At 63.2% G+C, this 54,482-nt stretch carries 60 protein-coding genes (1 of these 60 running past the window's edge); 28 read left to right on the forward strand and 32 right to left on the reverse strand.

What is annotated here, in order from left to right:
• The first annotated feature begins 263 nt into the window (after window positions 1-263).
• Complete coding sequence (locus K3174_RS14100) at window positions 264-1,793, forward strand: TadA family conjugal transfer-associated ATPase (RefSeq protein ID WP_221559732.1); 1,530 nt, start codon at window positions 264-266, stop codon at window positions 1,791-1,793.
• Window positions 1,794-1,802: 9 nt separating this feature from the next.
• Here K3174_RS14100 and K3174_RS14105 read toward each other — a convergent pair whose 3' ends face one another.
• Window positions 1,803-2,033 carry a hypothetical protein gene (locus K3174_RS14105; RefSeq protein ID WP_221559734.1) on the reverse strand — a complete coding sequence of 77 codons (231 nt, stop codon included), beginning with the start codon at window positions 2,031-2,033 and terminating at the stop codon, window positions 1,803-1,805.
• Window positions 2,034-2,149: 116 nt separating this feature from the next.
• Between K3174_RS14105 and K3174_RS17025 the strand changes: the two genes are divergently transcribed.
• Window positions 2,150-2,278, forward strand: coding sequence for a hypothetical protein (locus tag K3174_RS17025; protein ID WP_282099725.1), 129 nt, complete (start codon window positions 2,150-2,152; stop codon window positions 2,276-2,278).
• A gap of 48 nt (window positions 2,279-2,326) precedes the next feature.
• Here the strand turns inward: K3174_RS17025 and K3174_RS14110 are convergent, their stop codons facing one another.
• From K3174_RS14110 to K3174_RS14175, 14 genes are all read right to left on the reverse strand, one after another.
• Window positions 2,327-2,932, reverse strand: coding sequence for a DUF938 domain-containing protein (locus K3174_RS14110; RefSeq protein WP_221559736.1), 606 nt, complete (start codon window positions 2,930-2,932; stop codon window positions 2,327-2,329).
• Entirely contained in the window at window positions 2,929-4,479 is a 1,551-nt protein-coding gene (locus K3174_RS14115; protein ID WP_221559738.1) for a fatty acid--CoA ligase, read from the reverse strand. The genes K3174_RS14110 and K3174_RS14115 overlap by 4 nt, the downstream gene beginning before the upstream one ends.
• Before the next feature lie 74 nt (window positions 4,480-4,553).
• The gene (locus K3174_RS14120; protein ID WP_221559740.1) at window positions 4,554-5,000 is read right to left on the reverse strand and encodes an ABA4-like family protein; all 447 of its coding nucleotides are present in this window, start codon (window positions 4,998-5,000) and stop codon (window positions 4,554-4,556) included.
• 18 nt (window positions 5,001-5,018) lie between these two features.
• Window positions 5,019-5,720, reverse strand: coding sequence for an NAD(P)H-binding protein (locus tag K3174_RS14125; protein WP_221559742.1), 702 nt, complete (start codon window positions 5,718-5,720; stop codon window positions 5,019-5,021).
• Window positions 5,713-6,873, reverse strand: coding sequence for a deoxyguanosinetriphosphate triphosphohydrolase (locus K3174_RS14130; protein WP_221559744.1), 1,161 nt, complete (start codon window positions 6,871-6,873; stop codon window positions 5,713-5,715). The genes K3174_RS14125 and K3174_RS14130 overlap by 8 nt, the downstream gene beginning before the upstream one ends.
• 115 nt (window positions 6,874-6,988) lie before the next feature.
• Window positions 6,989-7,678, reverse strand: a complete 690-nt coding sequence (locus K3174_RS14135; protein WP_221559745.1) for an aspartate/glutamate racemase family protein — start codon at window positions 7,676-7,678, stop codon at window positions 6,989-6,991.
• Window positions 7,679-7,732: 54 nt separating this feature from the next.
• Window positions 7,733-8,725, reverse strand: coding sequence for an alpha/beta fold hydrolase (locus tag K3174_RS14140; protein ID WP_247712207.1), 993 nt, complete (start codon window positions 8,723-8,725; stop codon window positions 7,733-7,735).
• Between the two features lie 5 nt (window positions 8,726-8,730).
• Window positions 8,731-9,759 (reverse strand): SO2930 family diheme c-type cytochrome, encoded by a 1,029-nt coding sequence (locus tag K3174_RS14145; protein WP_221559750.1) that lies wholly within the window; start codon window positions 9,757-9,759, stop codon window positions 8,731-8,733.
• Complete coding sequence (locus tag K3174_RS14150; RefSeq protein ID WP_221559752.1) at window positions 9,756-10,949, reverse strand: parallel beta-helix domain-containing protein; 1,194 nt, start codon at window positions 10,947-10,949, stop codon at window positions 9,756-9,758. Before K3174_RS14150 ends, K3174_RS14145 begins: the two co-directional genes overlap by 4 nt.
• Window positions 10,950-11,002: 53 nt before the next feature.
• Window positions 11,003-11,347: a hypothetical protein gene (locus tag K3174_RS14155; protein ID WP_221559754.1), complete on the reverse strand. Its 345-nt coding sequence runs from the start codon at window positions 11,345-11,347 to the stop codon at window positions 11,003-11,005.
• A gap of 2 nt (window positions 11,348-11,349) precedes the next feature.
• Window positions 11,350-12,936, reverse strand: coding sequence for an NAD(P)(+) transhydrogenase (Re/Si-specific) subunit beta (locus K3174_RS14160; protein ID WP_221559761.1), 1,587 nt, complete (start codon window positions 12,934-12,936; stop codon window positions 11,350-11,352).
• Entirely contained in the window at window positions 12,936-13,220 is a 285-nt protein-coding gene (locus K3174_RS14165) for an NAD(P) transhydrogenase subunit alpha part 2 (RefSeq protein WP_006833497.1), read from the reverse strand. Before K3174_RS14165 ends, K3174_RS14160 begins: the two co-directional genes overlap by 1 nt.
• Window positions 13,221-13,245: 25 nt before the next feature.
• Window positions 13,246-14,376: an NAD(P) transhydrogenase subunit alpha gene (locus K3174_RS14170; protein WP_221559763.1), complete on the reverse strand. Its 1,131-nt coding sequence runs from the start codon at window positions 14,374-14,376 to the stop codon at window positions 13,246-13,248.
• A 4-nt stretch (window positions 14,377-14,380) separates the two neighbouring features.
• A complete protein-coding gene (locus tag K3174_RS14175; protein ID WP_221559765.1) occupies window positions 14,381-14,506 on the reverse strand; it encodes an aa3-type cytochrome c oxidase subunit IV in 126 nt (41 codons plus the stop codon).
• A gap of 186 nt (window positions 14,507-14,692) precedes the next feature.
• Here K3174_RS14175 and K3174_RS14180 point away from each other — a divergent pair, with 186 nt between their 5' ends.
• The 3 genes from K3174_RS14180 to K3174_RS14190 all read left to right on the forward strand — a co-directional run bounded on the left by K3174_RS14180 (window position 14,693) and on the right by K3174_RS14190 (window position 17,477).
• Window positions 14,693-16,111: a sigma-54-dependent transcriptional regulator gene (locus tag K3174_RS14180; RefSeq protein ID WP_221559768.1), complete on the forward strand. Its 1,419-nt coding sequence runs from the start codon at window positions 14,693-14,695 to the stop codon at window positions 16,109-16,111.
• 19 nt (window positions 16,112-16,130) lie between these two features.
• A complete protein-coding gene (locus K3174_RS14185; protein ID WP_221559770.1) occupies window positions 16,131-16,895 on the forward strand; it encodes an SDR family NAD(P)-dependent oxidoreductase in 765 nt (254 codons plus the stop codon).
• A gap of 72 nt (window positions 16,896-16,967) precedes the next feature.
• Window positions 16,968-17,477, forward strand: coding sequence for a hemerythrin domain-containing protein (locus K3174_RS14190; protein WP_221559772.1), 510 nt, complete (start codon window positions 16,968-16,970; stop codon window positions 17,475-17,477).
• Window positions 17,478-17,483: 6 nt separating this feature from the next.
• Here the strand turns inward: K3174_RS14190 and folP are convergent, their stop codons facing one another.
• The 3 genes from folP to K3174_RS14205 form a co-directional block, all read right to left on the reverse strand.
• Entirely contained in the window at window positions 17,484-18,599 is a 1,116-nt protein-coding gene (gene folP / locus K3174_RS14195; protein ID WP_221559774.1) for a dihydropteroate synthase, read from the reverse strand.
• A 232-nt stretch (window positions 18,600-18,831) separates the two neighbouring features.
• The gene (locus tag K3174_RS14200) at window positions 18,832-19,824 is read right to left on the reverse strand and encodes a GGDEF domain-containing protein (protein WP_221559775.1); all 993 of its coding nucleotides are present in this window, start codon (window positions 19,822-19,824) and stop codon (window positions 18,832-18,834) included.
• A 96-nt stretch (window positions 19,825-19,920) separates the two neighbouring features.
• Window positions 19,921-21,060 (reverse strand): site-specific DNA-methyltransferase, encoded by a 1,140-nt coding sequence (locus K3174_RS14205; protein WP_221559777.1) that lies wholly within the window; start codon window positions 21,058-21,060, stop codon window positions 19,921-19,923.
• Window positions 21,061-21,469: 409 nt separating this feature from the next.
• On the opposite strand from K3174_RS14205, the gene K3174_RS14210 reads away from it, so the two are divergent.
• Window positions 21,470-21,682: a cold-shock protein gene (locus tag K3174_RS14210; RefSeq protein ID WP_221559779.1), complete on the forward strand. Its 213-nt coding sequence runs from the start codon at window positions 21,470-21,472 to the stop codon at window positions 21,680-21,682.
• A 70-nt stretch (window positions 21,683-21,752) separates the two neighbouring features.
• Window positions 21,753-21,974, forward strand: a complete 222-nt coding sequence (locus K3174_RS14215; RefSeq protein WP_221559783.1) for a hypothetical protein — start codon at window positions 21,753-21,755, stop codon at window positions 21,972-21,974.
• On the opposite strand, the gene K3174_RS14220 is transcribed toward K3174_RS14215, so the two are convergent.
• Window positions 21,971-22,138 carry a hypothetical protein gene (locus tag K3174_RS14220; protein WP_221559891.1) on the reverse strand — a complete coding sequence of 56 codons (168 nt, stop codon included), beginning with the start codon at window positions 22,136-22,138 and terminating at the stop codon, window positions 21,971-21,973. The genes K3174_RS14215 and K3174_RS14220 overlap by 4 nt on opposite strands.
• A gap of 53 nt (window positions 22,139-22,191) precedes the next feature.
• Between K3174_RS14220 and K3174_RS14225 the strand changes: the two genes are divergently transcribed.
• On the forward strand, window positions 22,192-22,887 hold the full coding sequence (locus K3174_RS14225; protein ID WP_221559785.1) for a hypothetical protein: 696 nt from the start codon (window positions 22,192-22,194) through the stop codon (window positions 22,885-22,887).
• Between the two features lie 11 nt (window positions 22,888-22,898).
• Here K3174_RS14225 and K3174_RS14230 read toward each other — a convergent pair whose 3' ends face one another.
• Window positions 22,899-23,525 carry a ribonuclease HII gene (locus K3174_RS14230; RefSeq protein WP_221559787.1) on the reverse strand — a complete coding sequence of 209 codons (627 nt, stop codon included), beginning with the start codon at window positions 23,523-23,525 and terminating at the stop codon, window positions 22,899-22,901.
• Here K3174_RS14230 and K3174_RS14235 point away from each other — a divergent pair.
• From K3174_RS14235 to K3174_RS14260, 6 genes are all read left to right on the forward strand, one after another.
• Entirely contained in the window at window positions 23,524-24,714 is a 1,191-nt protein-coding gene (locus K3174_RS14235) for a PQQ-dependent sugar dehydrogenase (protein ID WP_221559789.1), read from the forward strand. The two genes, K3174_RS14230 and K3174_RS14235, sit on opposite strands and share 2 nt — an antisense overlap.
• A 50-nt stretch (window positions 24,715-24,764) precedes the next feature.
• The gene (locus K3174_RS14240; protein WP_221559792.1) at window positions 24,765-25,292 is read left to right on the forward strand and encodes a GNAT family N-acetyltransferase; all 528 of its coding nucleotides are present in this window, start codon (window positions 24,765-24,767) and stop codon (window positions 25,290-25,292) included.
• A 28-nt stretch (window positions 25,293-25,320) separates the two neighbouring features.
• Window positions 25,321-25,869 (forward strand): DUF1285 domain-containing protein, encoded by a 549-nt coding sequence (locus K3174_RS14245; RefSeq protein WP_221559885.1) that lies wholly within the window; start codon window positions 25,321-25,323, stop codon window positions 25,867-25,869.
• Complete coding sequence (locus K3174_RS14250) at window positions 25,866-26,468, forward strand: CoA pyrophosphatase (protein WP_221559794.1); 603 nt, start codon at window positions 25,866-25,868, stop codon at window positions 26,466-26,468. Before K3174_RS14245 ends, K3174_RS14250 begins: the two co-directional genes overlap by 4 nt.
• The gene (locus K3174_RS14255) at window positions 26,465-27,643 is read left to right on the forward strand and encodes a CCA tRNA nucleotidyltransferase (protein WP_221559795.1); all 1,179 of its coding nucleotides are present in this window, start codon (window positions 26,465-26,467) and stop codon (window positions 27,641-27,643) included. Before K3174_RS14250 ends, K3174_RS14255 begins: the two co-directional genes overlap by 4 nt.
• Before the next feature lie 227 nt (window positions 27,644-27,870).
• Window positions 27,871-28,431: an NADH-quinone oxidoreductase subunit E gene (locus tag K3174_RS14260; protein WP_221559798.1), complete on the forward strand. Its 561-nt coding sequence runs from the start codon at window positions 27,871-27,873 to the stop codon at window positions 28,429-28,431.
• Window positions 28,432-28,548: 117 nt separating this feature from the next.
• Here the strand turns inward: K3174_RS14260 and parC are convergent, their stop codons facing one another.
• Entirely contained in the window at window positions 28,549-30,846 is a 2,298-nt protein-coding gene (gene parC, locus K3174_RS14265) for a DNA topoisomerase IV subunit A (protein WP_221559799.1), read from the reverse strand.
• A gap of 98 nt (window positions 30,847-30,944) precedes the next feature.
• Between parC and K3174_RS14270 the strand changes: the two genes are divergently transcribed.
• The gene (locus tag K3174_RS14270) at window positions 30,945-31,502 is read left to right on the forward strand and encodes a type 1 glutamine amidotransferase domain-containing protein (protein WP_221559802.1); all 558 of its coding nucleotides are present in this window, start codon (window positions 30,945-30,947) and stop codon (window positions 31,500-31,502) included.
• Between the two features lie 122 nt (window positions 31,503-31,624).
• Here K3174_RS14270 and K3174_RS14275 read toward each other — a convergent pair whose 3' ends face one another.
• Window positions 31,625-32,266, reverse strand: coding sequence for a hypothetical protein (locus K3174_RS14275; protein ID WP_221559804.1), 642 nt, complete (start codon window positions 32,264-32,266; stop codon window positions 31,625-31,627).
• A gap of 485 nt (window positions 32,267-32,751) precedes the next feature.
• Here K3174_RS14275 and K3174_RS14280 point away from each other — a divergent pair, with 485 nt between their 5' ends.
• On the forward strand, window positions 32,752-33,714 hold the full coding sequence (locus K3174_RS14280; RefSeq protein ID WP_221559806.1) for a DUF4349 domain-containing protein: 963 nt from the start codon (window positions 32,752-32,754) through the stop codon (window positions 33,712-33,714).
• A gap of 129 nt (window positions 33,715-33,843) precedes the next feature.
• On the opposite strand, the gene K3174_RS14285 is transcribed toward K3174_RS14280, so the two are convergent.
• From K3174_RS14285 to K3174_RS14315, 7 genes are all read right to left on the reverse strand, one after another.
• Window positions 33,844-34,440 (reverse strand): ankyrin repeat domain-containing protein, encoded by a 597-nt coding sequence (locus K3174_RS14285; RefSeq protein ID WP_221559808.1) that lies wholly within the window; start codon window positions 34,438-34,440, stop codon window positions 33,844-33,846.
• 80 nt (window positions 34,441-34,520) lie between these two features.
• Window positions 34,521-35,375 carry a lipase family protein gene (locus K3174_RS14290; protein ID WP_221559810.1) on the reverse strand — a complete coding sequence of 285 codons (855 nt, stop codon included), beginning with the start codon at window positions 35,373-35,375 and terminating at the stop codon, window positions 34,521-34,523.
• A 317-nt stretch (window positions 35,376-35,692) separates the two neighbouring features.
• On the reverse strand, window positions 35,693-36,031 hold the full coding sequence (locus tag K3174_RS14295) for a transposase (RefSeq protein WP_247712203.1): 339 nt from the start codon (window positions 36,029-36,031) through the stop codon (window positions 35,693-35,695).
• 245 nt (window positions 36,032-36,276) lie between these two features.
• Window positions 36,277-38,133: a DUF885 domain-containing protein gene (locus K3174_RS14300; RefSeq protein WP_221559811.1), complete on the reverse strand. Its 1,857-nt coding sequence runs from the start codon at window positions 38,131-38,133 to the stop codon at window positions 36,277-36,279.
• A 104-nt stretch (window positions 38,134-38,237) separates the two neighbouring features.
• The gene (locus tag K3174_RS14305; RefSeq protein WP_221559813.1) at window positions 38,238-38,564 is read right to left on the reverse strand and encodes a 2Fe-2S iron-sulfur cluster-binding protein; all 327 of its coding nucleotides are present in this window, start codon (window positions 38,562-38,564) and stop codon (window positions 38,238-38,240) included.
• On the reverse strand, window positions 38,561-39,637 hold the full coding sequence (locus K3174_RS14310) for a cysteine desulfurase family protein (RefSeq protein WP_221559815.1): 1,077 nt from the start codon (window positions 39,635-39,637) through the stop codon (window positions 38,561-38,563). Before K3174_RS14310 ends, K3174_RS14305 begins: the two co-directional genes overlap by 4 nt.
• Window positions 39,638-39,736: 99 nt before the next feature.
• Window positions 39,737-40,831 (reverse strand): cysteine desulfurase family protein, encoded by a 1,095-nt coding sequence (locus K3174_RS14315; RefSeq protein ID WP_247712204.1) that lies wholly within the window; start codon window positions 40,829-40,831, stop codon window positions 39,737-39,739.
• A gap of 77 nt (window positions 40,832-40,908) precedes the next feature.
• On the opposite strand from K3174_RS14315, the gene K3174_RS14320 reads away from it, so the two are divergent.
• Together K3174_RS14320 and K3174_RS14325 are read left to right on the forward strand one after the other, a co-directional pair.
• A complete protein-coding gene (locus K3174_RS14320) occupies window positions 40,909-41,565 on the forward strand; it encodes an alpha/beta hydrolase (RefSeq protein WP_221559817.1) in 657 nt (218 codons plus the stop codon).
• A gap of 178 nt (window positions 41,566-41,743) precedes the next feature.
• The gene (locus K3174_RS14325; protein WP_221559819.1) at window positions 41,744-42,409 is read left to right on the forward strand and encodes an energy transducer TonB; all 666 of its coding nucleotides are present in this window, start codon (window positions 41,744-41,746) and stop codon (window positions 42,407-42,409) included.
• Between the two features lie 7 nt (window positions 42,410-42,416).
• On the opposite strand, the gene K3174_RS14330 is transcribed toward K3174_RS14325, so the two are convergent.
• Window positions 42,417-42,626 (reverse strand): hypothetical protein, encoded by a 210-nt coding sequence (locus K3174_RS14330; RefSeq protein ID WP_221559820.1) that lies wholly within the window; start codon window positions 42,624-42,626, stop codon window positions 42,417-42,419.
• A gap of 143 nt (window positions 42,627-42,769) precedes the next feature.
• On the opposite strand from K3174_RS14330, the gene K3174_RS14335 reads away from it, so the two are divergent.
• The 4 genes from K3174_RS14335 (at window position 42,770) to K3174_RS14350 (ending at window position 47,971) form a co-directional block, all read left to right on the forward strand.
• Window positions 42,770-44,623 carry a DUF885 domain-containing protein gene (locus K3174_RS14335; protein WP_221559823.1) on the forward strand — a complete coding sequence of 618 codons (1,854 nt, stop codon included), beginning with the start codon at window positions 42,770-42,772 and terminating at the stop codon, window positions 44,621-44,623.
• A gap of 70 nt (window positions 44,624-44,693) precedes the next feature.
• Complete coding sequence (locus K3174_RS14340; RefSeq protein ID WP_221559825.1) at window positions 44,694-44,843, forward strand: hypothetical protein; 150 nt, start codon at window positions 44,694-44,696, stop codon at window positions 44,841-44,843.
• A gap of 9 nt (window positions 44,844-44,852) precedes the next feature.
• Complete coding sequence (locus K3174_RS14345) at window positions 44,853-46,259, forward strand: DUF1570 domain-containing protein (protein WP_221559827.1); 1,407 nt, start codon at window positions 44,853-44,855, stop codon at window positions 46,257-46,259.
• An 80-nt stretch (window positions 46,260-46,339) separates the two neighbouring features.
• Window positions 46,340-47,971, forward strand: coding sequence for an FAD-dependent oxidoreductase (locus K3174_RS14350; protein ID WP_221559829.1), 1,632 nt, complete (start codon window positions 46,340-46,342; stop codon window positions 47,969-47,971).
• 6 nt (window positions 47,972-47,977) lie between these two features.
• Here K3174_RS14350 and K3174_RS14355 read toward each other — a convergent pair whose 3' ends face one another.
• Together K3174_RS14355 and K3174_RS14360 are read right to left on the reverse strand one after the other, a co-directional pair.
• Window positions 47,978-48,340 carry a hypothetical protein gene (locus K3174_RS14355; protein WP_221559831.1) on the reverse strand — a complete coding sequence of 121 codons (363 nt, stop codon included), beginning with the start codon at window positions 48,338-48,340 and terminating at the stop codon, window positions 47,978-47,980.
• Window positions 48,341-48,473: 133 nt separating this feature from the next.
• Window positions 48,474-50,072, reverse strand: a complete 1,599-nt coding sequence (locus K3174_RS14360) for a phosphoenolpyruvate carboxykinase (protein WP_345719666.1) — start codon at window positions 50,070-50,072, stop codon at window positions 48,474-48,476.
• Window positions 50,073-50,251: 179 nt separating this feature from the next.
• Here K3174_RS14360 and K3174_RS14365 point away from each other — a divergent pair, with 179 nt between their 5' ends.
• The 6 genes from K3174_RS14365 to K3174_RS14390 form a co-directional block, all read left to right on the forward strand.
• Complete coding sequence (locus tag K3174_RS14365) at window positions 50,252-51,007, forward strand: response regulator transcription factor (protein ID WP_221559834.1); 756 nt, start codon at window positions 50,252-50,254, stop codon at window positions 51,005-51,007.
• Window positions 51,007-52,572 carry an ATP-binding protein gene (locus K3174_RS14370; protein WP_221559836.1) on the forward strand — a complete coding sequence of 522 codons (1,566 nt, stop codon included), beginning with the start codon at window positions 51,007-51,009 and terminating at the stop codon, window positions 52,570-52,572. Before K3174_RS14365 ends, K3174_RS14370 begins: the two co-directional genes overlap by 1 nt.
• Window positions 52,569-53,009, forward strand: a complete 441-nt coding sequence (locus K3174_RS14375; RefSeq protein WP_221559838.1) for an HPr kinase/phosphorylase — start codon at window positions 52,569-52,571, stop codon at window positions 53,007-53,009. Before K3174_RS14370 ends, K3174_RS14375 begins: the two co-directional genes overlap by 4 nt.
• 10 nt (window positions 53,010-53,019) lie before the next feature.
• A complete protein-coding gene (gene rapZ, locus K3174_RS14380) occupies window positions 53,020-53,916 on the forward strand; it encodes an RNase adapter RapZ (RefSeq protein ID WP_221559840.1) in 897 nt (298 codons plus the stop codon).
• Window positions 53,917-53,987: 71 nt separating this feature from the next.
• Window positions 53,988-54,413 (forward strand): PTS sugar transporter subunit IIA, encoded by a 426-nt coding sequence (locus K3174_RS14385; RefSeq protein ID WP_221559842.1) that lies wholly within the window; start codon window positions 53,988-53,990, stop codon window positions 54,411-54,413.
• A protein-coding gene (locus K3174_RS14390; protein ID WP_221559843.1) for an HPr family phosphocarrier protein crosses the window boundary here: on the forward strand, window positions 54,410-54,482 show its 5' portion. It continues 206 nt past the right edge of the window; 73 of the gene's 279 nt are visible here — the first part of the coding sequence; it begins with the start codon at window positions 54,410-54,412; its stop codon lies beyond the right edge, outside the window. Before K3174_RS14385 ends, K3174_RS14390 begins: the two co-directional genes overlap by 4 nt.

The raw sequence follows: 54,482 nt of genomic DNA on the forward strand, positions 1-54,482 counted from the left end.
GCCATCACGCCCAAGCACGGGCATCAAAACGGCCCAAGGCTCTACTCGTAAATGGTAGAAACTTCGGGCTCAGACCACTGCTGTTCCACGATCGTCGAATTCCTGCAGTCGCAAACGCTCGAAAACGCACCTCTCCAGCAGAGGCTCGATTAAGGAAAAAACAAGGTTTCCGACTTATTCACCACTCTTCGAGACGCAGGTTTTGCCGGTTGCCGGCTGAATCCGCGCGCAATCAAGATGAGTCTCCTCGGGGGTTACCGACAATGAGCGCATTCGGACGGAAAAACGGACCGGCAGGAATGGGTGCCGGTGCACGTCCGCAATTCGGTGTTGCGAAACCCATGCGGGGCGGCGCTCCGGCACCTGCATCGGCCAAGTCTGAGCAACCGGTCGGCGGTGAACAATTCCCCCCGATCCCGGAGAGCGATATACCTGCTCCGGGAGTCGGCAGCCCTTCGCTCGGCGATGCGATGTCACGTCTCGACGAGCGCATGAATTCCACCCATTCGGGTGAAAGCGAGGTCGGCGGGTTCGAGGCAAGCATCCACAGGATCAAGGAGCAGGTTCTCCCCCGCCTGCTCGAACGCGTCGACCCGGAAGCCGCAGCAACGTTGACCAAGGACGAGTTGTCGGAAGAATTCCGTCCGATCATCATGGAAGTGCTGGCCGAACTCAAGGTCACCCTCAACCGCCGCGAACAGTTCGCGCTCGAAAAGGTCCTCGTCGACGAGTTGCTCGGCTTTGGTCCACTCGAAGAACTGCTGAACGATCCCGACGTCTCGGACATCATGGTCAACGGGCCCGACCAGACCTACATCGAAAAAAAGGGCAAGCTGGTCATTGCGCCGATCAAGTTCCGCGACGAAACACACCTGTTTCAGATCGCCCAACGCATCGTGAATCAGGTCGGTCGCCGCGTCGACCAGACCACACCACTGGCCGACGCCCGCCTCAAGGACGGTAGCCGTGTAAACGTCATTGTGCCGCCGCTCAGCTTACGCGGCACCGCGATCTCTATTCGTAAGTTTTCCGAAAAGCCGATCACGCTCGACATGCTCAAGGACTTCGGTTCGATGAGCGAGAAGATGTGCACCGCGCTCAAGATCGCAGGCGCTTGCCGCATGAACATCGTCATCTCGGGCGGCACGGGTTCGGGTAAGACGACCATGCTCAACGCACTGTCGAAGATGATCGACCCGGGCGAGCGCGTGCTGACTATCGAGGATGCCGCCGAACTTCGCCTGCAGCAGCCGCACTGGCTCCCGCTCGAAACGCGTCCGCCGAACCTTGAGGGCCAAGGCGCGATCACCATCGGCGACCTCGTCAAGAACGCCCTGCGTATGCGCCCCGACCGCATCATCCTGGGCGAAATTCGCGGCGCGGAATGTTTCGACCTCCTCGCCGCCATGAACACCGGCCACGACGGTTCGATGTGTACGCTGCACGCCAACAGCCCGCGCGAATGCCTCGGCCGTATGGAAAACATGATCCTGATGGGCGACATCAAGATCCCGAAGGAGGCCATTTCGCGCCAGATCGCGGAATCGGTCGACCTGATCGTTCAGGTCAAACGTCTGCGCGACGGGTCGCGCCGCACCACGAACATCACCGAGGTGATCGGAATGGAAGGCGACGTGATCGTGACCCAGGAGTTGTTCAAGTTCGAGTATCTCGACGAAAGCGACGACGGCAAGATCATGGGCGAATTCCGCAGCTCGGGCCTGCGGCCCTACACGTTGGAAAAGGCCCGCCAGTTCGGATTCGATCAGGCATATCTCGAGGCGTGCCTGTAAAGGCCCCGATTATCCTTGCAGCATTGCCGGAACGGCCATTGCAAGCAATCCGCCCCCGATCACGGCAAATGTCAGGAACAGTCCGGTCCACGGCATCCAGCCGACCCGGTTGATCTCGCTGCGGTTCATCCTCCGGCGCTCCATGAACATGCAGAGCAACGCCATCAAGACGAGCGCACCTCCCCAATAGGCGGCAAGCTCGGCATCGCTGGCGAACAGGAGAAAGTCGGGCTCATCCACGGCGCGTGCATATGGGCACGTGATCGATCAGGTTCAATCGGCACGGGAACCGCTTGCATTTTCTACCGTTTCCTTTTCCGGAACCCTAGCGGGGAGCCTATTGGGAAGGAAAAGACATGATCAAGAAAATCCTGCTCGCACTCGGAATTACCACGATGACGCTGACTGCTGCAGCATGCAACACCGTCCGCGGTGCCGGCGACGATCTCCAGTCTGCTGCAAACGCTGTCGACGAAGAGACCTGAGGCCTCGGAACAACATTATAGAAAACGCCCGCTCCTCGGCGGGCGTTTTTATTTGTGCCGTAAAGCGCGCCTGTAAACCAGCGTAAGATTGTTAGCCGGCATGGGATAGCGCGCGGCTCGGTATAGCATGTTTGCTTGCGCGAGATCGTCCAGATCGGCGACGTCGCGCAATCCCCAGGCCGGATTACGTGCTCTTAGGCTTTCGTCGAAGGCAACGTTCGAAGGTGCCGTCTCGACATCGGGTTCGGTGAATGGCCCATAAAGAATCAGCGGTGCTTCAGGCGGTAGAATTCGATTGGCCGCTGCAAACAAGCCGATCGTCGCCCGCCATGGGCTGATGTGGATCATGTTCACGCACACCATCGCATCGGCGTTTTCGATCGGCCACTCGTCCAGCGTCGCGTCAAGCTCGATCGTCGGACGCAAGTTGGCAAGGCCGGCCTCTTCGGCCCAGGCGTCAACCGAAGCCAATGCTGCCGTGTCGAGATCGCTTGGTTGCCACACCAGCGAGGGAAACCGACGTGCCATGAAGACGGCATGTTCTCCGGAGCCGCTGGCAATCTCGAGCACGAGCCCCGTCTCTGGCAGCTCCTTGCCCAGAACTTCTGCGAGCGGGTCCGAATTACGGGCGGTGGCAGGGGCGTGCCGCTTCAATTGACCTGCCTGTCGCGCCCTTCCCAATAGGGCGCGCGCAGTTCCCGGCGAAGGATCTTGCCGCTGGCGTTGCGCGGCATTTCCGCAATGACATCCACGGTCTTCGGCACCTTGAACCCGGCCAGACGTTCGCGTGTGAACGCGATGACATCGTCCGGGTCGAATGCCACGCCGGGCTTTGGCACGACACACGCTTTGACCGCCTCGCCCCAGGTGTCGTCCGGCACCCCGATCACCGCTAATTCGCCAACGGCCGGGTGGCCGTAGATCGCGCTCTCCACTTGCGCGGGATAGACGTTCTCACCTCCCGATATGATCATGTCCTTCATCCGGTCCTGGATGTAGACATATCCATCCTCGTCCATGAAGGCGGCATCGCCAGTATACATCCAGCCATCTTTGAGTGCGCCCTCCGTCGCCTCGGGAAGGTTCCAGTAACCGATCATGTTGGACGGGCTCTTGCAGACGAGCTCGCCAACCTCACCGCTGGGCAGTTCTTCGCCGTTTTCGCAGACGACTTTGAGCTCCGCGCCCGGCACCGCCTTGCCCGCCGATTTCATCCGTCGATTGCCCTCCAGACAATGATCTTCGGGCGGCAGCATCGCGATGGTGCCGGTCGTCTCGGTCATGCCATAGCATTGCAGAAAACCGGCGTCCGGAATGGTCTGTACCGCTTCCCGCAAGAGGTCGAGCGGGATCGGCGCGGCACCGTACATGACGTATTTCACCCCCGACATATCGGTGGTTCTCGCGCGGGGGTGATGAACGACCATTTGAAGTGCTGCGGGAACGATGAACAGGCGGGTGATACCCTGTTCGAACCCATCCAGAACGCCGTCGGGCGTGAATTCGGCCTGCACGATCCCGCGAACACCCGCGGCCAGCGCCATGATCCCCAGCCCCGTGCCGCCGATATGGGCACAGGGCATACAAATCAGGATCGCCTCGTCCTCCGCCCATTGCGACCATGGCTGCGCGGCTTCTTCGGCGGGCGCGCGCAGCGAAAACAGGTTGGCGTTGGTAAGAACCGCGCCCTTGGGATTGCCGGTCGTGCCCGAAGTATAGAGTTGAAGAACGGCATCGTTAGGTCCAGCCCCCACGAAATCATCGGCAGGCGCGGCAGCGATTTCGGTTTTTGCCGCCGCCGTACCGATCACTTCGGGCGGGCTTTTCATTTCGGAACAGGCCTTGGCGGCAAGCTCGTCGAACCCTTCGTCCGTGAACAGAATCTTCGCCCCGGTGTCGCCAAGGATATAGGCAATTTCCGGCGCGGCGAGACGCCAGCCGATCGGGACCATCACCACCCCGATGCGCGCGGCCGAATAGAACAGCTCGAAGTAATGCCGTGCATTCTTGCCGAGCCATGCGATCCTGTCGCCCCTGCCGAGACCATGCGCTTGCAGCATGGCCACGATGCGGCGCGACCGTTCCTCGAGCTGGGCGAAGGTCAGCGCATCTCCGTCCTGTTCAAGCGCGACCCGATCGGGCTTTTCGTCGGCCCAGTGGCGAATGAGCTCGTCGAATGTGAGCTTGGGCGTTCCGGTCATGAATCCTCTCCGCTGTTATCAGCCTTGAGATTATCATGCCATGTCGGTTGCATCAGGCAACCCGATTCGCCCTGCTACCCGCGTCCTGCAGCCCTTGCCCGCTTTTCGCGGATCACCAGCCAGCGGAACAGACCGAGCGGCCCGGCCAGGAATGTCGCCAGCAGTATCGGTGCCTGAACAAGTCGCGAAAAGCTCTTTGCGTCGGCATTGCGGGCGATCCACAGGGCGACGAACAGATCGAAGGCAAGGTAGTGGATCCAGCCGATGGTCACTCCGCCATCGCTGGCGAATATTGCGCGCACGCCTTCGATGGTCGAAAAATCGGCCGATCCGCCCGGGCCGACCGGATCGAAACCACCCGAAAGGATGCCGACGATTCCCACCGAATAGGCAAGGCATAGCAGTCCGATGCCGGCATAGAGCACTGCCGCGAGCAATGCTGGCCATCGCGGCAGCAAGATGAGGGCAGCCCACATGATCATCGCAAGCAGGTTTGCAGCCCCGAAAACCGTTTGCCACATCCGAAGTCTCCCCGAACTCTAGCTTGCCTCGTTTCCGATCCGGGGCAGCGTTTTCGCTGCGCGCTCGATCGCATCGTTATCGTGGACGAAGCGACCACGCGCTGCCCGCTTGGCGAGAGCCAGCGCCGCCTGCGCCACGACCTCTGCCCTGATTCCACGGTACTGTCGGTATTTGCCGTGCAGGAACAGATTGACGATGGGTGCCGCAACGATCCCCAGCCGCTCGGCCGGACGGCGATCGCCCTCGCGCGTTCCGCGCAGCAGGCCGGGCCTCAGAATGTCCAGGCGACCGAAACGGATCTTGGTAAGCTCGCGCTCCACTTCGCCCTTCACCTTGAGATAGAGCGCCTTCGACATGGCATTCGCCCCGACCGAGCTGACATGAACAAAGCGCTCGACTCCAAGTTGCTTGGCGGCACGCGCGGTTTCAAGCACCAGGTGTTGGTCGATCGCACGAAAGGCAGCTTCATCCTCGCCGGATTTCTTCCACGTCGTGCCCAGCGCGCAGATCAGCGCTTTGGGGCGCACCGCTTCGATCACCTGTTCCCAATTGGCCGGCTCGGCGACGAACAGTTCCATGCGGATCCCACGCGGCAGTGTAACCTCGCGTCGGGAGATACCGGTCAAGCGTACATCTTCTCGCCCGATACACTGTTCGATGATCTTCGTACCGATCAGTCCGGTCGCGCCGACCAGCCCGATGCGGATGGACTCAGACATTGCTGAGGCCTTCGGGCACATGACCATAAATGCGGCGGCACTGGTCGATGGCGTAGCGATCGGTCATTCCGGCGATGAAATCGGCGATGTGGCGGCTGCGTTGCGGTTCCTGTTTCGGAAGTGAGGCGAGCCACGTTTCGGGCAGCGTCGTGTGATCCTGCTGATATGCCGCGAACAGGCGTGAAATGACGTTGCGAGCATGCTCTGCCGTGGCGATCTGTTCCTTGTGATAGTAAAGCCGGTCATACATAAAGCGCTTGAGCCTGCGCTCCTGCTCAAGCATCGCGGGCGAGAAAACTGCAAGCTGGCGCCCGGCCGCGCGCACCTCTGCAACACTGTCTACGCCATTGACCTGTTCGCGAGTGTAGGTGAGCAGGTCGTTGACCATCAGCCCGATCTGGGTGCGGACGAGTTCGCGAAGTTGCCGATCGCGCGGTGCGTGCGGAAAGCGTTTTTCGACGGCGCGCCATTGGTCGGCCAGCCAGTCGAGCGACAGCAGATCGTCGAGCGCGAGAAAACCGGCACGCAAACCGTCGTCGATATCGTGGTTGTCGTAAGCAATGTCGTCCGCCACCGCCGCCACCTGCGCTTCGAGCGAAGGCCATGTCGAAAGGTCGAGCGAGAACGCCCGATCGATTTCGGCCAATGCCCAATTTGGCGCGGCAACTGGACCATTGTGCTTTGCGAGGCCCTCGAGCGTTTCCCAGGTGAGATTGAGCCCTTCATGGTCGCAATACGGGCTTTCGAGCCTTGCCAGCGTGCGAAGCCCCTGCGCGTTGTGGTCGTAACCCCCGGCGTGGGCCATCGCCTGCTCGAGAGCTTTTTCGCCTGCATGCCCGAAGGGCGGATGCCCGATGTCATGGCCGAGACAGAGCGCTTCGGTCAGATCTTCGTCCAGCCCCAGATCGCGAGCCACGACCCGGCCGATCTGAGCCACCTCTATGCTGTGGGTCAGGCGGGTGCGGTAGTGGTCGCCATCGGGCGCGATGAATACCTGTGTCTTCGACCGCAAACGACGAAAGGCGATGGAGTGGATTATCCGATCGCGGTCGCGCTGGAATTCGCTGCGCGGTCCGCGCGAACCCTCGCGTTCCTCTTTGAATTCTCGCCCGCGGCTGGCGTCGGAATCGGATGCGTAGGGTGCTCTGTCCATGCGGGCGCGAGACTTAAGTCAGCGATCCGGATGCTACAACGTGAACGAAAGACGAACCTCGCCGGTTTTCGGCAGGTTGTGCGCCACCATCGCCGGCCTCGGCGGCCCGCAAGCGTCAGCCGAGAATCCAGTCCGCTATCGTGCGGCAATGGATGTCGGTGGAATCGAAAACGGGCAGGACGTTTGCATCTGCATCGACCACCATTTCCAGCTCGGTACAGGCGAGCACGATCGCCTCGGCGCCATCCTTTTCCTTCATCGTGATGACGGTCTTGAGTGCGCGTTCGGCATCGCGTGTGACGCGGCCCAGCATCAGTTCCTTGTAGATAATCCCGTCGACCAGTTCGACATCGCCCGGATCTGGCGGAAGCAGGTTCACGCCATACCCGACCAGCCGCTGGCGATAGAAGCTTTCGGTCATCACGACACGCGTACCGAGCAGTGCAGCGCTTTCGCAATTTGCTTCCTGCATCGCTTTGCCGACACTGTCCGCGATATGCAGCACAGGGATCGATACCGCTTCGGCCAACCGGTCGTAGACCTTGTGCATCGCATTGGCGGCGATGACGAGACCCTCGGCACCGCCGGATTCAAGTCGCCTTGCCGAATCCACGAGAGCCGAAGCAATGCCATCCCAGTCGTCGGTCGCTTTGGCTGCCGCAATCGGTCCGTAATCGAGGCTTTCGATGAGCAGCGGAGGGCTCGCCAGCGGCGGGGCCTTCTTCTGCACGAATTTGTTGATCCGTTCGTAATATGCGCGGGTCGAGATCCAGCTCATACCCCCAATAATTCCGAGCTTGCGCACGCTTCCGTCCTTAGTCCGCCCTGTTGTTCATGCGATCGCGGTTTTTGCCGCGCATCAGGGGGTTAGAACGGACGGCCCAACAGGCGGTTCCTTCGTTCTTGAGCGCGCCGATAATCCGGTATTCTCCAACCAGTTTTTCAGGTCGGCAACACTCGCTTCGGACGCTTCTTCCATCGGCAGATGGCCGATACCGCGATAGCTGGCGAGCGTCGCATTGGGCAAATGCTCCATATACCAACCTGCAGCTTCATATGGGATGAGCGTGTCCTCTTCACCCCACATGACCAGGGTCGGGATCCGGACTCCTTCGATCGCGGCCGCATCGAAAGTCTTGCGCGGTGTTGAAAAGCGCTGACGCGTCGCCGCGCGATTGCCGGGATAACGCGCGAGTTCCCAATATCGGTCGACCGCCGCCTGCGTGACGACTGCCTGATTGGATACGCTCTGCGACAGGCTCTTTTCAATCAATGATCGCGGCAGGAATTGGCTCATGATGTTGCCGATCCCCGGCATTGCGGCGAGACGGAAGGCCAGATTGCCATCACCCTTCTTCGTGATCGGAGCCCCGCCAGCATCGACCAGCACCAACGCGTCGAGCCGGTCGGGATGGGCGATGGCGTATCCCATGGCAACAGCACCACCCATCGAATTGCCGACCAGTGTAAAGCGCTCGATTTGGAGCGTGTCCGCTACCGTTCGGACATCGTTTACGAAGCTATCGAGCGTATAATCGTCATCGGGCGCCGCGCCCGTCAACCCGTGCCCGCGCTGGTCGAAGCGAATCACGCGATACTCGTTTGTCAGCGCATCGGTCCATTGCTGCCAGGTGTGCAGATCGGCATTCGACCCGTGCAGCAAGACGATAACCGGCGCATCGCGTGGCCCCTCGTCGCGCACATGCACGCGCCGGTCGTTATCGATGGCGAGCATCTGCGAAGGCGGAGCGCCATATTTGGCGACCATCTCTTCGGGATCGGTATCGGGCACCCGCAGAATGAAGAACGCTGCAATCAGCGCGATCGACAACGCGCCGAGGATGCGAACCATCCATGTCACGGAGCCATCTGCTCGATCCAGCGGCGAACGATGTCGAGCCCCTCCTCGTCCACGGTGGCCTTGCCAAGTTCGGGCATGGCAACGCCGGGTTCGGAACTGGCCATGCGATAGGTCATGATGGACGCGTCGGGTTCGCCCGGGACGATATCGAAGAGATGGCCCCCTGCACCGCGCCCGGCGGCCACGGGTCGCTTGCCCACGCCCAGCACCTCGAGCGATTGCTGCTCCCATCGCAGGTCGAGGCCGCTATTGGATGCGGTTGCGCCGGGGCGATGGCAATGTGCGCAATTGACATCGAGATAGCCCCTCGCGGCGGCTTCCAGATCGGCGCTTTCGCGCCTCTCCCAAACCGGGAACCGGTCCGCTCCGTCCGGCACGCTGTCGAGATCATCTCCGGCGACCATTTCCGCCAGCCATTCATGCGACAGGTTTCGCGCCTTGGGTCCTATGGGCGTAACCGCACCGTCAAGGCCGTGACATTCCTTGCACTGGTTCTTGTTCGGCACGCGATAGCTGATCGCCTCGCCCTGCGGCGTAGTCAGGTCGACTCGAGCCCCGGCGATTGCAAGGCGCGCTTCAGTCTGCTCTTCGTTCCACAGATAGGGCAGCGCCAGCCAGCCATCGGTGCGATGGAGCAGCACTCGGGTTTCGATAAGCCTCCGTTCTCCGCCATATTCGAAAGCGAAGGTCTTGATCAGGGCCCCTCCGACCGGAATCTCGAGCAGCCCTTCGCCCTGCGCCGTCATTTGCACATTGTTCGGCAAATAGACGAAGCGCAGCTTTTCCGCGCCGTCCGAATAAAGCGGCGTGTTCAACCTGTATGAGGTAACGCCCGCCGCCGGCACTTGCCCTCGCCCGTCCACGAAAAAGCCGAACTCCGACAGCGCCTTCGGCATGCCTTGCAGAACCGCATCGTCATTCACCACCTCGCGCGCACTGTCAGGCTGGAGCAAATCCGCGCGCGCCGCCACCGAGCCGGCCAGCACCAGACTCGCCGCTGCAAACAAGGCGATCGCGGCCCTCATCCGCCCAGCCGTGCCTCCAGTTCGGCCGGTGCGCCGATGCCGCTGCGGTCGAATTCGCCAGACGGCGCCGAGACCGCCAGAGGCCCGGGTTGCGCACCGTCGAGGCCCTTGCCCGCTTCGGTCAGATTGAGACTCCATCCCGAAGTGCCCTCGACCGCTGCCAGCGATCCCAAACCATCCCACAGCACAGGCGGAAGCTCGCCCCCGAACGCACCGAGCAGCATCTCAGCCCCTTCGAGCTGCGGGTCGTATCCGCCGCCATCGTGCAGGTTCTCACCCACAACGACTTCGCGCGGGAGCGGGTTGTACCGCTCATCCTCGAAGCTCTGGGTATAGGCGATCACCATGATCGGCGCGGTCGGGTTCTTCGACAGGATGTTGTTCTCGATCAGCACCTTGTCGTTGGCCATGACCAGAATGCCGGTGCCGCGGCGCACGCCCGCGACGATATTGCCCGGCGGAGCGAAATTGGGCGTATCGTTGGCGACGACGAGATTGTTCGCGACGACCACATTCCCGCCGCCCATCACCGGCAGATCGGGCAGGTCGAACACCAGAATTCCGCCGGTGTTGCGGGTCGCGACATTGTGCTCGACCAGCGCATTGCGGCTGTTTTCTATCTCGATCCCGGCAACGTTCGCCTCGGCAATCGAATTGCGCACCGTGATGCCGTTCGACTGACCGACATAGATGCCCGCATCGGATGCGCCGGTGACCTTGACCCCGTCCACCAATACGCCGGTGCTCTCGACCGGATAAATGCCATAGGCGCCATTTTCTGCATGCGGGCCGCGGGTCCAGGTCACGCGAATACGGTGGTAGACAATGTTGTCGGCGCCCTTGGACTTGATGCCGTCACCCTTGGGGTTCTCCAATGCGAAATCGCGCAGGGTGACGTTGTCGCTCGTCACCAGCATGCCCTCGCCCGAGCCTTGCTGGCCGGTGAAGTCGAGCACCGTGCCGTCCATCCCTGCGCCGCGCACGATCACATTGTCGACATCGAGGCTGAGACCGTCGGCCAGCGCATAGCGGCCTTCGGCAAGCACGATCTCGTCGCCCGGTTCGGCCAGGATCAGCGCTTCCTGCAGCGCCTGCTGCGCGTTTTCGCCCGGGGCGACGTTGTGTGTAGCGGCAAAGGCGGGCGCCGCAGTGACGAGCAGCGCAGCGGCAATCGGCAGTGTTATGTGCATGAGTCTCTCCCTTGCAACCCATTGTGCCGCAAGGTCGAATGATTGCAAGCGTGTCAGCCGCCTCCGAAGGCACAAATTGCGGCAGAGCTGGCGGCAACTTCCAGCACCTCGGGGTCGTCGACGCGGCGCACCCGTTCGAGAAACTCGGCCACGCTGAGCGGAATATCGGCCTCGCCTTCTTCGGGCCGGAGATTCTCGAGCTGCCGAAGCTGGCTCACCGAAAGTCGCTCGCTCATTCGACCGGCCAGGCACTCGGCCATCGGTTGGGGCAGCCCGGCCGCCACCATTTCCTCTTCGAGCCGATCTTCTACGGAGCCCTGAAACCCGCCCCCGATGGTCGCCCAGAGGACGCCTGCGACGAGGAGCAGAAGAACGACGATGACCACGATGCGCTTCATGGTCAGTCGAGCGCCTTCACGATTTCCTCGACCATCTTCTTGGCATCGGACAGCAGCATCATCGTCTGGTCCATGTAGAAGACGTCGTTGTCGACCCCGGCATAGCCCACACCGCCCATCGAACGCTTGATGAAGAAGACCTGCTTGGCCTTGTCCACATCGAACACGGGCATGCCGTAAATGGGCGACGACTTGTCGGTCTTGGCTGCCGGATTGACCACATCGTTCGCGCCGATGATGAAGGCGACGTCGGCCTGCGCGAACTCGGAGTTGATGTCCTCAAGCTCGAAGACATTCTCGTAAGGCACCTGCGCTTCTGCGAGGAGCACGTTCATGTGCCCGGGCATGCGTCCGGCGACGGGGTGGATGGCATATTTCACCTCCACGCCTTTCTCTTCGAGGACATCGGCCATTTCGCGCAGGGCATGCTGCGCCTGCGCCACCGCCATGCCGTAGCCGGGTATGATGATGACCTTTTCCGCCTGTTCGAGCATGAAGGCCGCATCGGCTGCACTGCCCTGCTTGTAGGGACGCTGCTCCCTCGCCTCGCCGCTGGCACCGCCGCTGTCGTCGGCGCCGAAACCGCCCGCGATCACGGAAATGAAGCTGCGGTTCATCGCGCGGCACATGATGTAGCTCAGGATCGCGCCCGAGCTACCGACCAGCGCGCCGGTGATGATCATCGCCGTATTGCCGAGCGTGAAGCCCATCGCCGCCGCGGCCCAGCCCGAATAGCTGTTCAGCATCGAAACCACGACCGGCATATCCGCCCCGCCGATGGGGATGATGAGCAGGAAGCCGATGAGAAAGGCGAGCACCGTCAGCGCGACGATCAACGGCATGGTCTCGGCAGGCCCCGCCATGGCGAAGAGCGCGGTCAGCACGATGATGGCCGCGAGTGTGCCGAGATTGATGATGTGCCGCGCGGGCAGCAGGATCGGCGAACCGCTCATCCGCCCCGACAGCTTGGCGAACGCGATGACCGAGCCGGAGAAGGTGATCGCCCCGATGGCGATGCCGAGCCCCATTTCGACCTTGCTGACCGGGCTGATGACCTGCGTTTTCACATAGTCGGTGGCTCCTGGAGATACTTCCGTCCCCGACAGCATAAACGCGTCGGTCAACAGCCCGAACGCGCCCGGATTGAGATAGGCCGCCCAGCCCACGAGCACCGCGGCAAGGCCGACGAGCGAGTGGAACGCGGCGACCAGTTCGGGCATCGCGGTCATGGCGATACGGCGGGCTATTGTGATGCCGATTATCGCGCCGATGGCGATGGCTATCAGGATTTCGCCGAGCGACGCCCAATCAGTCATTGGAGTGAGGTATTCGGAACAGCCGAACCGGCTTCCCGGTGGGGGACACGATACCTTGATAGGCAAATGCGTCACCAGCGTTGTCACGACCGCGATCAGCATGCCGATCATGCCGAAGCGGTTGCCCGTCCGGCTAGTCGCGGGCGAGGAAAGGCCACGCAGCGCAAGGATGAAGAACACGCCCGATCCGAGATAGGCGAGCGCCACCCACGGGTTCACCGGACCGTGAGCGACTGCCTGTGCAACAGGCGCAGCTGCAAGGAGAGAAAGCATCACTTCTTCTCCTTCTTCTTGTACATCGCGAGCATGCGCGCCGTCACCGCGAACCCGCCGAAGATGTTCACGGATGCGAGCACGATGCCGAGCAGCCCCAGCCACTTCGCCCCCGGCACATCCGCCGCCGCCGCAGCGATCAGCGCACCGACGATGATGACCGAACTGATGGCATTGGTCACCGCCATCAGCGGCGTGTGCAGCGCAGGCGTGACCGACCAGACCACGTAATAGCCGACGAAACACGCCAGCACGAAGATCGACAGGATCGAAATGAAGTCCATTCGTGGCCCCTCCCCGGGTCCGTAATTACTGCGCCGCCAACCTCTCGTTGACCACCTTGCCGCCCTGCGTCAGTCGCACGGCATTGCCTATTTCCTCGTCGAGCACGGGCTTGCCGGCATCCTTGTCCCAGAAGGCAGAGAGGAAGTTGTACAGGTTGCGCGCAAACAGCGCCGATGCATCGGCGGCGAGATGATTGGCCGTATTCGAATAGCCGACGATCTTGACGCCGTGCTTCACAACCGTCTCGTCCGGCTTCGAACCCTCGACGTTGCCGCCTTGCGCCACTGCCAGATCGAAGATCACGCTGCCCGGCTTCATACTGGCGATCTGCGCGTCCGAAATCAGGCGCGGCGCAGGCTTGCCGGGGATCAGCGCGGTGGTGACAACGATATCCTGCTTGGCGATATGGCCCGATACCAGCTCGGCCTGTGCTTTCTGGTATTCCTCGCTCATCTCGGTGGCGTAGCCGCCCGAACCTTCGCCTTCGATCCCGGCGACATTCTCGACGAAGATCGGTTTGGCGCCGAGGGACTGGATTTGCTCCTTGGTCGCAGAACGCACATCGGTGGCGGAAACCTGCGCGCCGAGGCGCTTGGCGGTGGCGATCGCCTGAAGGCCGGCGACACCCACACCCATCACGAAGACCTTGGCCGCCTGCACCGTGCCGGCGGCGGTCATCATCATGGGGAACGCCCGTCCGTATTCGTTGGCTGCGGTAAGCACGGCCTTGTAGCCTGCAAGATTGGACTGGCTGGAGAGCACATCCATGCTCTGCGCACGGGTGATGCGCGGCATGAATTCCATGGCTAGTGCCTCGAGCCCCGCCTTGGCATAGGCTGCCACCAGATCGCCATTGCGGAACGGATCGAAACTCGCCGCAACCCAGGCGCCGGGCTTCGCGCCGGCAAGCATCGCCACATCGGGTGCCTGGACGCCCAGCACGATATCGGCATCCTTCACCACGGCTGCGGCTTCGCCGAGGTCGGCGCCCGCTTCGCGATAGGCCTCGTCGGTAATCGAGGCACCGATGCCGGCACCCTCCTCCACCGCCACTGTCGCCCCTAGAGCGGCGAATTTCTTCGCCGTTTCCGGCGTCAGCGCGACCCGGTTCTCGCCGGGAGCGCGTTCCTGCAATACCGCAATGCGTAGCGCCATCCGCTTAGTCGGAGATCAGAATGACGACCAACAGGGTGATGATGGCGATGAGAGGAACCGACCATTTGAGCATGCCGATGAACGAGCCGTAGGTTTTGCTGTGCGCCTTCATGTCGTTGGCGGAATCCATTTTTTGTGTCCTCATCTGGAATTTGATATCTCGCTTGATCTATCGCGGAGGTGCGCGGCGCTCAAGCCCGCTGTTGCCCCCTCATCCCTTGGAACAGCCTTAATTGGCAATTAACCCAAGTCGGATAGAGCAATTGCAGGCGGATGTGCTGTCATGTCCGTGGACCGAGGGAGCATTGCGAACCACATGGCGACACCGGAAGCGCGCCTGCTGATGCTGATCGACGACGAGCCGGCGCAAAGTCGGCCGGTGTCCGCGCTCGCCGCGCGGGCAGGCTGGCGCGTTGTGACGTGCGCCAGCGGTAAAGACGCGCTCGATATGCTCGCCTCGCCCGAAGGCAGCGAGATCCATGCGGTACTGCTCGACCAATGGGTTGCGGGCGACGCGACCTGCGACTTGATTCGCGATTTGCGTGCGGCGCGTCCGGAAACGCCGCTCGTCATTCTCACCGCCAGCAACTCGCCGCTTCTCGCCGTGGAAGCTTTGCGCGCGGGCGCAAGCGACTATCTGATCAAACCGGTGGGCCCCAATCGGCTGCTTCGCGCGCTTGGCAGGATAACGCCTCTCGGATACCCGGATGCCGAACTCCAGCCATTGTCGGAAAAGCTGTCTCATCCCGTCGATTTCGACGCGATGGTCGGCTCTGCGGCTCTCTTCAGAACCGCGCTCGCCAAGGCCGCGACCGCCGCTCGCGGCCATGCGCACGTCCTTGTCGAAGGAGAGCGCGGCACGGGCAAGGACATGCTTACCCGGGCCATGCACGCCGCCAGCACTCGGGCCAAAGCCGTGATGCGTGTGGTGCATTGCGCGGGCATGCCGCCGGCCTCGCTCGAATCGTTGCTGTTCGGCCACGAAAAGGGCGCATTTCCCGGCGCGTTCGATCGCCAGACCGGCCTGATCGAGCATTGCGACGGGGGCACGCTGATCCTCGACGACATCGATCGCCTGCCGGCCGAACAGCAGCAGCGGCTTGCCGAAGTGCTCACCAGCGGCATCGTCCGCCCGACCGGCGCGACGCACGGGTTCAAGATCGACGTGCGGATCATCGCCTCCAGCGATCTCGCCCTCGACGAACTGGTCGCGAAAGGCGAATTTTCGTCCGACCTTCTCGACCAGCTTTCGGCCACCCGTATCCGGATACCGGCGCTGCGCGAGCGCCTTGGGGACATTCCTGCCCTTACGCGCTATTTCCTCAGCCTGATCGGCGAGCGACCGGGCCTGAAGCACCATTCGATTGCCGACAGCGCTCTCAGCCTGCTTGAAGCCTATGACTGGCCGGGGAACGTCCGGCAGCTGCAGGCCGCCTTGTTCCGCGCCTGCGTTTTCGAACAGCGCGAGGCGCTGACAGCGCACAGTTTCCCCCAGCTTGCCGAACTGATCGGCGACAAGGCCGACCGCGGCGAGAGCCGGGCGCGCGGCCTCGGCGTGCTGCTCTATACCGAAGACGGCAATGTCCGGCCGCTCGAGGAGATCGAGGCCGATGTCATTCGCCTTGCCATCGGTCACTATCGCGGACGCATGACCGAAGTGGCCCGGCGCCTCGGCATCGGCCGTTCGACGCTGTACCGCAAGCTCGCCGAACTGGGTATCGACGACGCGGCCTGACCGCCCTATCCGGTCGCGCATGACCGATACTTCCGAGTTTACCGATCGCTCCGCTCTCGTCACCGGCGCAGGCTCCGGCATCGGCGCCGCCTGCGCGCGCTGGCTTGCGGATCGCGGGATCGGCAGGCTGATCCTGACCGATATCGATGCCACCGCGCTCGATGCTTTCGAGGCCGACTGCGCTGTCGAGCGACTTGTCGGCGATGTCTCCGATCCGCAGTTCTGGGGCGATGCCGCCGACGATATCGGCCGGCTGGACTATGCCGTACTCAATGCAGGCGTGGCATCGGGTGGCCCGATCGCCGAGCTCGACTTCGCCGAGTGGCGCCGGGTGCTGGGCGTCAACCTCGATGGCGCCTTCCTCTCTTTGCAAGCCGCCATGCGCGCGATGACCGGGGCGGGCAGCATCGTGCTGACCGCATCGATCTCGGGCGTGAAGGCGGAGCCCGGCACCGCCGCCTATGGCGCGTCCAAGGCCGGTGTCATGCAGCTTGCCCGGGTCGCCGCAAAGGAAGGCGCGGGGCGCGGTCTGCGCGTCAATGCCATCGCCCCGGGCGGTGTCGACACGCCGATCTGGGACCAGACCCCCTTCTTCCGCGACCTCGTCGCCGAGCATGGCGGCGACCGGCAGGCCGCGCTCGATGCAATGGCCGCCATGGCCACGCCCCTGGGGCGCTACGCCAGCGCCGACGAGATCGCGGCGCAGATCGGCTTTCTCCTGTCCGACGCCGCTGCCACCATCACCGGCGCCGCGCTGACGAGCGACGGAGGCTACTCGCTCTGATCCCGAAAGGGGAACCGGGCGGCGTCCCCTGCCGTTACCGGTTCATACACTATCGCGCGAAGGGGCCTTCCCATGGATATCGTCGACTGCATTCTCGCCGACCACGACCAGCAACGCCGCATGTTCTCCGCGCTCGACGAGGCGCGCGGCGACAAGCAGGCGCTCGACCGCATCTTCACCCGCCTCAAGCACTTTCTGGAGGCGCATGCCGAGGCGGAGGAGCTGTATTTCTACCCCACCCTTCTGAAGCTCGGCGAAGGCGCGCTCGATTCGGACAGCTCCGAGGACACGACCGAGGACGCGATCGGCGACCACAACAAGATCGCCGAAGCGGGCGAGGCCGCGGGCGAGCACGAGCCCGGCTCCGACGAGTGGTGGAAGTGCGTCGACCAGTGCAACCTCCAGAACTCCAAGCACATGTCCGAGGAAGAGCGTCAGGGCCTGACCGACTTCCGCCGCCACGTGCCGATAGAAGAGCGCATCAAGCTCGGCATCCAGTATCTCGGCTTCGAAGCCAAGCACTCGGCCGATTACGAGCGCAAGGAGAAGGATCCCGAGACCTATATCGAAGAGAACGCCTGAGGCGTCTCATCCCGGCAGGTCCGCAAAGTCGGTCAGTGCCGCGTCGCGCAGGCCGCGCCAGACATTGCGGGCCTGCACGGTTTCCGCGACATCGTGGACGCGCACCAACTGCACGCCCGCATCCATTCCCTTCACCGCCAGGGCAATGCTGCCACCGAGCCGTTCGCCGACCTCCGCCTCGTGCGAGAGCGCGCCGATCATTCGCTTGCGACTGACGCCGAGCAGCAGCGGGTGGCCGAGCGCATGGAACAGCGGCAGCGCGTTGATCAGCGCCAGATTGTCCGCCAGGCTCTTGCCGAAACCGATGCCGGGATCGAGCAGGATGTTGCCCGCCGCGATCCCCGCGGCGAGCGCCGCATCGCGCCGCGCCCGCAAGGCATCGAACACGTCGAACACCACATTGCCGTAATCCGCGCCCGCGTGGAGGTCTTCGCCCGCAGCACCCGGCGCATGCATCAACGCCACCGGGCATCCTGCCGCCGCGACCACCTCGGCGGAGCGCGGATCGTGGGCAAGGCCGGAGACGTCGTTGATTAGATGCGCGCCTGCCGCAAGCGCGGCTTCCATCACCGCCGCCTTGCGCGTGTCCACGCTGACGGCGGCGCCCATGCCCGCGCAGGCCTCGATCGCGGGGACGACCCGCTCGATCTCGTCCCCTTCCCACAAGGGTTTGGCCCCGGGCCGCGTGCTTTCCCCGCCCACATCGATGATGGCCGCGCCCGCCTCGACCATGGCCGCGGCATGGTCCCGGCCCGCCTCGCGATCGTCGAGGAACGTGCCGCCATCGCTGAAGCTGTCGGACGTGACGTTGAGGATGCCCATCACCTGCGGCTGATCGAACCGCACCGTGCGCGCACCCAGTTCCAGCGGCGGATGCGCGAGGGTGAGATTGGCCCACTGCGCCTCGGCTTCGGCTCCGCATTCTTCCGGCAACTGCCCCAGCACCTGCGCCATGGTATCGGGCGCGGCCAGCCAGCGCTCGGCAATCTGCCCGTCGCGGCGCAGGATCACGGCAAAGCGGCTCGCATAGACCATGCCGCCCGCGAGGCGAATCGCATTGCCATGCTCGCTCTGCGGGCCGGGGACCAGGCCGATGGGGCGGATATAGATGCTGTCGCTCATTCGGGAAACTCGGCTGGAGACGGAGACATGGACCGGGTGTTACACTGTCCAAGCACAAAAAACGGTCGGCTTGGGCGAAACGTTGTCGATGAGCGTATTGCGAGCGCATGCGTTCGATCGATCTGGGTGCGCGGGGAGATGGACATGCACGTGGGATAGCGAGAAGGAAAGTTGTAGGACAGCCCGCTCACCGCATGCCAACGAGCAATTATTCGCACTCGCCTCCAGCCTCTCACCCCCCATCCCCCACGCGCCCCTTCTCGGGCGCGATCAGTACGGTGTTCCGGCCGCCTTTCTTCGCTTCGTAGAGTGCATTGTCCGCGCGTCGCAGGGTCTGTTCGCTGGTGGCCAGGCTTCCCGCCACTCCGGCCGAGAAGGTGATCGGGTTCATCGGCTCGTCGGTCTCGCGCAGCTTCAGCTTGCGTTCGGCGAGGTCGTCCTTTGCAGCCTGCACCTTCTCGGCCAGCCTGGCCGGATCGGGCACTTCCGCGATCACCAGGAACTCCTCCCCGCCCCAGCGCGCGACGGGCCAGGGGGCGAGCGATTCCTCCAGCGCCCCGGCGACCAGTTTCAGCGCCCGGTCGCCCACTGGGTGGCCATAGGTGTCGTTGATCGACTTGAAATGGTCGATATCGATGATCGCGAGGCAATAGCGGACCTTGCTGATTTCGAGATCCTGGATCGTCGAACGGGCGGCGCGGCGATTGGCGATGCCGGTCAGCTCGTCGACCAGCGCCTTGTTGCGCGCCTCGTCGAGATCGCGCTGGAGCCGGTCGATCCGGTTGGATGAATTGGCGAGTTCGCGTTCGGCCTGATCGGCGCGGTCGACGATGTGGCGGATCGCGGTCTTGAGATCCTCGCCCTCGGCCCCCTTGCGGATCGCCTCGCTTTCCTCGGCGATGTCGCGCCCCATATCGCCCGCCTGCCGCTGGGTTTCGCGCGCCAGCTCGCCCGCGGCGTCGAGGAACATTTCGAGCGCCTCGTCGCGCGCGGCGATCCGTTCCGCCGGGTCTTCGGAGACCTGGGCGAACTTGTGCATGATCTCGGCAACCGCTTCCTGCGTCATGCGCAGGCCGGCATCGATATAGGTGTCGGCTTCCTGCGCGATCACCTTGCTCGTCCGGGTGAGATAGAGATAGCCGAAGCGGTAGTTGAACGGGGTGGGATCGAGCAGATTGCCAGCAAGGAACGCGAGGACTTGGCTGCCGATAGTGTCCTGTTTCATCTGTCTGCCAATATACTTGCCGATCCGGCCCGCGCGAGGCCGGTGGAGGCTATACGACCTGTTAGTAAACTCTTAGCGAAAACTGCCCGCGTGGCATCAATCCTCCACCGCCAGCAGATAGAGCTGCCGTGCCGCGTTGATCGGTTTCACCTCTCCGCCATTCTCGTAATGCCAGAAGGTCCAGCCGTTGCAGCTCGGTGCGCCCTGGAGGTCCTTGCCGAGGCCGTGGATGCTGCCGGCTTGCTTGCCATACGCCAAGGACCCGTCCGCCCGCACGGTCGCGATCCAGCGGCGCTTCTTGTCGAACACTTCGGTGCCGGGCTTGATGAAGCCGTTTTCCACCAGCGCCCCGAAGGCGACCTTGGGGGCGGCTTTCGCGCTCTGCATGGTGGTCAGCGCGCTTTCGTCCAGCGGAAGTTCCTTTTCGATCCGCTTCAGCGCGGCCTCGCAGTAGTTCCCTTCGCGCTCGCAGCCGATCCATTCGCGGCCCAGGCGCTTGGCCACCGCGCCGGTGGTGCCGGTGCCGAAGAAGGGATCGAGCACCACGTCGCCGCGCTCGGTGGTCGAGAGCAACACGCGGTAGAGCAGCGCTTCGGGCTTCTGCGTCGGGTGGACCTTGTGGCCGCCCTCTTTCAGCCGCTCCGCCCCGTTGCAGATCGGCAGGACCCAGTCGCTGCGCATCTGCAATTCGTCGTTCAGCGTCTTCATCGCGCGGTAGTTGAAATGGTATTTCGCCTTCTCGCCCTGGCTGCACCACAGCAGCGTCTCATGCGCATTGGTGAAGCGCGTACCCTTGAAATTGGGCATGGGGTTCGACTTGCGCCAGACGATGTCGTTGAGAATCCAGAAGCCGAGATCCTGCAGGATCGCGCCGACGCGGTAGATGTTGTGATAGCTGCCGATCACCCATAGCGCGCCATCGGGCTTGAGCACGCGTTTGGCCTCGATCAGCCAGTCGCGGGTGAACTGGTCGTACAGCGCAAAGCTGTCGAACTGGTCCCAGTGATCGGTCACCGCATCGACATGGCTGCCATCGGGCCGGTTCAGATCGCCGCCGAGCTGGAGGTTGTAGGGCGGATCGGCAAAGACGAGGTCGATGCTGGCGTCGGGCAGGCTGCGCATCGCTTCCACGCAGTCGCCATCGAGGATGCGGCCCAGTGGCAGCAGCTCTTTCGGCGTTTCAGCCGTCTTTACAACCGCTTTTGCGCGGTTCTTCGTGGTCTCGATGACCCCCATAATGTCCGTCCCTGTCCTAAGTTATCCACAGGGTGAGTCCAAACGAACCCACGGTCAAGTGCGAAAAACCTATGGGATCATGGTTAATATCGGGTTTCGCAGAGAGAACAGAAGGTGTCCCACACAAGATATTGAGTCCGCGTGGAATCTGCGGACTCAATATGGTGGGGTGTGGCCTCGAAGACTCTACGCAGGCAGCGATTAATCGTTAGGCAGGCAGGGCTGCTCGTGCTAGGCCGTTCGGGCTGACGTCGAAATTTGCGACGGACTTCGAATTTGACGACCGCCGCCTGCCGTGAACGGCCCCGGTGCAAACCAGACGACGACTTCCTTTCATCGGACGATTTTAAGCACGACCACGCCGCATGTCGCGGCGGGGCAACCCCATGCGTTCTTGAAAGGAACCATCATGAGCAAGACCGGAACAGTCAAGTTCTTCAACACCGACAAGGGCTATGGCTTCATCCAGCCCGACGACGGTTCGGACGACAGCTTCGTCCACATCAGCGCAGTGCAGGCCGCCGGCATGCAGACCCTCGATAAGGACCAGCGCCTTAACTACGAAATCGAGACCGGCCGCAACGGCAAGGCCAGCGCGATCAACCTGTCCGCTGCCGATTGATCTGCCGTGCCGTGCGTCGCCGCTTTCGAGCGGTGCGCGCGGTATCTCGCAACAGCGACGGAGCCGATCGATGGCCAACCCTTCCTACGAGTTCTACTCGGCGCGTGCCGCCGAATCCGCAGCCGAGGCCAAGGCCGCCACGCTGGACAATGTCCGCGAACGGGCGCTGCGGTCCAAGGCGACATGGCAGGCGCTTGCCGACCAGGCCCGCGCCGTGGTCCAGCAGCGCGAGAAGATCGAGACCGCCAAGGCGGCGGCGCGAGCGGCCGAGCGCGATGCCGGCGATTCCTAGCCTACGCCATCCATCAACAGATCGGCCTGCGCCACCGGCGCAAAGCTCCGCCGATGGAGCGGTGTGGGGCCATGCGTGCGCAGCGCGGCCAGCGGACTCAATATGGTGGGGTGTGGCGCGGAGGACTCGCCCGACGGCTCATTGACCGCAATCTCGCTTGCCATCGGATCGTCGTCGAGCGATTATCGATGGTCGTCCGCTTTCTGGGGGAAAATCAGTGGGCTATCGCGATCTGCACGATCTGGCGCGTTTTTCGGTCGGGTTCGCCATTGCCCTATTGCTGATCGTTCTGGTCGGCTTCGGGTCTTTCATGGCGAAATATCCCGAAATCGCCGGCCAGACCGTCTGGTTACATCACGTCCACGCGCTCATTATGCTGGCGTGGTTCGCTCTGCTTATCGGGCAGCCACTCCTGATCGCTGCCTCCCACGAGACAGTACATCGAACCATCGGCCGCTTCAGCCCACTGCTGGCTGCTGGCGTTCTGATCGGCGGCATCTCGATGATCCGGCAAAGTTATCTGGTTCGTAGCGATGTCTTCACGCCGGCAGTCGACATTTTCATCTTGCTGAATTTTGCGATCTTCTACGGTGTGGCTTTACTGGCCATCCGCCGCTCGCCTCCCTCCATAGGTGCCCATCAGCGACTGATGCTCCTTTCCGGGGCAGCGTTGACGCCTCCAGCGATCGCCAGGCTTGCAGAAGTGCTCGGGATAGGAATTGCTGGAGCGATTCCCGTGGTCCTCGCCGTGGCATTTGCGCCAGCGGGCCGCGATCTTGCCCAGACCCGCCGCGTTCATCCGGCAAGCCTGCTGGGCGGCCTGGCGATAATGGCGGGAATCGTCGCTGGGCTGGCTATGGCGAATACGAAATGGTGGGCACTGGTACTGGAACGGCTCTGGGGCCCAGCCTAGCGAACCGGCCCCTAGATCAGCACTAGCTGCGCCACCGGCGCAAAGCTCCGGCGGTGGAGCGGTGTGGGGCCATGCATGCGCAGCGCGGCCAGATGCTCGGCCGTACCGTATCCCGCATTGCGCTCCCACCCGTAATGCGGGTGCGCTTCGGCCGCGTCGCGCATCAGCCGGTCGCGATATTCTTTTGCCAGGATGCTGGCGGCGCCGATGCATTGCTCCTTGCCGTCGCCGCCGACGATCGGGCGGGCATCGGCCCAGCGCCAGCCGGGGTGGCGGCCATGGGGCGTCATGTTGCCGTCGATCAGGACCGCTTCCGGCTCGCGGCCCAGCGCCTCGACCAGACGGGTGACGGCCTGCGTCATCGCGAGCATGGTGGCGGCGAATATGTTGATCCGGTCGATCTCCTCGGGCTCGACCACCGCGAGCCCCCAGGCGCAGCGCGCGCGAATTTCCGGCTCCAGTGCCGCGCGCTTTCTGACCGAGAGCCGTTTGGAATCGTCCAGCCCCTCCGGACAAGGCTTGCACAGTACCACGGCTGCTGCGACAACCGGGCCTGCGAGGGGGCCGCGTCCGGCCTCATCCACGCCCACAACCAGCGGCGCGGCACCAAGTCCTCTTTCGGGAGTTGCACTAAGCATGAAAAAGACCTCGATCCTTGCCGTCACCTTATCGCCCCTGCTGCTGGCATCAAGCTGCGGCAGCACCGGATCGGGGGATAGCCAGCCGACGCCGATCGCGACATCGACCACGCCCCCCGCCGCGGGCGAATGGAACGGCACGTTCGCGATTGCCGAACACGGCAGCTTCGCCGAACCCTGGGCCTCCGCCTTCATTCCGGGCACGGAGATGCTGTTCATCACCGAAAAGGCGGGCACGGCGAAGATCTTCGACACGTCCAGCGATCGGCTCATCACGGTCAGCGGATTGCCGCAGGTGGATTACGGCGGCCAGGGCGGCCTGGGCGAAGTCGCCTTTTTGCCTTCGGAAAGCGCGCAGACCGTGGGTCGGCGCACGATCTATCTTACTTGGGCCGAAGCGGGCAGCGGCGACATGCGCGGCGCGGTGGTCGGGCGCGGGCAGCTCGTTTGCCAGCAGGCCGGCACCTGCAGCATCGAAGGCATGAACGTGATCTGGCGCCAGACGCCCAAGGTCACCGGGCGCGGCCATTATTCGCATCGTATCGCCTTCAGCCCGGACGAAAGCCACATGTTCGTCGCCAGCGGCGACAGGCAGAAGCTCACCCCGGCGCAGGATACCACGAATACGCTGGGCACCATCGTCCGGCTCAACCTCGACGGCACACCGGCCAGCGGCAATCCGCTGGCGGATAACGGCAGCCCCTCCAACCAAATCTGGTCCTGGGGCCATCGCAATATCCTCGGCATGGATTTCGACGCACAGGGCCGTTTGTGGGAAGTCGAGCACGGACCCGCGGGCGGAGACGAACTGAACCTGGTGGCGCGCGGGGCGAATTACGGCTGGCCCGAACGCTCCAATGGCAACCACTATAATGGCGACGATATTCCCGACCATTCTCCCGACGACGGTTTCGCCCAGCCTGCCATCAGCTGGTCGCCGGTCATCGCGCCGGGGAACATGATCTTCTATTCCGGCACGCTGTTCAACGGGCTGGCGGGCGACCTGCTGATCGCCGGCCTCCAGAGCGAAGGGTTGGTGCGCGTTGCGATCGATGGCGACACCGCGAGCGAAGCGGCGCGATACGATATGGGCGAGCGCATTCGCCAGATCGTCGAAGGTCCGGACGGGGCGTTGTGGGTGCTCGAAGACGGCGATGGCGGGCGACTGCTCGAACTTCGCCCCGGCTAAGGCGAATTTGATCGACTTGGCCTGCGGTGCGCCCTAATCGGCGCGCCCTTATGGCGACGCTCGTTCCCCTCTCCGCAATCGACCCGCAACTGGTCGAAGATCTGCTCGATGCAGCCTTCGGCGAAGGACGCCACGCACGCACCGCCTATCGTATCCGCGAGGGTATGACCCCGCTGGAGGGGTTGAGCTTCGCCGCGCTGGACGATGACGATTACCTCGCTGGCACAATCCAGTTGTGGCCGGTCGCGCTGACCGATCCGCAGGGCCGCGGGCATCCGATGATCATGGTCGGCCCGGTCGCGGTCATGCCCGGGCGGCAGGGCGAAGGGTTCGGCAAGGCGCTGATGGCCGCCAGCCTGGGCGCGATCGATGCGGGGTTCGACGATGGCGCGGCTCCCTTGCCGCAGGTGATGATCGGCGATCCCGATTACTACGACCGCTGGGACTTCACCGCCGCCCATACCGCAGGATGGCACTGCCCCGGCCCGTTCGAAAAGCATCGCCTGCTCGCCCGCGCGGGCAATCCGGCAATCCTGCCCGTCGAAGGCATGCTCGGCCCGTGGAGCTTGGCGAAGTAGGTTCGATCTGGCATCGGCCTTGGCGACTATGCCCTATACCCCGCCCCCCGAACTTGCCGGAATGTCGCTCGCCCAGATCGCGGAGGCGGTCGCCGAGCGCAAACTGCCCCCGGTCGAACAATGGTCGCCCGACAATGTCGACGACAGCCATATGCGCATCGCGGCGGACGGGACCTGGTATCACGAAGGATCGCGGATCGGGCGGCCCGGCATGGTGCGCGCTTTCTCCGGCCTGCTGAACCGCGAGAGTGACGGCAGCTACTGGCTGGTCGTGCCGTATCAGAAACTCTCCATCGAGGTGGAGGATGCCTGCTTCGTCGCCACCGATGTCAGCGAAATCGAAGGCGATCTCGCTTTCCGCCTCAACACCGACGAGTTGGTCGTGGCCGGGCCTAACAACCCGATCCGCGCGGCGGGCGACGCGGACCAGCCCGCGATCTATGTCCATGTCCGCCGCGGCTGCGAAGCGCGGCTCAACCGCTCGACCTACGAACAGCTCGCCCGCATCGCGCTGGCGCGCGGCGATGACTGGACGGTTGCGAGCGGCGGCGAAACATACTCGCTAATCCCTGCATGAGCGCGACTTTCGACCGTCTCGCGCAGCTATTCGAGCAGGGCCATGCGCGCGATGTGGGCCAGCTCATGTCCGACAGCCGGTTCGCGGATCTCGACCGCACTGCCGATGCTGCCGTGTTGATCGCGGTGACCGAACAGCCCGATCCCACGGTCCTGCTGACCCAGCGCCCGCGGACCATGCGCGACCATCCGGGGCAGGTCGCCTTTCCCGGCGGCAAGCTCGAAGACGGGGAAGATGCGGTAACCGGGGCCTTGCGCGAGGCGTGGGAGGAACTGCACATCGAACCCGAACGGGTGCGGGTCATCGGCACGACCGATCGCTATCAGACGGGTACAGGCTTCGATATCACGCCCGTTCTGGCCACCGTCCCGCGCGACTTGCCGGTCCGCCCCGATCCGCGCGAGGTCGAAAGCTGGTTCGAATGCCCGCTCGACAAGCTGATGGATGCGTCGCAATGGAGCCGCAACGAGGTCTTCTGGAAAGGGGCGATGCGCGAATATCTCGAGATGGATCACGAAGGCTACCGCATCTGGGGTGTGACGGCGGCGATCTGCTGGAATCTGTCGCGCCGCATTGCATGGCTCGAGGCGCGCGGATGACGGCGCGGCTGCCAGACACCCGGTGGACGCAGCGCGACAGCCTTGCGAAACTGGTCGGCGCACTGGGGGCGGAAGACATCCGCTGGGTCGGCGGCTGCGTGCGCGATACGCTGCTGGGTTACCAGGCAAACGATATCGATGCGGCGACGCGGCACCTGCCCGCCACGGTCATCGATCGGTGCAAGGATGCGGGCATCCGCATCGTACCCACCGGGATAGATCACGGCACGGTCACAGCCATATTCGAGGATGGCAATGTCGAAATCACAACCTTGCGCCGCGATGTTGCAACCGACGGGAGACGCGCGACGATCGCTTTCTCGACGGACTGGAGTGACGATGCGGCGCGGCGCGATTTCACCATCAACGCGCTCTATGCGCATCCCAAGACTCTGGAAATCAGCGACTATTTCGGCGGGCTCGACGACCTTGCCGCCAGGCGCGTCCGCTTCATCGGCGATGCGCAAACCCGGATCAGGGAGGATCACCTCCGGATATTGCGCTATTTTCGCTTCGCCACGCGCTTCGGCGATAGCTGGGACGCGGAAGCGACCGGAGCCTGCAGCGCCCTCGCCCCGACATTGAAGGGCCTGAGCCGCGAACGGGTCGGTTGGGAATTGCAGAACCTTCTGGCCTTGCCCGATCCGTCGGCAACCATCGCGAAAATGCGCGAACTGGGCGTCTTGCAGGAAGTCCTGCCCGAAAGCGGCAGGCGCGAGGTCGAACAGCTTGCCCGGCTGATCCCGGCCGAGACAGCCGCAGGTATCGCGCCCGACCCCATGCGCCGGATGGCCGCACTTCTGCCGGCCATCGTGCCGGTGGCGGAGACGGTGTCCGCACGCCTACGCCTTTCGCGTGGCCAGCGCGACCGGCTGATGTGCGTGGCGAGACGCTGTCCGAAAGACGGCGAACAGCCGCGCGGCCTTGCCTACGAGGTGGGACAGAGTTGCGCCATCGATCGCCTGCTCATCATCGGCAGCGATCCGTCGGCGATAATCGGGTGGGAAGCGCCCTCCTTCCCGCTCAAGGGCGGGGAGATCGTGGCACGCGGTGTCGGCAAGGGGCCCGAGGTCGCCCGCATATTGCAGCGCATCGAAAATCGCTGGGTGGAAGAACAGTTCCCCCCTCGCCCGCGGGTCGACGAAATGCTCGACGAGGAACTGGCCGCCCGCTGAACGGGGACTCTCCCCGACCTTCAGCTTCGCTTAAGGTGCAATGCAGCATAAGGCTCTCGCGGTTGCCAAAAAACGCAATCCGTGACATAGGGACGACGTTCCCTTTAGGGTACTTGCGGGTGGCACGGAACACCATTCTCACCCGCTCATTCCAGTTTGGACGGCTCAATCGCGCGGTTCGCGCGAAGGGGCCGCATATTTCGAATAACAAGTCTTGGAGCTGCACTATGAAAATCGCGAAGCTGGCTTTTGCCGCCGCCGCCCTCACCGCCACTGCTGCCGTCGCCCCGGGCGTCGCCGTCGCGCAAGAAGCCTCGGCTGCCGTTACCGCAGGCGCCACCGTCTACGGCAATGACGGCGTGGAAATCGGTACGGTCGAAGCCGTGCAGGGCGAAACCGTCATTCTCGTCGTCGACGACATGAAGGCGCCGGTTCCGGCCAATGCTTTCGGCACGGGCGAAAAGGGCACCTCGCTCAACGCCACCAAGGCGCAGATCGTCGGCATGCTTCAGGCCGCCCAGCAGGAAGCGGTCGCCAAGCGTGACGCCGCCCTCACTGTCGGCGCAAATGCCGTTACTGCCAAGAACGCGCCGCTCGGCACTGTGCTCGAGATCAATGGCGACAATGTCATCATCGCCCGCGGTGGCGACGAGATGAAGAAGGTTACTCTGCTGCGCGAACATTTCGCCGCAGGCCCGAACGGCGAACTGATGGCCCTTCTGACCAATGACCAGATCGATGCTGCCATGGCCGCATCGGCGCCGGCCACCGACAGCGCCGGCGGATAATCCGCTTACCCTTGGACGGGTTTCGACAAAAGCCGGAAGCGAGCGATCGCTTTCGGCTTTTTCGTTGGGCTAGCTAGCGATATCCGCTGCCGGTTTGCGGCCGCAGCGACAATACAATCAAAACCTGTTGTCCCGCGGGAAGCCTTGTGGCGGCATCCGCCCGGCCCCGCCGCGTGCGACCTTCCACTGCCACATCTCGCCTTCGGTCCGGGTGCGGCCTTCCTTGCCGCCCATCGTCCAGCTGAGGCCTTCCGCGAGCGTGAAGGTGGTCGCATCGGACAGCCCGCCATCGCGATAGCGCTGCAGCGTCACGCCCTGCCCGCGCGCGAGTTCAGGCAGTTCCTCGAGATTGAAGACCACCAGCTTGCGGTTGTCGCCGACACAGGCGACATGGTCGTGCCCCGGTTCGATCGTGCGCGCGACCACCATCTTCGCATCGCCCTTGAGGTTGACGACCTGCCGCCCCTTGCGCGTTTCGGCGAGAAGGTCGTCGGTAACCGCCCCGAAGCCCTTGCCCGTATCGGCGGCCAGCAGCAGGCGTTGCTTGGGCTTGTGGACGATCACCGCAACGATCTGCGCGCTGGCATCGATATCGAGCGTGTTGCGCAATGGTTCGCCGAAGCCCCGCGCGCCCGGCAGCTTGTCGGCGCCCAGCGTGAAGAACCGGCCCTTGTCGGTCGCCAGCAGCAGCTTGTCGGTCGTCTGCGCGTGGAGCACGAAAGCGGGGCCGTCGCCTTCCTTGTACTTGAAATCCTGGTCCAGCGGCAGGTGGCCCTTGGCCCCGCGCACCCAGCCCTTCTGCGAGAGAATCACCGTCACCGGCTCCTTCTCGATCATCGCATCCATGCTGAATTCGACCGCGGGAGCGGCTTCCTGGATGCTGGTCCGGCGCGCGCCGAGCACGGTATCCTCGCCATATTCCTTGCGCAGCGCATTGAGATCGCGCTTCAGCCGCGTGCGCTGGCGGGCGGGCGAGCCGAGCAGCTTTTCGAGCTCGTCCTGCTCCTTGAGCAGGTCGTCCTTTTCCTGGCGAAGCTGCATTTCTTCCAGCTTGCGCAGACTACGCAGGCGCATGTTGAGGATCGCCTCGGCCTGGCGGTCGGTCAGGCTGAACTCGGCCATCATCACTGCCTTGGAATCGTCCTCGTAACGGATGATCTCGATCACGCGGTCGAGATTGAGGAAGGCGATGATATAGCCTTCGACCAGTTCCAGCCGCCGCGCAATCTGGTCGAGCCGGTGCTGGCTGCGGCGCTGGAGGATATCGATCTGGCTGGCGGTCCAGTTGTTCAGCAGCTCCTTCAGCCCCATCACCATCGGCGTGCGGCTGGCGTCGAGCACGTTGAGATTGAGCCCGAAACGGGTCTCCAGATCGGTCAGCTTATAGAGGCTTTCCTTGAGCAGTTCGGGATCGACATTGCGGCTGCGCGGCACCAGCACGATGCGGATCTGCTCGTCGCTCTCGTCGCGCACGTCTTCCAGGATCGGCAGCTTCCGGTCGGCGATCGCCTGCGCGATCTGTTCGATCAGCTTGCCCTTCTGGACCTGATAGGGGATTTCGCCGATGACGAGCTGCCACTGGCCGCCGCCCAGCCGCTCGATCCCCTCCTCGCGATCCTCCGCCTTGTCGGCCTCGGCCGCATGGAAGCGCCCGCGCACGCGGAAGCTGCCGCGCCCGGTTTCGTATGCGGCGGCGACCGTCTCGGCGCTCTCGGCAACGATACCGCCGGTGGCGAAATCGGGACCCTTGAACAATTCCATCAGCCGCGCATGTTCGACATGCGGATTGTCGATCACTTCCAGCGTCGCATCGACGATCTCGGCGACATTATGGCTCGGGATATTGGTCGCCATGCCGACCGCGATGCCGCTGGCGCCGTTGGCCAGCAGGTTGGGGAACAGGCCGGGGAAAATCTCCGGTTCCTGCTCCTCGCCATTATAGGTCGGGATGAATTCGACCGTGCCCTCGTCCAGCCCCTCCATCAGGCGCAGCGCAGTCTTGGTCAGGCGCGCTTCGGTGTAGCGATAGGCGGCAGCGTTATCGCCGTCGATATTGCCGAAATTGCCCTGACCCTCGACCAGCGGATAGCGCAGCGCGAAATCCTGCGCGAGCCGGACCATCGCGTCATAGACCGAGGCATCGCCATGCGGGTGGTACTTGCCGATCACGTCGCCCACCACACGGGCCGATTTCTTGAAAGCGCTGGACGGATCGAGCTTCAACTGCCGCATCGCCCACAGCAGCCGGCGGTGAACCGGTTTCAGCCCGTCGCGCAGATCGGGCAGCGATCGGGCGGTGATCGTGGAGAGCGCATAGACGAGATAGCGTTCCGACAGGGCACTATCGAAAGGGGCGTCGACGATTGCGTCGAAGGGGTCGTTTTCAGGTTCGAGAGTCGTGTCGTCAGCGGCCATACGCCCTGCCCTATCACCGCCACGCCTCGGCTAGAAGAACGGAACGGCGCGCTTTCCCCACGCATTGCAAAGGCAACGCCAACTCAAGGAGGCACACCATGACCAAACGCGTAATGATCCTCGCCACCGATGGGTTCGAACAGTCCGAACTGGAGAAGCCCAGGGCCAATCTCGAAAAGGCCGGCATCGAAACGGAAATCGTCAGCCTGGAAAGCGGCATGATCCGCGGCTGGAAGGATAAGGACTGGGGCGATGCCATCAAGGTCGACAAGACGGTCGACAGCATCGCAAGCTGCGAAGGTTACGACGCCCTGCTTCTGCCGGGCGGCCAGATGAACCCTGACATATTGCGGATGAACGAGCGCACCGTCGCGATCGTTCGCGAATTTGGCATGGCCGGCAAGCCGATTGCGGCTATCTGCCACGCTCCGTGGCTGCTCGCCGAAGCAGGCCTGATCGATGGCAAGACCGTCACCGGCTGGCCCTCGATCCGCACCGATCTGACAAACGCCGGGGCCAATGTGGTGGATCGGGAAGTCGCCCTAGACGGCAACCTCATCACCAGCCGCAAGCCGGACGATATTCCCGCATTCAGCAAGGCATTGATCGAGAAGCTGGGCGAAAACGTCGAGAAAAGCGAACTCGAAGCTGCGTAGTCCCGCAAGAACGGTTACAGCGAGGGCCCCGCCGCAGCGATGCGGTGGGGCTTTTTTGCTTTAGCGCGAACGTGCAGGGAGCTTGATCCCACCCGTTAAATCGCGACGCACTATCGTTACCGCTAGGGTGTGCCGTTCGTATCGTCGCCCAGATCCGCAGATTGTTCGCCACGTTCCACATCCTGCGCGATCTGTTTCGTCTTCTGGTTGTATGTGAAACCGTTCCCGCCGCGGTAGACCGCAGCAAGGTATTCACGGTCGAACGGCGTCAGACCTTCAGGCGTATCGTCGTCCTTGAAGAGATTGAGAATGCTGTCGTAACCGAACCTTTCGTTCTGCGCATCGCGTGTTGGAACGAGCGCGCGCATCACGGCAAAATCGCCGATCTGCTTCAGTGTCAGCCCATCGATCGACTCCACGTCGAGGACCACGAACCCCGCATCGACCTCCTGCCTGATCGGCGAACCCAGTCGTGACAACTTAGCCCCTTGCACGACGAAGGCTGACGGCGAACCGGCCCCATCGCGCACAACCGGGGCTCCATCGGCACGCTTGGGTTGCGTGACGTGCCACGACCAAGCAGGGCCGGGACTTTTTCTGAGCGAGTCCATCTCGAGTGCGCTCAGCAGGCCGAACAACTTTGGATGAGCTTTGGCAAGACCGGCAATGAGCGCCTGCCCGTCATCGGTCACGATCAAGGTGAGATTGGGAGCACAGCCTTCCTTGGCAAGATCGACGTCCGCCGCGGCAACGGCCTTGCGCATAAGGTCCACCACGACCGACGCCATCCCGGGCGGCAACCCGCCAACGGCTGGGCAGACCGGGCTTTCGAAGCGTGCAAGATTGCCGTCTTGAGACTCGGTTATCGCCCGCACCGATTGCGTGGTGCTTGGCTTCCCCTCGCGTTGACCCTCGACCACAATGGGCGATTTATCATCCTGGGCCTGTACCAGTGTAGGCCAGGTCCAAGCCGTTGCCGCTAGTAGCCACAAGAATCGGTTCATCCGGTAAGTGTAAGTGAAGTCTGGGAAATGTCACCTATTCTTGGGCGAAAATTGCATAGGTAGGATTGCGGAGCCAGCTCGCCGCATTTGTTGGATAGGTCAAATCTGGTCGCAGTATCCCGCGGGAATGAAACTCGCGCAAATGCGTTATGTTGCAACGTTATCTTGCAAAGCAATTCTGATTGTGTTCATATTGTGGCGAAAATAAGGCGACGTTATTGTGGGTAAGGTGAGAGGATTTCGAGATGAAGAAAATTCTGCTGGCTGGAGCCGCTGCGACGCTGGTCCTTGCGGGGTGCAGCGGTGCCGAGAACGAAACGACCGAGGCCATTAGCACGGCGGACATCGCCGAAGCGCCGTCATCCTACGCGATAGAGGGGCAGGCGATGGAGGCTCCTCCGCCTCCCTCATCTGCTTCAGGCAGCCAGATAGAAACCGAAACCATCTCCGGCGGGGGTGAAATCCCCGTCGGCACGCCGCAGGTCGCCTATCGCTATGCTTATGGCTTCCGCCTGCCATCCGAAGCGATCAGGTCGTTGCAGGAACGCCATGCCGATATGTGCGAGGCCAAGGGGCCGGATGCCTGCCGCATCATTTCCATGGATCAGGCGGAGAACGAGGGCGATTATGCCTATGGCAGCCTGACGCTCGCCGTGCGAGCCCGCGATGCGCGCTCCTTCGGCAAGGAACTCGCCAGTGCGAGCGGCAAGGTCGATGGCGAACTGGTCTCCTCGTCCATCGAAGGCGAGGATCTGTCCAAGCGTATCGTGGATACCGAGGCCCGGCTGCGCGCCCGCACCGTGCTGCGCGACCGGCTGATGGACGTGCTGCGCAACCGGCGCGGCACCGTCGCCGAACTGGTCGAGGCCGAACGCGGCGTGGCACAGGTCAACGAGGAGATCGACCAGGCGCAAAGCTGGCTCACGGAAATGCGCGGCCGGGTCGCCTATTCGAACATGACCGTCACTTACGAAAGCGGCAAGCCCGCCACCGGCGGTTTCGCAGAGCCGATCCGCAGCGCCTGGAACTCGCTCGGCGGTATCTTCGGCACTATGATCAGCGTGCTGATCGTGCTGCTGGCCGTGCTGGTCCCCTTGGGCCTGCTGGTGTGGCTGGGGATGCGGGCATGGCGACGACTTGGGCTGTCGACCGGCATCGGGCGCAACGGCTGGCTGCCCGAAGCGGAACCTGCCGCCAAATCCGACTGACAGGCAAGGCCCTCTCCGATCACCACCGGAGAGGGCTATACTCTTACGCGGCCTTGCGCTCCGCGATCCACGCATCCACGCGGCGCTCGAGCAGCGTCCGTGCGATGTACTGCCGCGCGCGGCGCGTTGTCACTTCTGCAAGCCCTCTTCGGCGATTATGGCTTTCAGCTTGGCCACCAGCGCGGCGTGGTCTTGAATACGGTCGTCCCGGACATTGTCATTTTCAGTCATGCGTAGCAGGCGCGGCAAATCCTTGCGGTATCGCAGATCGAGCAAGTCGCTGAAAGCTCTGTAGTCACCCCGCGCCAACATGCGGTGCGCAACAGTTTTCGTCCCGCGCGGAGCAAAATTTACGTCCGCTCCCGCATCAAGCAGGATTTCATATGTCCTTCCATGATCGCGCTCCTCCCATTGCGAGTAAGCAAAAACCAAAGCCGTCTCGCCGGAATCCTCGTCGAAACTGTCAGGATCGCCGCCATTGGCGAGCAGTGTCTTCAGGATTTCGTGCCGTGGCAGTGCGGAAGCGACGACCACTGGGGTAAACCCTCCGCGCCCCGACGGCTTGTTGGGATCGGCGCCCTGCGCCAGCAATCGCTGCACCTCTTCGAGATCATTGCAGAGCACCGCTTCGCCCAATGGGGCAAGATCATCGGGAACGTGACCCAAAGCGGCTTGAATACGCTCCGCTTCGCTCTGCTTGGCCTGGCACATGTCATTGTCGCTCATCGCCGCAGATATTACTCCATCACAAGCCGACAGGCCCAGGCCCAGTACAATCAAAAGGCCAAGCAGTGCGAATTTGCCAATCACGGATTATAGCGCTGATACAGGCCGATCATGATCGAAGTCATTGCATGCGGGTCGCTTCGCTGTGCAAGCATCGTGGTGCCCGGCGCTGTCTCCAGTCCCCAGGTGTTGTTGAAGCTGTTCACGCTGTCTCCTCTAACAACATAGGATCGGACATTCTGCCTGAAATCGGCTTGGCTGGCACCATACTCCGCAAACAGGTCTTCGTGAAGGCCCAGCGGATTGAACACGGTTGCAGGCTTGTCAAACCTGGCCGCTTGCAGAGAAGCGAGCGCGCCGCCAAGAGAATGGCCGACAAAGCGCACGCGACCGCCCGTGGCGTTAGAAACAGCTTGGGCGTTCTCGATCGCAATATCCGCCTGCCGCGCCTTGTTACCATTACCCAAGGCCCAGTTGGTCCTGCCATCGGGAGTTCCGTTGAGGACTCCGGTCACGGCATGGCCGTCATCGGTTCCGCGGTTGACCACGACATAGGTGTTGGTGTTGGCATCGTGGTAAATCCGCGAATAGAAGCCCGAGTCATCGTGCCGCGCATCGAAGTCAGGAAATCGCTGCTCGGCCTGCGCATCGGAAAGGGCGCTGAAACCTTCGGGCAGCAGCGCCGGATCGCTTTGGTCGAGGTATACATCCCTTGCCAGCAATGCCATCTGGCCCACCTCGACCAGCCTCTCTCGCCGGGCGCGATCGTAAGCTGGCATCGGCGCACCTCTCTCGAGCAATGTCACATTGGCCTCCACGAGCTGCTGAAAAGCCGCTACGACGCGGCGCGCCTCGCCCGGTGACAGAGCACCATCCCCGCCCGCAGGTGGCACTTCATCAAGCGCGAGGCCCAAAGGTTGCGCTTGAGCGCGCATCAATGCCCCGAGCGTCAAGGGGTTGTTGCCAATTGAACTTGCAAGGGATCCCGGTGAAAACATGCGCCAACTCCGCTATCGCTGCAAAGCACGTAGGCGCGGCTTGCACTGCGGACCATCGGCATTATGCTTAGATGGCATCTCCCTGTGATCACCGCGCGCATGGCGGCAACCTCCCACCAACCGGGCTTCATAGACAAAGGGTATCCAGAGTTTGACTGAGGCGAGAGCGACGAAGCCGAAGTAGGATTCCTTGGTTTTGTCGTAGCGGGTTGCAATGCGCCGCCGGTTCTTGAGTTTGTTGAACAGGCGCTCGATCAGGTTGCCCCACTTGTATTTCGCCCGGTCGCCCGGACCACGGCGCTATCGATCATGTCGGCTGCGGTATCGCGCCCTGCCAGCTCGGCCAGCGTCTCGAGCATGGCATCGAACACGCCGGTCGTGACCCATCGGCGATAGCGACGGAACACGCTGTTCCACTTGCCATATTCGTCGGGCAAGTGCCGCCACTGCGCGCCGGTCCGCGCGATCCACATCATGCCTTTAGAATAGGGACGGCTATCCTGCGCCGGGCGGCATCCGCGTCCCTGCTCAGGCGGCAGCAGCGGCCCGACCACTTCCCATTCCTCGTCTGTAACGCCAATCCGCTCGCCCAATGCCGCCTCCAAAAGCCAGCCTTGGAAGCGAAGCTGTGCAAAGCACAATCAACGTCCGAGTTCCCAGTCAAGCTTTGTCCACGAGGCCTGGCAGGTTCTCAAAATAAGGCATGGAAATTAGGGAATTTCCCTATTCCCACTACTCTTAAAGCTGCCTCATGTCGTTGCGCTGTGCAAGGACCCCAACTCTGCTTCGGACTGACAGGCAAGGCCCTCTCCGATCACCACCGGAGAGGGCTATACTCTTACGCGGCCTTGCGCTCCGCGATCCACGCATCCACGCGGCGTTCCAGCAGCGACAGCGGCAGAGATCCGCCGCCGAGCACCGCATCGTGGAACCCGCGAATGTCGAAATCGTCGCCCAGCTCGCTTTCCGCCCTCGCGCGCAGATCGAGGATCTTGTTCATTCCGATCTTGTAGCTGGTCGCCTGCCCCGGCATCACGATATAGCGCCGCACTTCGTTGCGGATCGTTTCGGCGTTCTGCGGCGAGTTTTCGGTGAAATAGGCGATGGCCTGATCCTCGGTCCAGCCCTTGGAATGGATACCGGTATCGACCACCAGCCGGATGGCGCGCCATAGTTCCGAACTCAGCCGTCCGAAATCGGAATAGGGATCTTCGTAGGCGCCCGGCATTTCCTTGGCCAGACGTTCCGAATACAGGCCCCACCCTTCCGCATAGACACCGTATCCCAGCTGGGTCTGGAACTTGGGCACGCCCGTCAGTTCCTGCGCGATCGAGATCTGCATGTGATGCCCGGGCAGGCCTTCGTGATAGGCGATCACTTCTAGCATGTTTTTGGGCATGGCGCTCATGTCCGACAGATGCGCGTAATAGACGCCGGGACGCGAACCGTCGGGCGTGCCGGAACTGTAATGCTGCGCGCCGCCATCCTGCTCGCGGAATTTTTCCACCCGCTTAACCTCGAGCGCGGCCTTGGGCAGCAGGCCGAAATATTGCGGCAGCTTGGATTCGATATTGTCGATCGCCGCCGCGGCAGCGTCGATATACATTTGTGCGCCCTCATCGCCTTGGGGGAAGTAATTGTCCGGGTCTTCCTTGATGTGGGCGAAGAAGGCCTGCAGGTCCCCGTCGAAACCCACCTCGTCCTTGATCGCTTCCATCTCGGCATGAATGCGTTCGACATCGTCCAGACCGATCCGGTGGACCTGTTCGGGGGTCAGATCGGTCGTCGTGCTGTCGGCCAGGCGATAGCCATAATAGGCTGTACCATTGGGCAGGCTACCGACCCCGACACCGATTTCCGATGCATTGGGTTTGTCGGCTGTCATGAAGGCGATCACCCGGTCGTACCCGGCCTTGTAGCCGTCCTTCAGCGCGGCCTCCAGCTCGCCCTGCATCGTTTCGCCTTCGGCGGCGGTGATCGTGCCCGCTTCGACCAGCGCGGCGATCTTCGCCTTGCCGTCCTGCCACAGGGCATTGTCCGCCCCATCGTCGAACGGGGCGCCGGAAATCAGTTTCTGCGATTCATCGATCACGAAATCATAGGCGAAATAGGGCGGGCGCACGCCGGCCGCCGCCCGCGGTTCCGCGATGTCGACCAGTTGCCCCAAAGCGCGCCCGATTGCCGACACGCGCGAAATGTAGTCGCGCATATCCTGTGCGGTAGCGACGCGGTGCTGCGAAATCAGCAGCCTGGGCAGGAATGTGTGCGCGCCCTGCATCTGGGTGAAGACATAGCCGCTGTCCCGCCATTCGGCGGATTGGGCGGCGCGTTCGTATTCGTATTTCCAGAGATCGTAGGACAGTTTGTCGGTCGCGTTCAGACTGTCATAGTCGAAGGTCTGCTCCATCTCCTCGACCGAGGCCTTGAGCCAGGCGAGGTCCTCGTCCTGCGCGGCGATCGAGAAGTCGTCGATCTCGCCATAGCGTTCCTTGCGGCCCAGTGACGTCAGCCAGAGCGGGCTGTCCATCACCTGCTCTTCGTATTTTGCGTCGAACCAGGCGCGCAGTTCCGCATTGTGATTGTCCGGTGCAACCTCGGCCGTCTCGCTGGCAGCGGTTTGCCCGAAGGCGGGCGCGGCAAGCGCGAACAGGGCGACGGGCGCTGCGGCAAGCAGCAGGGTATTCTGGAAACGCATGACAATCCCTCCGAAGTCTCGGCATAAAGCTGCGGCATCGCTACATGGAGTTGGGGCGAGGACAAAGGCCAATCGACCAAACCCGCTCCCAGGGGGACCGGCGGTTAGCGCCGCATGTCGTGGCTCTCCGCCGGGATCGTCACGGCCAGCCCGTCCAGCGCCGCGCTCAGCACGATCTGGCAGGACAGGCGGCTGGTGCGCATAACGCCGGCGGCGAGATCGAGCATATCCTCCTCCTCCTCGCTCGCCTCGTCCAGCCGATCGAACCATTCCGGTGCAACGATCACGTGGCAGGTGGAGCAGGCCATCTGCCCTTCGCAGGTTCCCTCCAGCGGCAGACCTGCCGCCTGCGCCACGCGCAGCAGGTTGTCGCCGGGTTCGGCCTCGGCACGCACCGTGTCGCCCTTCGACGTGACGAATTCGACTTTCACAATCCTTGCGCCTCCGCAGCAGCGTTGATCTTGCCCGCAGCCTCTTCGATTTCATCGAGTTTCGTGTAACGCCCGAACCCGAGCCGGATCGAGCTTTTCGCCTGCTTGTCGTCTAGGCCAATGGCCTTGAGGACATGGCTCGGCCGGCCCGATCCGCTGGCGCAGGCGCTCCCGGCTGAGAACATCACGTCGCGTACATCGCTCATCAGCCGGGCGACATCGAGCCCGTCGCGGCGAATATTGAGGTTGCCGGGCCAGCGCGCTTCGACACTGCCGTTGATTGTCCAGTCGGCAAACAGTTCGGTCGCGCGGTTCCACAGTGTTCGGACATGTTCGGCGTCCTGATCGAGCGTCTCTTTCGCACGCTGTGCAGCCGCTCCCATGCCCGCGACCAGCGCCGGAGAGAGCGTGCCGGAACGCAGGCCGAACTCCTGCCCGCCGCCGGTCTGGACTTCATCAAGGTCCAGTCCGTCGCGCACCCACAATGCGCCGACGCCCTTGGGACCGTGGAATTTGTGCGCCGAAATCGCGATCATGTCCGCCCCGGTGACCTCGATCCGGCCATAGGCCTGCACCGCATCGCACAAGAACAAGGCGTTGTTTTCCTTGGCCTTGCGGTGCCATTCGATCGTGGGCTGGATCGTCCCGATTTCGTTATTGACCTGCATTACGCAGACGAGCCGCGTGTCGCCCGGCAAATCCTGCCTGGTGTTGCACTGGCCGTCCGCAGCGACATTGAGCACATGGCTCTTGCCTACCGCCTGCGCGGTATCGCCGACCGCCGAATGCTCGATGGCCGAATAGGACACCGTGCCCCCCTGCCCCGAACCCCGGATCGCCAGATTGAGCGCCTCGGTCGCGCCGCTGGTGAAGATCACTTTGCCGCCTGCGGGAAACAGCGCCGCAACCTGATCGCGCGCCAGCTCGATCGCAGCCCGGGCCTGCCGCCCCATGCGGTGCGCGCTGTGCGGATTGCCGAAGCCGGTGCCGCCCGGCCCGTCGAGCCAGCGCAGCATCGCGTCGCGCGCTTCGGGTGCGAGCGGGGTGGTGGCCTGGTAGTCGAGATAGATCACTGTACCCTCATACAGTCATTGCGAGCGAAGCGAAGCAATCGAGGGCGCATTTCCATGGATTGCCGCGTCGCCCGCGGCTCCTCGCAATGACGGAAGAAATCAGGCACCGGCCAGATCGAGCCAGACTTCGCGGAAGCGCTCCACTTCGGCGCGGGTCGTGTTCCAGCCGACCGAGACGCGGATCGTGTTGGCGGCAACCTCCGGTTCGACCTGCATCGCCTCGAGCACACGACTGGTTTTCATCGTGCCGCTCGAACAGGCCGAGCCTTGCGAAACGGCGATCCCTGCCATGTCGAACCGCATGACCTGCGCGGTGGCGCTCATACTCGGCATGGCGATCGCGCGGATATAAGGCGTGGGGTCGGAGAGGCGGTCGGACAACCAAGTGCCGCCGAGCTTGCGGCATTCCTCGGCCAGCGCATCGAGCGGTTCGAGCACTTCGGGCGCGACATAAGGATCGCTGCAAGCCGCGAGCGCCGCCGCCATGCCCAGCACGCCGGGCAAATTCTCGGTCCCGCGCCGATAGCCACGCTCCTGCCCGCCAGAGGGCGCGAGCATGGCATAGTCCTCTACCAGCAGGGCGCCGATGCCGATCGGTCCGCCGAATTTGTGCGCGGACACGATTGCCATGTCGCAGCGCGGGGTCGCGTACCGTCCCGCCCCTTGCGCACAATCCGCGAGCACCAATCCGCCCGCCTGATGAGCTATGCCCGCAATTGCCGAAAGATCCTGCCGATTGCCGGTTTCGGAGTTGATCTGCTGGACCGCCACGAGAGGACGTTCGCGCTCCACGGCTTCGGTCAGCACTTCCGGATCAAGGGAACCATCGCTACAAACAGGCAATCGCTCCGCATCGGGAGCCGCCTGCAAAACGCAATCATGCTCGACGGTGGAGACAAGCCGTGCGCCTGCATTGGCATGATGCAGCGCCAATGCCGCCGCCTCACTCGCACCCGAAGTAAAGATCACCTCGCCGTCCCAGCCAAGCGCCACCTTCACGCGTTCGCGCGCATCCTCCAGCAGGCTGCGCGCCTTGCGGCCTTCAGCATGCGGACTCGACGGATTGGCCCATAGCGCGAAGCCTTCTTCCATCGCCGCGCGCGCTTCGGGGCGCAGCGGCGTTGTGGCGGCATGGTCGAGATAGATGCGGTCCGGGATGATACGTGCTCGAAATGATTGCGATTTGGGCGACAAACCCTATATAGCGCGCCACTTCGCGCAAAGCCTTATCCGGCGCAAGCGCTTCGACTTTTGCTTAGGGTACACCTCCCATGCCGACCGTGATCTTTCCCGGCCCCGAAGGCCGCCTCGAAGGCCGTTTCTCTCCGGCCCCGCGTCCGCGCGCGCCCGTCGCGATGATCCTCCACCCGCACCCGCAGGGCGGCGGCACGATGAACGAACAGATGACGCAGCGGCTCTACAAGACCTTCGTCAATCGCGGTTTCGCCACCCTGCGCTTCAACTTCCGCGGCGTCGGCCGCAGCCAGGGCAGCTTCGACAATGGCGTGGGCGAGCTGTCCGATGCGGCCAGCGCGCTCGACTGGGTGCAGCAGGTCCACCCCGAAGCGCAGGTGACCTGGATCGCCGGCGTCAGCTTCGGCGCGCTGATCGGCATGCAGCTCCTTATGCGCCGCCCCGAGATCCGCGGCTGGATCAGCATCGGTGCGCCGGCGAGCATGTACGATTTCTCCTTCCTCGCCCCCTGCCCCGCCAGCGGCATCTTCATCCACGGCGCGCAGGACACAGTGGTACAGCCGAACGCGGTGACCAAACTGGTCGAAAAGCTGCGCACGCAGAAGCACATCACCGTGCATCACGAGGAAATCCCGCGCGCGAACCACTTCTTCGAAAACGAGCAGGAAGAGCTGATGAAGTCGGTCGACAATTACCTCGACTTCCGCCTCGATCCGAGCTGTCCGATTACCTGACAGTCGCGAACGCGGCCGTAACTCGATGAGCCGGGTAGGGCCTGGCCCCGCTTCCGAATACGCTAAGGTTGCGTAATGCAACGCGAAATCGTTTCCGGATGAAATAGTTACGTTGTATCATCTACCGTGTGAGGAGTCGCGCAAAGCAGCCTCCCGCATCGGAAGAGGAGCTACAACCATGTCCTATGTAGACCAGTCCAGCAGGCCGTCCGCCGCCAGTATGGCGGCTGTGGTCGGGGTGCATGCAGCCTTTGCCGCGATCCTGGTCGCCGGCCTGACTGTGAGCGGTACCATGCCCGAGATCATCAACAAGATCGGCGCCACGAATATTCCGATCGATCCGCCGCCGCCGCCGAAACCGGTCGACCCGGTAGAGCCGAAGGCGGCCGAGCCGACGGAAACGCTGGTTCACATTCCTACGCCGAAGCTCGACCTAAAGCCGGCCGATCCACCCTTTGAGAATACACCGCTGGTCTTCCCGCCTTTGCCCAAGCCCTCTCCCGGACTGGGTACGGAAATCCCCAAGCCGACCCCACAGCCGGGTCTGGACCCGGTCGCCGCGAAGCCACGCAACAATCCCGGCGCATGGCTTACCGACAATGACTATCGCCCGTCATGGATCAGGCAGGAACTGACCGGTCTGGCGAAATTCCGCCTCGAAATCGCCGCCGATGGCCGCGTGACGAACTGCACCGTCACCGGCTCGACGGGCCATGGCGAACTGGACGACGCGACCTGCAAACTCGTCACCCGGCGCGCGCGTTTCGAACCCGCGCGCGACAGCAATGGCCAGGCAGTGGCAGGCAGCTTCAACAGCTCGGTGCTCTGGCAATTGCCCGAGTGACGCCATCCTAGCGGGCGCCCTGCTCGAGCTTGTCGAGCGGGGCCTCGCCCCCGGCATCGGGCACGGTCCAGATCGCCACATTGGCAAGTGCGATGGCGGCCAGCAGAACCATCAACAGCGAATTCTTCGCATTGCCCGTGCGCCGCCACATGAAGAACGCACCGATCACCAGCAGGATCGCTGCGAGGACGGTGATGGAAAGCACGGTGTCGAGCATGGCAGTGCCATAATCCGGCGATCGGTCGCTGCAAAGCATCAAAGGCAAAAGACCATGCGCTTCGCACCACTCCTTCCCACGGCGGAAGTGCCCGCGATCTTTACGATTTGACTAGCAGCACCACGCCGCGCACACCGGCGAACATGACCCGGAACAGCTTCGACCTCACCCGCCGCCAGACCCTCGCCGGGCTCGGCGCGACCTCCGCCCTTGCCCTGACCGGCTGCGCCGCCACCGTCCGTCCGGAGGGCGTGGCCAAAGCGCAATCGATCGGTGCGGAAAGGCTGCTGGAAGTCGCCGGATACAACCTGCTCGAACACGAACCGGAACGGGCGACCTCGCTCGGAGTGGATACGGACCAGTATTATCGCCTGCGCGGCAAGCTCGAAGATCAGTCGCCCGCGGGGCAGGACGCCTTTGCCGCCACTTTGCGACAGGATCTCGACCGCATTCGCGCCGTTCCCCGGGACGGTCTCGACAGCGAGAACCTGACCAATCTCGAAGTGGTCGAAAGCGCCTACGAACTCGCGCTCGACGGCTTCGCCCTGCCCTATGGCGATACGCCGGTCGGCAACTGGCGCACCGCACCTTATGTCGTGATCCAGAATGTCGGCCAGTATCTCGCCCTGCCGCGCTTCATGCAATCGGATCACAAGGTCGAGAATGGCGACGATGCCGACGCCTATATCGAACGCATGGAGCAGATGCCGGCGGTGTTCGACGGCGAACTGGCCCGTATCAAGGCCGCGCGCGGCATGGGTGTCGTCCCGCCCGGCTTCCTGCTCGACAAGGCGATCGGACAGATGGAACAGACCGTCGCGAGTGCCGGCAAGGGCGAGATGTTCGCAGCGGACCTGCGTACCAAGCTCACCGCCATGGGCATGCCCGACAGCCACGCGAACCGGGCGGCAATACTCGAAAACGGGCCGATCGCCGAAGCCCTGATCCGTCAGTTGGAGGAATTGCGCGCCGAGCGTGCCGTCGCCACCGACGCGCCGGGAATCTCCGCCCGGCCGCGCGGCGATGAATTCTATGCCTGGGCCCTGCGGTCGAGCACGACGACCCGCCTGACGCCCGACGAGGTCCACGAGCAGGGTCTCGAGGAACTCGAAGCCCTCCACGCACGGATGGACCCGATCCTGCGAGAGATCGGTTATACCGGCGGCTCGGTCGGGGAACGCATGCAGGCGCTGTCGGAAGACCCGCGCTACAAATTTGCCGAAGGCGATCCGGGCCGCGCCGAAATCATGGATTTCATCGCCGAGCGGGTCGAATGGATCAAGGCACAGATGCCGCGTGCCTTCAACACGCTGGTCGATCCCAATATGGAAGTGAAGCGCATCCCGCCGGCAGAGGAAGTCGGCGCGCCGGGCGCCTATGGCGGCGCAGGCAGCAAGGATGGCAGCATTCCCGGGCGTTTCTGGATCAATCTGCGCACCACCGACCTGCACCGCAAATACGATCTCGCCGATCTCACCTATCACGAAGCCATTCCCGGCCATGTGTGGGAGGGCGAATATTCGAACCGCCTGCCGCTGATTCGCTCGATCCTCGCCTTCAATCCGTTCAGCGAAGGCTGGGCCCTATATGGCGAGCAGCTCGCCGACGAACTGGGTGCTTATGACGAGTTCACGGTCGGCCGGCTCGGATATCTCCAGAGCCTCGCCTTCCGCGCCTGCCGCATGGTCGTCGATACGGGCCTCCACGCCAAGGGCTGGAGCCGCGCGCAGGCGGTCAACTTCTTCGTCGAGCGCAATGGCAGCAAACCGACCGAAGTCGAAAGCGAAGTCGACCGATATTGCAGCTGGCCCGGCCAGGCGACAGGCTACAAGCTGGGCCACAGCCGCATTGTCGACCAGCGTGCTCGCGCGCAAACCGCCTTGGGCGCTGCGTACGACGTCAAGGCATTCAACGATGCCGTCGTGCTCGGCGGCAATGTTCCGATGGACGTGCTGGAGCACAACGTCGATCGCTACCTTGCCCGTGCAGGCAAATGACACATTTGTCATAGATTTTTCGCTATAGGCGGATAAGCTGCGGTTTGTGGATCAGACCGGGGTCGCAGCCATGTTCAGGTTTCTCGCTGCCTTTGCAGCACTCATTCTCGCCGTGCCCGCGCAGGCCGACTGGTACCGGGCGGATAGCGATCACTTCGTCATCTATGCGGACGACAGCGAAAAGGACGTTGCGCGCTTTGCCGAAATGCTCGAGCGCTAACATTCGGCGATGTCCTACGTCACCGGGCGGGAAGTGGACAAGCCGAGCCCGTCCAATCGCGTGACCGTCTTTGCCGTGGGCGGCTCGCGCACGATGCGCGAGCTTTCCGAAAGGAAGAATGTCGGGGGATTCTACATTCCCCGCGCCGGCGGATCGGTCGCCTTCGTGCCCAATGTGCGCCCGACCTCCGGCGAACTGGAATGGTCGATGACCATTCTCCTGCACGAATATGCCCACCACTTCCTGATCGGCAGCGCGCGCTTCGCCATGCCCCGCTGGATCGACGAAGGCGGCGCGGAGTTCTTCGCCTCGGCCCGTTTCCCGCGCACCGGGCAGGTCGAGATAGGGCGTCCCGCCTATCATAGAGCAGCCGAACTGGCGCTCGCTCCCGAAGTCTCCATGGAAGACCTGTTCGAGCGCGGCAACGTGCAACGCGGCGCCGCCGTCCCGCGCGACGACTTCTATGGCAGGAGCTGGGCGCTCTACCATTATCTGACCTTCGATCAGTCGCGCCAGGGCCAATTGCAGGACTACGTGGGCCGCATTGCCGGTGGCGCCGCTTCCATGGATGCCGCGCAGGCGGTGTTCGGCGATATCGATACTCTGGGCAAGGATCTCGACCGGTATCTGAAGAAGCGCAGGATACTCTCCTTCAACATCCCGCCGGACCGGCTGCCCATCGGGGCTGTGACGGTCGAGCGCTTGAGCGAGGGCATGGGCGACATGCTCCCTGTCATCATCCGATCGAAACGCGGCGTAAACCGCGAACAGGCGGTCGAGTTGCTGGGCGAGGCGCGGGACGTGGCGTCGCGTTACCCGCAGGACGCCGGCGTGCTTGCCGCTCTCGCCGAAGCGGAATTCGATGCCGGGAACGACGATCGGGCCATCGCCGCCGCGGATGCCGCGCTGGCGATCGATCCGTCGGCCAAGAATGCGCTGGTCCAGAAAGGCTACGCACTGTTCCGCAAGGCCGCCGACGCCGAGGACGAGGAAGCTGCCTACACTGCTGCAATGCAGCCGTTCTCGGCGCTCAACCGGCTGGAACAGGATCATCCGCTACCGCTGATCTACTACTATCGCAGCTTCGTCGAGCGGGGCGAGGCACCCAACGAAACCGCCCGCCATGCGCTCGAGCGGGCCGCGCAGCTATCGCCGTTCGATCGCGGTCTGGCGATGCAGGCCGGGCTGATGCAGGCGCGCGAAGGCAAGATTGCGCTGGCGCGCCATACGCTCGGTCCCGTCGCCGCAAACCCGCATGGCGGGGGCATGGCGACCGCGGCCCAGAGCTATATCGAAGCAATGGCGCAGGTCGAGGAGGGAACCGAATGGAAGCCGCAACCGATATCGAACCTGGCCGATGAGCTTGCCGCGATCGCAAAAGACATGGCAGAAGGCGAAGGGGACGAAGGCGACTAGTCCTCTGCGCGGCGGATAGAACCGCGCATCCATGCGTATGCCCTCTGGGCCGCAAACACGGGCAAGCGAGGGACTGAAGAATGGAATCGCTCGGCGAAAATCTGGAAACCATGCCGCGCGTGCCGCTGGCCGAAAGCCATGTGGCCGAGTTGTACCGGATCGGCAGCGAACGCAGCTACGCTGCCGGCGAAATGGTCGCGGAAGCTGGAGAACCGATGGACCGGTTCGTTTACGTCCTCGAGGGCGAAATCGAAGTGGTCGATCCATGGTCGGGCGCCCGGCTGTTGGAAAGTTCGCTCGGCCCGACGCAGTTCATGGGCGAAATATCCTTCCTCAATGCAGGTGCCAATGTCCTCCCCATGCGCGCCGCGAAGCCTACCCGCACACTCGAAGTGCCCCGCGTCGACATGCTCCGCCTCATGGCCCGCATCCCCGAACTTTCGGACCATGTCATTCGCGTATTCTCGGCCCGAAGACGCCGGCAGTTTGAGCTGAGGAATAGCTCGGTCAAGCTGATCGGCGCGGATCGCGATGCCAAGGTGCAGAAGGTCGAACAGTTCCTCAGTCGCAATCGCATCCCGTTTCAGAGTCTCGACATGGACGGAAGCGATGAGGAAAGCCTTGCCGCCTGCAATCTGGTCGATCACCGGCCCAGCGTGATCCTCGGCAGAGACCGCGTGCTCGACGATCCCTCGCCGCGCAAGGTCGCCCAATATCTCCATCTCGACCTCGATGTCTGCCGCGAGACGCTTTACGACGTGCTGATCGTCGGCGGTGGCCCGGCGGGCGTCGCGGCGTCGGTCTATGCCGGCAGCGAAGGGCTGTGCGCGCTGACCATCGAAGATACGGCCATCGGCGGACAGGCCGGCTCCAGCAGCCGGATCGAAAACTATATGGGCTTTCCGACAGGAATCAGCGGGGCCGACCTCGTCTATCGCGGGCAGATCCAGGCCATGAAGTTCGGCACACGTTTCGCCATGCCGCGCACCGTACTCGGTCTGACCCGGCGCGCCGACGGCGCGTTCTGCGCGCAGCTGGACCATGGCGACGAGGTTTGCGCGAAATCCGTGCTCGTGGCGACCGGCGTGCAATATCGCCGCCTGCCCCTCGACCGGCTGGAAGAGTTCGAGGGTTCCGGCATATTCTACGCCGCGACCGATATGGAAGCGCGCTTCTGCCACAATACCGAAGCGGTGGTGATCGGCGGGGGCAATTCCGCCGGACAGGCCGCCATGTATCTCTGCCGCAGCGCAAAGCACGTCCATGTCGTGGTGCGCGGCGACAGCCTGGCCGCTTCGATGTCGAGCTACCTTACCCAGCGGCTCGAAGCCGATCCGGCGATAACGATCCACTACAACACGAAGATTGCCTCCCTGCATGGCGACGACCATCTGGAAGGCGTGACCTTTGCCGCCCCCGATGGTGAATGGCAGCTCGATACGCGCGCTTTGTTCATCATGATCGGGGCGGCCCCGAACACCGCCTGGCTTTCGGGGTTGGTCGAAACGGATGAGAAGGGTTTCGTCAAAACCGGCGCCGAGGTCGGCCGCGACACGCCGTTCGAAACAGGCACCGACGGCATTTTCGCCGTCGGCGACGTGAGGTCGGGTTCGGTCAAGCGCGTCGCCAGCGCGGTGGGCGAAGGTTCGGTAGTCGTCAGCCGTATCTGGGACTACGTCTATCGGTTGCCCGCGCCGGCGAGCGTTATCTGAGGCGGGCTATTTCTTTCCGAACAGGCCGCTTGCCATACCGGCGATATCGTTGAGCGGGTTGCCGTCGCCATCGCGGTCGAGCGATTTGAGAATGCCGCCTGCTTGTGGATGGTCCTTGAGCGTGTTGGCGAACTCCATCAGCGAGCCTTCGCCGCCGATCTGTTGCACGATCTGGCCCAGCGTCCCGGTGTCGAGGCCTGTTTTGGCCGCTGCCAGTTCAACCGTATCGCCTTCCATCTGGTGCGACTGGCCGAGCGCGGCGATGGCCTTTTCGGCCATGGCAGGATCGATGCCGACCTTGGTGGCGAGATTGACGACATCGTCGGGCGAACCGGAGATGTTTTTCAGGATACTATCGAACATGCTCATGCTGGGTCTCCTTGGCTGAGGCTACTTACCATCCTTTAAGACTATCAAGATGACAAAAAAAAGTGGCCCCCGGTCCGGTTTCCCGGCCGGGGGCTCTCCTCTCCAACTGAGCCGCCCTGCGGGGCGTAAGGGGTCAGGCAGCGATCGACCGGTGGGGCGCCGCGTCGCGCACGCCCTGATCGACATGCTGTGCAAAGGGTTCGAAATTGTCGACGAAAAGCTGCACCAGCTTGTTGGCGGTGCGGTCGTATTCTTCCTTGTCCGCCCAGGTCGAACGCGGATCGAGGATGCCATCGTCGACGCCGGCGACGCTAACCGGCACTTCGAAGCCGAAATTCGGATCCTTGCGGAACTTGGCATTATTGAGCGAACCGTCGAGCGCGGCGTTGAGCAGCGCGCGCGTGGCCTTGATCGGCATGCGGTGACCGGTGCCGTATTTGCCGCCCGTCCAGCCGGTATTGACCAGCCAGCACGCGACTTCGCCCCTGGCGATACGCTCTTTCAGCAGATTGCCGTAGACGCTCGGATGACGCGGCATGAAGGGGGCGCCGAAGCACGTCGAAAAAGTCGCTTCCGGCTCGGTAACGCCGATCTCGGTTCCGGCAACCTTGGCGGTGTAGCCCGACAGGAAGTGATACATCGCCTGATCGGGCGTGAGGCGCGCGATCGGGGGCAGCACGCCGAAGGCATCGGCGGTCAGCATGATCACGTTCGAGGGCGGCGGGCCCATATTCTCTTCCGAAGTGTTCGGGATCGAAGACAACGGATAGGCACCGCGGGTATTCTCGGCGAGGCTGTTATCGTCGAGATCGATCTCCCCGGCATCGTTCATCACGACGTTTTCGAGAACCGTGCCTTCCATCTTGGTGGTGGCGTAGATTTCCGGCTCGGCCTCGGGGTTGAGGCGAATCATCTTGGCGTAGCAGCCGCCTTCGAAGTTGAAGACCGCCGTATCCGACCAGCCGTGCTCGTCGTCGCCGATCAGCGTGCGGGTGGCATCGGCCGAAAGCGTGGTCTTGCCCGTGCCCGACAGGCCGAAGAATACCGCGCTCTTGCCGTCGGGGCCGATATTGGCCGAGCAATGCATCGGCATCACGCCCTTGGTCGGCAGCAGGTAATTGAGAATGCCGAACACGCTCTTCTTCATCTCGCCGGCATATTTGGTGCCGCCGATCAGGATCAGCTTTTCCGACAGGTTGACCGCGATCACGGTTTCGCTGCGCGTCCCGTGGCGTTCGGGATCCGCCTGGAAGGTCGGCAGATCGATGATGGTGTATTCGGGTACGAAGCCATCGAGTTCGGCTTCGGTCGGGCGCACCAGCAGCGTGCGGATGAACTGGTTGTGCCAGGCGAGTTCGTTGATGACGCGGACATTGACGCGATATTCGGGCTGCGAACCGCCGAACAGGTCGGCGACGAAAAGGTCGTTCCTGTCGGCAACCGCCTTGAGGAAATCTTCCTTGAGCGCGGCGAAATGCGCCGGTGTCATCGAGGCGTTGTTGTCCCACCACACCGTGCTTTCCGTCTCCGCATCACGGACGATGAACTTGTCCTTCGCACTGCGACCGGTGTGCTTGCCGGTTTCCACCACCAGCGGACCATGCTTGGCGCGACGGCCTTCGCCGTTCTCGAGCGCGGCGGCGGTCAGTTCTTCCGACGTCAGGTTGGGGTGGATGGTGGCGGAAGTCTCGATGCCCTGCGCGGCAAGCGAGTGGGAAAGCGAAAAGGTCACTGAATTCTCCAGCGCATGTGCGGGTTCTCTCTGGAATCGGCCGCGCATACGAATGCACGGCTTTCGCAATGCCCATAATCCGGCCTTGTCGCTGCGTCAAACCGAAGTGAGACAATATGTGTCGGAGCGAGACACGGGCTGCGTTGTTTTGCCAGGCCAATGCCGCTAGTCAACATGCGATGGAGAGCACGAGCGCAGAACCCGCCGCTGGCAATGAAGGCAATCGCACGGTCATCGCGCTGGTCGACGATGATCGCAACATCCTCACGACCGTTTCGATTGCATTGCAGGCGGAAGGCTTCGCGACGCGCGTCTATTCGGATGGCGAGGCGGCGCTGGGCGCGCTGCTCTCGAACCCGCCCGATCTGGCGATCTTCGACATCAAGATGCCCAAGATGGACGGTATGGAACTGCTCCGTCGCCTGCGGCAAAAGTCGCCCTTGCCGGTGATCTTCCTGACCAGCAAGGACGACGAAACGGACGAGGAAGCCGGCTTCGAAATGGGCGCGGACGATTATATCGCCAAGCCCTTCAGCCTGCGGCTCCTGCTCGCGCGCATTCGGGCCATTCTGCGGCGTAGCGGCAGCGATCATCCGCTGATCCTGTCCGAGCAGTTCGACGACAAACCGGGCGAAGTGGTGGAGCGTGGGCGCCTGTATATGGACCCGGCCCGCCACCATGTAACCTGGAACGGGCAGCCCGTATCGCTGACGGTGACCGAATTTCTCCTGCTCGAGGCGCTTTCCGCACGCCCCGGCGTTATCAAGAGCCGCAACCAGCTGATGGATGCGGCTTATCCGGACGACGTCTTCGTCGACGATCGCACGGTCGACAGCCATATCAAGCGCATGCGACGCAAGTTCCGCAGCGTCGATCAGACCTTTTCCGCCATCGAGACGCTGTATGGCGCAGGCTACAGCTTCAACGAAGGCTGATGTCGGAAATCGGTAGCGTTCTCAAAGGCGATCCGCGCCTCGAGAAGCTCAGCTGGTCGCGGCGGCTCTCGCTCACCAGCCGTATCCTGTTCGTCAACATTCTGCCGCTCGTGTTGCTCGGCGGGGGTGTCATCTATGTGGATGCCTATCGCAAGCAACTGCTCGACGAGCGATTCAAGCTGGCACTTGTCGAAGCGCAGATCACCGCCGAAGCGCTGGCCGGGGCAACGCAGCAACGCCAGGAAGCGCTGCTGATCCAGATCGGCAAGGAACAGCGCCTGCGGCTGAGGGTCTACAGCCCCGATGGCGAGCTCGAATCCGACAGTTTCCAGCTCGCTCCCCCCAGCTTCATCCTGCCGCGCAAGGAAGATGTCGATCAGGATGCATTCGCCTTGCGACTGGACCGCTGGTTCGACCGCGTGGTGGGGGCACCGGCCGTTCCCGATTATGTCGAACCCGAAACCGACGATGTAGGCGACTGGCCGGAACTGCAGCGCGCCCGCGAAGACAGCCTGACGCAGATCGTCCTGCGCGATGCGCCCGACGGAACCCATGTCATCAATGCTGCGGCGCCGGTCGGGCTCGATGGCGATACGCTGCTGCTTACGCGCAACCCGGTCGACATTACGGAAAGCGTGCGCGAAGCGCGCTCCACCGTGGCCCTGGTCGTCCTGTTCGCCTTGATCATCTCGACCTTGCTGTCGCTGTTTCTCGCCCAGACCATCGTGCGTCCCTTGCGGGAACTGGTGCAGGCGGCGATCCGCGTGCGACAGGGGCGCGACCGGCAGGTGGAGGTGCCGCGCCTTCCCCAGCGCCGCGACGAGATCGGCATGCTCGCCCGCTCGATCTCCGACATGACCGCGGCGCTGCGTCAGCGCATCGACGCAGTCGAGCATTTCGCAGCCGATGTGGCCCACGAGATCAAGAATCCGCTCGCCTCCCTGCGCAGTGCGACCGAATCGCTCGCCCGGGTCGAGGATCCGGAGTTGCGCGGACAATTGCTCGATATCGCCACCCACGACGTGCGCCGCATCGATCGGCTGGTCACGGAAATCTCCGACGCCAGTCGCATCGATGCCGAAATGTCGCGGACCGAGTTCGAGCCGGTCGATCTCGTCGAGCTGCTCTGCACCATCGTCGAGAACCGCGAGGCACGCGACGAGAACGAGGGGCGTACAGTCGTGCTCTTCGGTACGGACACGCCGGTCAGGGTAATGGGCATACCGGCCCGCCTGGAACGGGTAATCCAGAACCTGCTCGACAATGCCGTGTCCTTTTCGCCCGCCGGCGGCAGCATCTCGGCCGAAATTTTGCGCCGTGACGGCTGGGTCACCCTGTCGATCTGCGACGAAGGGCCCGGCATACCGGAAGAAAAGCGCGAAAAGGTCTTCCAGCGTTTCCATTCCGACCGGCCCGAGGAGGAAGATTTCGGCAATCATTCGGGGCTCGGGCTCGCCATCGCGCGGACGATTGCCGAAGCGCATGACGGCACGCTGGTTGCAACCTCGCGCACGGATGGCGCACCCGGAGCACGCCTCGAACTCGGCCTGCCGACGAAGCGATGACCGTCCTCGCCAATGTCACCGGTGTAGCGATAGCGGGCCGTGCCCTGCTGATCGAAGGGCCGCCGGGATCCGGAAAGTCCTCTCTGGCCCTTGCGCTGATAGATCGCGGCGCGATTCTGGTCGGGGACGATGCGATCCGCGTGACGCGGGAGGGGAGCACGCTGATCGCCGCGCCGCCGCCCAACACGGCGGGATTCATCGAATTGCGCAATGTCGGGCTCGTGGAACTGCCGGTGGCGAAGGGACCGGTCGCCCTGATTCTGCGGCTGGACTCCAAAGCACCGCGTTTCCCGATGGAAACCGTCACGCGTGCGGTCGAAGGGATCGAAGTGCCGGTCCTGCCCTTTGCCGCCGGCGATGCCGTGCAGGCATTGCGCGCCGAATATGCGCTGGCCAGTCATGGCCTCCCCCTCCCCAAATCCGTCCAAAAGGCATAGGCACCCCGCAATGGTTAGCGATTCGGCCAATTCTCAACGCATATTGCTCGTCACCGGCCTGTCGGGTGCGGGCAAGTCGACGGCGCTGGACGTGCTGGAAGACCTCGGCTGGGAGACGATCGACAACTTCCCCATTCGCCTGCTCGGCGGTCTCGTCGGCAGCGGCGGCGATGCCGCCCTGATCGCGATCGGGTTCGATTCCCGCACGCGCGGTTTCGTGCCCGCGGAGATTATCGAATTGTGCAAGCAGTTCGAAGCGCGCGACGATATTGAACTGACCACCCTCTTTATCGATTGCGGCAGCACCGAGCTGGAGCGTCGCTATAACGAAACCCGTCGCCCCCACCCCATGGCTCGCGGGCGACCGGCGCTCGACGGCATCAAGGCGGAACGCGAACTGCTCGAGCCATTGCGGCGCTGGGCCGACATCGTCATCGACACCACCAATTATGCAACCAACCAGTTGCAGCAGGTCGTTCGCGAGCATTTCGCCGATCGGACCGAGCGTGACATGACCGTCACGATTTCCAGCTTCGGTTTTGCCCGGGGCATGCCGCCGCTGGCCGATCTGCTGTTCGACATGCGCTTTCTCGACAATCCGCACTGGATCGACGGGCTGCGCGAACTGACCGGACTCGACGCGCCGGTGGGCGACCATATCGCCGCCGATCCCGCCTTTGCCCCCGCCTTCGACCGCATCATCGATCTGCTGCGCGAAGTCATGCCGCATTATGCCGCCCAGGGGCGCAGCTATCTCAATATCGCTTTCGGTTGTACCGGAGGGAGACACCGCTCGGTTTACACTGCCGAACGCGCCGCGCAGGTCTTGCGCGAGGCCGGATTTTCGCCCACGGTTCTGCATCGAAACCTCGGATCGCGCCCTGCTGACCCGCTCGAGCGCCGCTAGACCCCGGGGCAAGGAATGGTTAATCGCCACGCAGGCATGAACTTCGGGCATCGCAACGGAACTGCAGCTGCATGATCGGCATGATCCTCGTCACCCACGGCAGACTGGCCGAACATTTCATCGACGCGATGGAACACGTGGTCGGGAAACAGGACAACGTGGCCACCATCTGTATCGGCCCGAACGACGATATGGAACAGCGTCGCGCGGACATCGCTAATGCGATCAAGCAGGTCGACACCGGCAAGGGTGCCATCATCCTGACCGACCTGTTCGGCGGCACGCCGTCCAATCTCGCCATCTCGCTGCTCGATACCGGCCATGTCGAGGTCATTGCCGGGATCAATCTGCCGATGCTGATCCGTCTGGCGGGTGCCCGCAAGAGCATGAATGTGGTCGATGCGGTCAACGCGGCCCAGACCGCCGGGCGCAATTACATCACGGTTGCCAGCGAATTTCTCGGCCAGGATCTCGAAAGCGCGCGGAAAGCCTCTTGAGCGAGCTGCGCCGGAGTATCGAAGTCGTCAACCAGCGCGGCCTGCATGCGCGGGCCAGCGCCAAGTTCG

The sequence above is a fragment of the Qipengyuania qiaonensis genome, assembly GCF_019711515.1.
Classification (GTDB): Bacteria; Pseudomonadota; Alphaproteobacteria; order Sphingomonadales; family Sphingomonadaceae; genus Qipengyuania; species Qipengyuania qiaonensis.

What these genes read in the sequence shown, in the direction of transcription:
- K3174_RS14100 (WP_221559732.1), top strand. Translation starts at nt 264, where the DNA reads ATGAGCGCATTCGGACGGAAAAACGGACCGGCAGGAATGGGTGCCGGT.
- K3174_RS17025 (WP_282099725.1), top strand. Translation starts at nt 2,150, where the DNA reads ATGATCAAGAAAATCCTGCTCGCACTCGGAATTACCACGATGACGCTG.
- K3174_RS14115 (WP_221559738.1), bottom strand. Translation starts at nt 4,479, where the DNA reads ATGACCGGAACGCCCAAGCTCACATTCGACGAGCTCATTCGCCACTGG.
- K3174_RS14120 (WP_221559740.1), bottom strand. Translation starts at nt 5,000, where the DNA reads ATGTGGCAAACGGTTTTCGGGGCTGCAAACCTGCTTGCGATGATCATG.
- K3174_RS14125 (WP_221559742.1), bottom strand. Translation starts at nt 5,720, where the DNA reads ATGTCTGAGTCCATCCGCATCGGGCTGGTCGGCGCGACCGGACTGATC.
- K3174_RS14130 (WP_221559744.1), bottom strand. Translation starts at nt 6,873, where the DNA reads ATGGACAGAGCACCCTACGCATCCGATTCCGACGCCAGCCGCGGGCGA.
- K3174_RS14140 (WP_247712207.1), bottom strand. Translation starts at nt 8,725, where the DNA reads ATGGTTCGCATCCTCGGCGCGTTGTCGATCGCGCTGATTGCAGCGTTC.
- K3174_RS14145 (WP_221559750.1), bottom strand. Translation starts at nt 9,759, where the DNA reads ATGAGGGCCGCGATCGCCTTGTTTGCAGCGGCGAGTCTGGTGCTGGCC.
- K3174_RS14150 (WP_221559752.1), bottom strand. Translation starts at nt 10,949, where the DNA reads ATGCACATAACACTGCCGATTGCCGCTGCGCTGCTCGTCACTGCGGCG.
- K3174_RS14155 (WP_221559754.1), bottom strand. Translation starts at nt 11,347, where the DNA reads ATGAAGCGCATCGTGGTCATCGTCGTTCTTCTGCTCCTCGTCGCAGGC.
- K3174_RS14160 (WP_221559761.1), bottom strand. Translation starts at nt 12,936, where the DNA reads ATGCTTTCTCTCCTTGCAGCTGCGCCTGTTGCACAGGCAGTCGCTCAC.
- K3174_RS14165 (WP_006833497.1), bottom strand. Translation starts at nt 13,220, where the DNA reads ATGGACTTCATTTCGATCCTGTCGATCTTCGTGCTGGCGTGTTTCGTC.
- K3174_RS14170 (WP_221559763.1), bottom strand. Translation starts at nt 14,376, where the DNA reads ATGGCGCTACGCATTGCGGTATTGCAGGAACGCGCTCCCGGCGAGAAC.
- K3174_RS14175 (WP_221559765.1), bottom strand. Translation starts at nt 14,506, where the DNA reads ATGGATTCCGCCAACGACATGAAGGCGCACAGCAAAACCTACGGCTCG.
- K3174_RS14180 (WP_221559768.1), top strand. Translation starts at nt 14,693, where the DNA reads ATGGCGACACCGGAAGCGCGCCTGCTGATGCTGATCGACGACGAGCCG.
- K3174_RS14185 (WP_221559770.1), top strand. Translation starts at nt 16,131, where the DNA reads ATGACCGATACTTCCGAGTTTACCGATCGCTCCGCTCTCGTCACCGGC.
- K3174_RS14190 (WP_221559772.1), top strand. Translation starts at nt 16,968, where the DNA reads ATGGATATCGTCGACTGCATTCTCGCCGACCACGACCAGCAACGCCGC.
- folP (WP_221559774.1), bottom strand. Translation starts at nt 18,599, where the DNA reads ATGAGCGACAGCATCTATATCCGCCCCATCGGCCTGGTCCCCGGCCCG.
- K3174_RS14200 (WP_221559775.1), bottom strand. Translation starts at nt 19,824, where the DNA reads ATGAAACAGGACACTATCGGCAGCCAAGTCCTCGCGTTCCTTGCTGGC.
- K3174_RS14205 (WP_221559777.1), bottom strand. Translation starts at nt 21,060, where the DNA reads ATGGGGGTCATCGAGACCACGAAGAACCGCGCAAAAGCGGTTGTAAAG.
- K3174_RS14210 (WP_221559779.1), top strand. Translation starts at nt 21,470, where the DNA reads ATGAGCAAGACCGGAACAGTCAAGTTCTTCAACACCGACAAGGGCTAT.
- K3174_RS14215 (WP_221559783.1), top strand. Translation starts at nt 21,753, where the DNA reads ATGGCCAACCCTTCCTACGAGTTCTACTCGGCGCGTGCCGCCGAATCC.
- K3174_RS14220 (WP_221559891.1), bottom strand. Translation starts at nt 22,138, where the DNA reads ATGGCAAGCGAGATTGCGGTCAATGAGCCGTCGGGCGAGTCCTCCGCG.
- K3174_RS14235 (WP_221559789.1), top strand. Translation starts at nt 23,524, where the DNA reads ATGAAAAAGACCTCGATCCTTGCCGTCACCTTATCGCCCCTGCTGCTG.
- K3174_RS14230 (WP_221559787.1), bottom strand. Translation starts at nt 23,525, where the DNA reads ATGCTTAGTGCAACTCCCGAAAGAGGACTTGGTGCCGCGCCGCTGGTT.
- K3174_RS14240 (WP_221559792.1), top strand. Translation starts at nt 24,765, where the DNA reads ATGGCGACGCTCGTTCCCCTCTCCGCAATCGACCCGCAACTGGTCGAA.
- K3174_RS14245 (WP_221559885.1), top strand. Translation starts at nt 25,321, where the DNA reads ATGCCCTATACCCCGCCCCCCGAACTTGCCGGAATGTCGCTCGCCCAG.
- K3174_RS14250 (WP_221559794.1), top strand. Translation starts at nt 25,866, where the DNA reads ATGAGCGCGACTTTCGACCGTCTCGCGCAGCTATTCGAGCAGGGCCAT.
- K3174_RS14255 (WP_221559795.1), top strand. Translation starts at nt 26,465, where the DNA reads ATGACGGCGCGGCTGCCAGACACCCGGTGGACGCAGCGCGACAGCCTT.
- K3174_RS14260 (WP_221559798.1), top strand. Translation starts at nt 27,871, where the DNA reads ATGAAAATCGCGAAGCTGGCTTTTGCCGCCGCCGCCCTCACCGCCACT.
- parC (WP_221559799.1), bottom strand. Translation starts at nt 30,846, where the DNA reads ATGGCCGCTGACGACACGACTCTCGAACCTGAAAACGACCCCTTCGAC.
- K3174_RS14270 (WP_221559802.1), top strand. Translation starts at nt 30,945, where the DNA reads ATGACCAAACGCGTAATGATCCTCGCCACCGATGGGTTCGAACAGTCC.
- K3174_RS14275 (WP_221559804.1), bottom strand. Translation starts at nt 32,266, where the DNA reads ATGCGCAAGGCCGTTGCCGCGGCGGACGTCGATCTTGCCAAGGAAGGC.
- K3174_RS14280 (WP_221559806.1), top strand. Translation starts at nt 32,752, where the DNA reads ATGAAGAAAATTCTGCTGGCTGGAGCCGCTGCGACGCTGGTCCTTGCG.
- K3174_RS14285 (WP_221559808.1), bottom strand. Translation starts at nt 34,440, where the DNA reads ATGAGCGACAATGACATGTGCCAGGCCAAGCAGAGCGAAGCGGAGCGT.
- K3174_RS14290 (WP_221559810.1), bottom strand. Translation starts at nt 35,375, where the DNA reads ATGCGCGCTCAAGCGCAACCTTTGGGCCTCGCGCTTGATGAAGTGCCA.
- K3174_RS14300 (WP_221559811.1), bottom strand. Translation starts at nt 38,133, where the DNA reads ATGCGTTTCCAGAATACCCTGCTGCTTGCCGCAGCGCCCGTCGCCCTG.
- K3174_RS14320 (WP_221559817.1), top strand. Translation starts at nt 40,909, where the DNA reads ATGCCGACCGTGATCTTTCCCGGCCCCGAAGGCCGCCTCGAAGGCCGT.
- K3174_RS14325 (WP_221559819.1), top strand. Translation starts at nt 41,744, where the DNA reads ATGTCCTATGTAGACCAGTCCAGCAGGCCGTCCGCCGCCAGTATGGCG.
- K3174_RS14330 (WP_221559820.1), bottom strand. Translation starts at nt 42,626, where the DNA reads ATGCTCGACACCGTGCTTTCCATCACCGTCCTCGCAGCGATCCTGCTG.
- K3174_RS14335 (WP_221559823.1), top strand. Translation starts at nt 42,770, where the DNA reads ATGACCCGGAACAGCTTCGACCTCACCCGCCGCCAGACCCTCGCCGGG.
- K3174_RS14340 (WP_221559825.1), top strand. Translation starts at nt 44,694, where the DNA reads ATGTTCAGGTTTCTCGCTGCCTTTGCAGCACTCATTCTCGCCGTGCCC.
- K3174_RS14345 (WP_221559827.1), top strand. Translation starts at nt 44,853, where the DNA reads ATGTCCTACGTCACCGGGCGGGAAGTGGACAAGCCGAGCCCGTCCAAT.
- K3174_RS14350 (WP_221559829.1), top strand. Translation starts at nt 46,340, where the DNA reads ATGGAATCGCTCGGCGAAAATCTGGAAACCATGCCGCGCGTGCCGCTG.
- K3174_RS14355 (WP_221559831.1), bottom strand. Translation starts at nt 48,340, where the DNA reads ATGAGCATGTTCGATAGTATCCTGAAAAACATCTCCGGTTCGCCCGAC.
- K3174_RS14365 (WP_221559834.1), top strand. Translation starts at nt 50,252, where the DNA reads ATGGAGAGCACGAGCGCAGAACCCGCCGCTGGCAATGAAGGCAATCGC.
- K3174_RS14370 (WP_221559836.1), top strand. Translation starts at nt 51,007, where the DNA reads ATGTCGGAAATCGGTAGCGTTCTCAAAGGCGATCCGCGCCTCGAGAAG.
- K3174_RS14375 (WP_221559838.1), top strand. Translation starts at nt 52,569, where the DNA reads ATGACCGTCCTCGCCAATGTCACCGGTGTAGCGATAGCGGGCCGTGCC.
- rapZ (WP_221559840.1), top strand. Translation starts at nt 53,020, where the DNA reads ATGGTTAGCGATTCGGCCAATTCTCAACGCATATTGCTCGTCACCGGC.
- K3174_RS14385 (WP_221559842.1), top strand. Translation starts at nt 53,988, where the DNA reads ATGATCGGCATGATCCTCGTCACCCACGGCAGACTGGCCGAACATTTC.